Annotated in this window: 58 protein-coding genes and 4 pseudogenes (2 of these 62 running past the window's edge); 35 read left to right on the top strand and 27 right to left on the bottom strand. The window is 68.4% G+C overall.

All coding sequences use genetic code 11. The features are described 5' to 3' along the window. The 7 genes from OHT57_RS47000 to OHT57_RS46970 form a co-directional block, all read left to right on the top strand. Positions 1 to 255: the 3' portion of a hypothetical protein gene (locus tag OHT57_RS47000; RefSeq protein ID WP_328743717.1), read on the top strand. 117 nt of this gene lie to the left of the window's left edge; the window shows 255 of its 372 coding nt (coding positions 118-372); the start codon falls outside the window, past its left edge; it ends in the stop codon at positions 253 to 255. 50 nt (positions 256 to 305) lie between these two features. After that, positions 306 to 1,016 carry a hypothetical protein gene (locus OHT57_RS46995; RefSeq protein WP_328743719.1) on the top strand — a complete coding sequence of 237 codons (711 nt, stop codon included), beginning with the start codon at positions 306 to 308 and terminating at the stop codon, positions 1,014 to 1,016. Further along, positions 1,013 to 1,213, top strand: a complete 201-nt coding sequence (locus OHT57_RS46990; RefSeq protein WP_328743720.1) for a hypothetical protein — start codon at positions 1,013 to 1,015, stop codon at positions 1,211 to 1,213. The genes OHT57_RS46995 and OHT57_RS46990 overlap by 4 nt, the downstream gene beginning before the upstream one ends. Before the next feature lie 10 nt (positions 1,214 to 1,223). After that, positions 1,224 to 1,835 carry a hypothetical protein gene (locus tag OHT57_RS46985; RefSeq protein ID WP_328743721.1) on the top strand — a complete coding sequence of 204 codons (612 nt, stop codon included), beginning with the start codon at positions 1,224 to 1,226 and terminating at the stop codon, positions 1,833 to 1,835. Positions 1,836 to 1,970: 135 nt separating this feature from the next. After that, positions 1,971 to 2,315 carry a hypothetical protein gene (locus OHT57_RS46980; protein ID WP_328743722.1) on the top strand — a complete coding sequence of 115 codons (345 nt, stop codon included), beginning with the start codon at positions 1,971 to 1,973 and terminating at the stop codon, positions 2,313 to 2,315. 61 nt (positions 2,316 to 2,376) lie between these two features. Further along, positions 2,377 to 2,616 carry a hypothetical protein gene (locus OHT57_RS46975; protein WP_328743723.1) on the top strand — a complete coding sequence of 80 codons (240 nt, stop codon included), beginning with the start codon at positions 2,377 to 2,379 and terminating at the stop codon, positions 2,614 to 2,616. A 58-nt stretch (positions 2,617 to 2,674) separates the two neighbouring features. Next, positions 2,675 to 3,370: a hypothetical protein gene (locus OHT57_RS46970; protein WP_328743724.1), complete on the top strand. Its 696-nt coding sequence runs from the start codon at positions 2,675 to 2,677 to the stop codon at positions 3,368 to 3,370. Between the two features lie 52 nt (positions 3,371 to 3,422). Here OHT57_RS46970 and OHT57_RS46965 read toward each other — a convergent pair whose 3' ends face one another. Then, positions 3,423 to 3,629, bottom strand: coding sequence for a hypothetical protein (locus OHT57_RS46965; protein ID WP_328743725.1), 207 nt, complete (start codon positions 3,627 to 3,629; stop codon positions 3,423 to 3,425). Positions 3,630 to 3,710: 81 nt separating this feature from the next. On the opposite strand from OHT57_RS46965, the gene OHT57_RS46960 reads away from it, so the two are divergent. Next, positions 3,711 to 4,238 carry a hypothetical protein gene (locus OHT57_RS46960; RefSeq protein WP_328743726.1) on the top strand — a complete coding sequence of 176 codons (528 nt, stop codon included), beginning with the start codon at positions 3,711 to 3,713 and terminating at the stop codon, positions 4,236 to 4,238. Positions 4,239 to 4,244: 6 nt separating this feature from the next. Then, the gene (locus tag OHT57_RS46955) at positions 4,245 to 4,571 is read left to right on the top strand and encodes a hypothetical protein (protein WP_328743728.1); all 327 of its coding nucleotides are present in this window, start codon (positions 4,245 to 4,247) and stop codon (positions 4,569 to 4,571) included. Positions 4,572 to 4,614: 43 nt separating this feature from the next. Here the strand turns inward: OHT57_RS46955 and OHT57_RS46950 are convergent, their stop codons facing one another. From OHT57_RS46950 to OHT57_RS46925, 6 genes are all read right to left on the bottom strand, one after another. Further along, positions 4,615 to 5,832, bottom strand: a complete 1,218-nt coding sequence (locus tag OHT57_RS46950; RefSeq protein WP_328743729.1) for a hypothetical protein — start codon at positions 5,830 to 5,832, stop codon at positions 4,615 to 4,617. 15 nt (positions 5,833 to 5,847) lie between these two features. Beyond that, on the bottom strand, positions 5,848 to 8,940 hold the full coding sequence (locus OHT57_RS46945; RefSeq protein ID WP_328743730.1) for a hypothetical protein: 3,093 nt from the start codon (positions 8,938 to 8,940) through the stop codon (positions 5,848 to 5,850). 368 nt (positions 8,941 to 9,308) lie between these two features. Continuing rightward, positions 9,309 to 10,493, bottom strand: coding sequence for a hypothetical protein (locus tag OHT57_RS46940; protein WP_328743731.1), 1,185 nt, complete (start codon positions 10,491 to 10,493; stop codon positions 9,309 to 9,311). Between the two features lie 233 nt (positions 10,494 to 10,726). Beyond that, the gene (locus tag OHT57_RS46935; RefSeq protein ID WP_328743732.1) at positions 10,727 to 11,839 is read right to left on the bottom strand and encodes a hypothetical protein; all 1,113 of its coding nucleotides are present in this window, start codon (positions 11,837 to 11,839) and stop codon (positions 10,727 to 10,729) included. 7 nt (positions 11,840 to 11,846) lie between these two features. After that, positions 11,847 to 12,176: a helix-turn-helix domain-containing protein gene (locus OHT57_RS46930; RefSeq protein WP_328743733.1), complete on the bottom strand. Its 330-nt coding sequence runs from the start codon at positions 12,174 to 12,176 to the stop codon at positions 11,847 to 11,849. Positions 12,177 to 12,185: 9 nt separating this feature from the next. After that, positions 12,186 to 13,253: a tyrosine-type recombinase/integrase gene (locus tag OHT57_RS46925; protein ID WP_328753072.1), complete on the bottom strand. Its 1,068-nt coding sequence runs from the start codon at positions 13,251 to 13,253 to the stop codon at positions 12,186 to 12,188. A gap of 142 nt (positions 13,254 to 13,395) precedes the next feature. Here OHT57_RS46925 and OHT57_RS46920 point away from each other — a divergent pair, with 142 nt between their 5' ends. Further along, positions 13,396 to 13,680, top strand: a complete 285-nt coding sequence (locus OHT57_RS46920; protein WP_328743734.1) for a hypothetical protein — start codon at positions 13,396 to 13,398, stop codon at positions 13,678 to 13,680. Between the two features lie 312 nt (positions 13,681 to 13,992). On the opposite strand, the gene OHT57_RS46915 is transcribed toward OHT57_RS46920, so the two are convergent. From OHT57_RS46915 to OHT57_RS46890, 6 genes are all read right to left on the bottom strand, one after another. Further along, positions 13,993 to 14,841, bottom strand: a complete 849-nt coding sequence (locus tag OHT57_RS46915; RefSeq protein ID WP_328743735.1) for an alpha/beta hydrolase — start codon at positions 14,839 to 14,841, stop codon at positions 13,993 to 13,995. A 73-nt stretch (positions 14,842 to 14,914) separates the two neighbouring features. Then, on the bottom strand, positions 14,915 to 15,187 hold the full coding sequence (locus OHT57_RS46910) for a hypothetical protein (RefSeq protein WP_328743736.1): 273 nt from the start codon (positions 15,185 to 15,187) through the stop codon (positions 14,915 to 14,917). A gap of 65 nt (positions 15,188 to 15,252) precedes the next feature. Further along, on the bottom strand, positions 15,253 to 16,662 hold the full coding sequence (locus tag OHT57_RS46905; protein ID WP_328743737.1) for a glycosyltransferase: 1,410 nt from the start codon (positions 16,660 to 16,662) through the stop codon (positions 15,253 to 15,255). Beyond that, on the bottom strand, positions 16,659 to 17,309 hold the full coding sequence (locus OHT57_RS46900) for an SIS domain-containing protein (RefSeq protein ID WP_328743739.1): 651 nt from the start codon (positions 17,307 to 17,309) through the stop codon (positions 16,659 to 16,661). The genes OHT57_RS46905 and OHT57_RS46900 overlap by 4 nt, the downstream gene beginning before the upstream one ends. After that, positions 17,306 to 18,082: a cupin domain-containing protein gene (locus tag OHT57_RS46895; RefSeq protein ID WP_328743740.1), complete on the bottom strand. Its 777-nt coding sequence runs from the start codon at positions 18,080 to 18,082 to the stop codon at positions 17,306 to 17,308. Before OHT57_RS46895 ends, OHT57_RS46900 begins: the two co-directional genes overlap by 4 nt. A gap of 47 nt (positions 18,083 to 18,129) precedes the next feature. Continuing rightward, the gene (locus tag OHT57_RS46890) at positions 18,130 to 20,418 is read right to left on the bottom strand and encodes a hypothetical protein (RefSeq protein ID WP_328743741.1); all 2,289 of its coding nucleotides are present in this window, start codon (positions 20,416 to 20,418) and stop codon (positions 18,130 to 18,132) included. A 796-nt stretch (positions 20,419 to 21,214) separates the two neighbouring features. On the opposite strand from OHT57_RS46890, the gene OHT57_RS46885 reads away from it, so the two are divergent. The 6 genes from OHT57_RS46885 (at position 21,215) to OHT57_RS46860 (ending at position 25,833) form a co-directional block, all read left to right on the top strand. Continuing rightward, the gene (locus tag OHT57_RS46885; RefSeq protein WP_443053390.1) at positions 21,215 to 21,811 is read left to right on the top strand and encodes a Mom family adenine methylcarbamoylation protein; all 597 of its coding nucleotides are present in this window, start codon (positions 21,215 to 21,217) and stop codon (positions 21,809 to 21,811) included. Positions 21,812 to 21,899: 88 nt separating this feature from the next. Continuing rightward, the gene (locus OHT57_RS46880) at positions 21,900 to 22,316 is read left to right on the top strand and encodes a hypothetical protein (RefSeq protein WP_328743743.1); all 417 of its coding nucleotides are present in this window, start codon (positions 21,900 to 21,902) and stop codon (positions 22,314 to 22,316) included. Between the two features lie 60 nt (positions 22,317 to 22,376). Then, on the top strand, positions 22,377 to 23,411 hold the full coding sequence (locus OHT57_RS46875) for a phosphoadenosine phosphosulfate reductase (protein ID WP_328743744.1): 1,035 nt from the start codon (positions 22,377 to 22,379) through the stop codon (positions 23,409 to 23,411). Between the two features lie 43 nt (positions 23,412 to 23,454). Further along, on the top strand, positions 23,455 to 23,793 hold the full coding sequence (locus OHT57_RS46870; RefSeq protein ID WP_328743745.1) for a hypothetical protein: 339 nt from the start codon (positions 23,455 to 23,457) through the stop codon (positions 23,791 to 23,793). A gap of 133 nt (positions 23,794 to 23,926) precedes the next feature. After that, a complete protein-coding gene (locus OHT57_RS46865; RefSeq protein WP_328743746.1) occupies positions 23,927 to 24,643 on the top strand; it encodes a hypothetical protein in 717 nt (238 codons plus the stop codon). Between the two features lie 275 nt (positions 24,644 to 24,918). Next, positions 24,919 to 25,833: a replication-relaxation family protein gene (locus tag OHT57_RS46860; protein WP_328743747.1), complete on the top strand. Its 915-nt coding sequence runs from the start codon at positions 24,919 to 24,921 to the stop codon at positions 25,831 to 25,833. Positions 25,834 to 26,001: 168 nt separating this feature from the next. On the opposite strand, the gene OHT57_RS46855 is transcribed toward OHT57_RS46860, so the two are convergent. From OHT57_RS46855 to OHT57_RS46840, 4 genes are all read right to left on the bottom strand, one after another. Beyond that, complete coding sequence (locus OHT57_RS46855; RefSeq protein WP_328743748.1) at positions 26,002 to 27,489, bottom strand: hypothetical protein; 1,488 nt, start codon at positions 27,487 to 27,489, stop codon at positions 26,002 to 26,004. Beyond that, positions 27,486 to 28,922, bottom strand: coding sequence for a hypothetical protein (locus tag OHT57_RS46850; protein WP_328743749.1), 1,437 nt, complete (start codon positions 28,920 to 28,922; stop codon positions 27,486 to 27,488). Before OHT57_RS46850 ends, OHT57_RS46855 begins: the two co-directional genes overlap by 4 nt. 497 nt (positions 28,923 to 29,419) lie before the next feature. Continuing rightward, positions 29,420 to 30,230, bottom strand: a protein-coding gene (locus OHT57_RS46845; protein ID WP_328743750.1) for an IS5 family transposase whose coding sequence is annotated in 2 segments (ribosomal slippage) — positions 29,420 to 29,461 and positions 29,463 to 30,230 — 810 coding nt in all. Because the reading frame shifts where the segments join, the coding sequence is not laid out codon by codon here. Between the two features lie 26 nt (positions 30,231 to 30,256). Further along, entirely contained in the window at positions 30,257 to 31,378 is a 1,122-nt protein-coding gene (locus OHT57_RS46840; protein ID WP_328743751.1) for a hypothetical protein, read from the bottom strand. Positions 31,379 to 32,518: 1,140 nt separating this feature from the next. Between OHT57_RS46840 and OHT57_RS46835 the strand changes: the two genes are divergently transcribed. Next, positions 32,519 to 33,328: a hypothetical protein gene (locus OHT57_RS46835; RefSeq protein WP_328753071.1), complete on the top strand. Its 810-nt coding sequence runs from the start codon at positions 32,519 to 32,521 to the stop codon at positions 33,326 to 33,328. Here OHT57_RS46835 and OHT57_RS47680 read toward each other — a convergent pair. After that, positions 33,250 to 34,008, bottom strand: a complete 759-nt coding sequence (locus OHT57_RS47680; protein WP_443053655.1) for a helix-turn-helix domain-containing protein — start codon at positions 34,006 to 34,008, stop codon at positions 33,250 to 33,252. The genes OHT57_RS46835 and OHT57_RS47680 overlap by 79 nt on opposite strands. Before the next feature lie 279 nt (positions 34,009 to 34,287). On the opposite strand from OHT57_RS47680, the gene OHT57_RS46830 reads away from it, so the two are divergent. Next, a complete protein-coding gene (locus OHT57_RS46830; RefSeq protein ID WP_328753070.1) occupies positions 34,288 to 34,701 on the top strand; it encodes a hypothetical protein in 414 nt (137 codons plus the stop codon). A 36-nt stretch (positions 34,702 to 34,737) separates the two neighbouring features. Here the strand turns inward: OHT57_RS46830 and OHT57_RS46825 are convergent, their stop codons facing one another. Then, positions 34,738 to 35,340, bottom strand: coding sequence for a hypothetical protein (locus tag OHT57_RS46825; protein ID WP_328753068.1), 603 nt, complete (start codon positions 35,338 to 35,340; stop codon positions 34,738 to 34,740). Between the two features lie 94 nt (positions 35,341 to 35,434). On the opposite strand from OHT57_RS46825, the pseudogene OHT57_RS46820 reads away from it, so the two are divergent. The 3 genes and pseudogenes from OHT57_RS46820 to OHT57_RS46810 form a co-directional block, all read left to right on the top strand. Then, positions 35,435 to 35,569: pseudogene (locus OHT57_RS46820) on the top strand (IS701 family transposase); the annotation flags it as partial. Between the two features lie 85 nt (positions 35,570 to 35,654). Next, complete coding sequence (locus OHT57_RS46815; protein WP_328753067.1) at positions 35,655 to 36,056, top strand: hypothetical protein; 402 nt, start codon at positions 35,655 to 35,657, stop codon at positions 36,054 to 36,056. Further along, a complete protein-coding gene (locus OHT57_RS46810; RefSeq protein ID WP_328753066.1) occupies positions 36,053 to 36,190 on the top strand; it encodes a hypothetical protein in 138 nt (45 codons plus the stop codon). Before OHT57_RS46815 ends, OHT57_RS46810 begins: the two co-directional genes overlap by 4 nt. 941 nt (positions 36,191 to 37,131) lie before the next feature. Here the strand turns inward: OHT57_RS46810 and OHT57_RS46805 are convergent. Next, on the bottom strand, positions 37,132 to 37,587 hold the full coding sequence (locus OHT57_RS46805; protein WP_328753065.1) for a hypothetical protein: 456 nt from the start codon (positions 37,585 to 37,587) through the stop codon (positions 37,132 to 37,134). Positions 37,588 to 37,628: 41 nt separating this feature from the next. Further along, positions 37,629 to 38,300, bottom strand: coding sequence for an SDR family NAD(P)-dependent oxidoreductase (locus OHT57_RS46800; RefSeq protein WP_328753064.1), 672 nt, complete (start codon positions 38,298 to 38,300; stop codon positions 37,629 to 37,631). Positions 38,301 to 38,449: 149 nt separating this feature from the next. Here OHT57_RS46800 and OHT57_RS46795 point away from each other — a divergent pair, with 149 nt between their 5' ends. From OHT57_RS46795 to OHT57_RS46780, 4 genes and pseudogenes are all read left to right on the top strand, one after another. Further along, complete coding sequence (locus tag OHT57_RS46795; RefSeq protein WP_266592215.1) at positions 38,450 to 39,142, top strand: TetR/AcrR family transcriptional regulator; 693 nt, start codon at positions 38,450 to 38,452, stop codon at positions 39,140 to 39,142. A gap of 222 nt (positions 39,143 to 39,364) precedes the next feature. Next, a pseudogene (locus OHT57_RS46790) lies at positions 39,365 to 39,463 on the top strand (IS5/IS1182 family transposase); the annotation flags it as partial. 215 nt (positions 39,464 to 39,678) lie between these two features. Then, positions 39,679 to 40,266, top strand: a complete 588-nt coding sequence (locus tag OHT57_RS46785; RefSeq protein WP_328753063.1) for a DUF6192 family protein — start codon at positions 39,679 to 39,681, stop codon at positions 40,264 to 40,266. A gap of 39 nt (positions 40,267 to 40,305) precedes the next feature. After that, a complete protein-coding gene (locus OHT57_RS46780) occupies positions 40,306 to 41,232 on the top strand; it encodes a pentapeptide repeat-containing protein (protein ID WP_328753062.1) in 927 nt (308 codons plus the stop codon). Between the two features lie 360 nt (positions 41,233 to 41,592). Here the strand turns inward: OHT57_RS46780 and OHT57_RS46775 are convergent, their stop codons facing one another. Beyond that, entirely contained in the window at positions 41,593 to 41,988 is a 396-nt protein-coding gene (locus tag OHT57_RS46775; protein ID WP_328753530.1) for a pentapeptide repeat-containing protein, read from the bottom strand. 266 nt (positions 41,989 to 42,254) lie between these two features. On the opposite strand from OHT57_RS46775, the gene OHT57_RS46770 reads away from it, so the two are divergent. The 3 genes from OHT57_RS46770 to OHT57_RS46760 all read left to right on the top strand — a co-directional run bounded on the left by OHT57_RS46770 (position 42,255) and on the right by OHT57_RS46760 (position 44,639). Continuing rightward, positions 42,255 to 43,283 carry a Mu transposase domain-containing protein gene (locus OHT57_RS46770; protein ID WP_328753061.1) on the top strand — a complete coding sequence of 343 codons (1,029 nt, stop codon included), beginning with the start codon at positions 42,255 to 42,257 and terminating at the stop codon, positions 43,281 to 43,283. Then, positions 43,280 to 44,071: an IS21-like element helper ATPase IstB gene (istB, locus tag OHT57_RS46765; protein ID WP_328753060.1), complete on the top strand. Its 792-nt coding sequence runs from the start codon at positions 43,280 to 43,282 to the stop codon at positions 44,069 to 44,071. The genes OHT57_RS46770 and istB overlap by 4 nt, the downstream gene beginning before the upstream one ends. 76 nt (positions 44,072 to 44,147) lie before the next feature. Then, complete coding sequence (locus tag OHT57_RS46760; protein ID WP_328753059.1) at positions 44,148 to 44,639, top strand: DUF4265 domain-containing protein; 492 nt, start codon at positions 44,148 to 44,150, stop codon at positions 44,637 to 44,639. A gap of 133 nt (positions 44,640 to 44,772) precedes the next feature. Here the strand turns inward: OHT57_RS46760 and OHT57_RS46755 are convergent. Further along, positions 44,773 to 45,207, bottom strand: a pseudogene (locus OHT57_RS46755) (pentapeptide repeat-containing protein); the annotation flags it as partial. Positions 45,208 to 45,654: 447 nt separating this feature from the next. Continuing rightward, complete coding sequence (locus tag OHT57_RS46750; RefSeq protein ID WP_328753058.1) at positions 45,655 to 45,909, bottom strand: hypothetical protein; 255 nt, start codon at positions 45,907 to 45,909, stop codon at positions 45,655 to 45,657. On the opposite strand from OHT57_RS46750, the gene OHT57_RS46745 reads away from it, so the two are divergent. Further along, positions 45,890 to 47,056 (top strand): HAD-IA family hydrolase, encoded by a 1,167-nt coding sequence (locus OHT57_RS46745; protein ID WP_328753057.1) that lies wholly within the window; start codon positions 45,890 to 45,892, stop codon positions 47,054 to 47,056. The genes OHT57_RS46750 and OHT57_RS46745 overlap by 20 nt on opposite strands. Positions 47,057 to 47,254: 198 nt before the next feature. On the opposite strand, the pseudogene OHT57_RS47675 reads toward OHT57_RS46745, so the two are convergent. Next, positions 47,255 to 47,305 (bottom strand): annotated as a pseudogene (locus OHT57_RS47675) (hypothetical protein); the annotation flags it as partial. A gap of 89 nt (positions 47,306 to 47,394) precedes the next feature. Continuing rightward, entirely contained in the window at positions 47,395 to 48,276 is an 882-nt protein-coding gene (locus OHT57_RS46735) for a helix-turn-helix domain-containing protein (protein WP_328753056.1), read from the bottom strand. A 222-nt stretch (positions 48,277 to 48,498) separates the two neighbouring features. Here OHT57_RS46735 and OHT57_RS46730 point away from each other — a divergent pair, with 222 nt between their 5' ends. Beyond that, positions 48,499 to 49,839, top strand: coding sequence for a hypothetical protein (locus tag OHT57_RS46730; RefSeq protein WP_328753055.1), 1,341 nt, complete (start codon positions 48,499 to 48,501; stop codon positions 49,837 to 49,839). 55 nt (positions 49,840 to 49,894) lie between these two features. Then, positions 49,895 to 50,599 carry a 2'-5' RNA ligase family protein gene (locus tag OHT57_RS46725; protein WP_328753054.1) on the top strand — a complete coding sequence of 235 codons (705 nt, stop codon included), beginning with the start codon at positions 49,895 to 49,897 and terminating at the stop codon, positions 50,597 to 50,599. Here OHT57_RS46725 and OHT57_RS46720 read toward each other — a convergent pair. Continuing rightward, complete coding sequence (locus OHT57_RS46720) at positions 50,495 to 51,040, bottom strand: ATP-binding protein (protein ID WP_328753053.1); 546 nt, start codon at positions 51,038 to 51,040, stop codon at positions 50,495 to 50,497. The genes OHT57_RS46725 and OHT57_RS46720 overlap by 105 nt on opposite strands. A gap of 212 nt (positions 51,041 to 51,252) precedes the next feature. Between OHT57_RS46720 and OHT57_RS46715 the strand changes: the two genes are divergently transcribed. The 4 genes from OHT57_RS46715 to OHT57_RS46700 all read left to right on the top strand — a co-directional run. After that, on the top strand, positions 51,253 to 51,660 hold the full coding sequence (locus OHT57_RS46715; protein WP_328753052.1) for a hypothetical protein: 408 nt from the start codon (positions 51,253 to 51,255) through the stop codon (positions 51,658 to 51,660). Positions 51,661 to 51,668: 8 nt separating this feature from the next. Then, positions 51,669 to 51,836 carry a hypothetical protein gene (locus OHT57_RS46710; protein WP_328753051.1) on the top strand — a complete coding sequence of 56 codons (168 nt, stop codon included), beginning with the start codon at positions 51,669 to 51,671 and terminating at the stop codon, positions 51,834 to 51,836. 183 nt (positions 51,837 to 52,019) lie between these two features. After that, the gene (fxlA, locus tag OHT57_RS46705) at positions 52,020 to 52,223 is read left to right on the top strand and encodes an FxLD family lanthipeptide (RefSeq protein ID WP_328753050.1); all 204 of its coding nucleotides are present in this window, start codon (positions 52,020 to 52,022) and stop codon (positions 52,221 to 52,223) included. Positions 52,224 to 52,302: 79 nt separating this feature from the next. Continuing rightward, positions 52,303 to 54,749, top strand: partial view of a lantibiotic dehydratase gene (locus tag OHT57_RS46700; RefSeq protein ID WP_328753049.1) — the 5' portion only. The gene runs 595 nt beyond the window's last position; only the first 2,447 of its 3,042 coding nucleotides appear in the window; its start codon is at positions 52,303 to 52,305; its stop codon lies beyond the right edge, outside the window.

The following is a 54,749-nucleotide window of genomic DNA, read 5'->3' as shown; positions in this document are numbered from 1 at the left end:
TTCACCGTTCTGCGGGAGTGGCGGCGGGAGTACGGCGAGGAGCTGACCGCGTGGGCCGTACAGGTCGAGGCCGACAACGTCGAGAACCTCCCCGCGGAACTCATCGAGCAGTGGGAATGGGAGGGCGCCCCGGTCCGCCTCGACACCGAACGGGGCGGCTACGTGAAGGTGTCCGACTACCGCGAGGTGCCCGAGCGCCCCGGCATCAGCGCCCGCACCACCACCGGCCTCCCTCTGTGGACCGCCGCACCCTGACTCGTCCGGCAGGCCGCTCGCGTCGCTCACCCCCCCTGGAAGGAGAAACCGTGTCCGCCGGACGCCACTTCGGCATGGTCATCAGCCGCTTGCCCCGCTTGACGTACATGGCAACGGTCCTCGCCTCTGCGGACTGCCGGTTCGTGTGCTCGACCTGCTACACCGACTGCTGGGCCATCCACCGGCTTCACGGCGAGACCGCATGGATGTGCTCGCAGTGCGCCGATCTCAAGGACAACGGTCTGACGCCCGGCCCCCGCAGCTTCCACACCCAGCCGCCCCGTCCGCTCCGGGTGGGTGAGCAGCTGCGCAGCCCTGAGGGCGTGTGGGAGGTCACCAGCTCCCAGCGCGTATGGACGTGGGGAGGCCGCCCCCTCCAGCAGCAGGCCTGCGTGTATGTCGTCACCCGCGAGGACGGCCACGAGGAGGAGTGGCGGGGCCACGACATGGCCGACTTCCACCTGATCCCGGCCGAGTTCGAGCACATCACCCGGTCGCGCCGCAACGAGCTGGGCAGCGCGCTCACGGCCGCCGGCCTTTCCTGGGAGGACAACGGACGCCGGGCCACCCCACGGCGTCTGACGTACACCGTCACCGGCCCCCCCGGCCGCCAGTGGTCCATCCGGCCCGTCGCCGGAATCGACTTCGACCCGTGGCAGCCGTCGAATCTGTGGCGGGCCGTCCGAGCCGCCCCGCCCCACCAGAGCCCCGTCATGTCCGCCCGTGCTCTGGCCGACCACATCCGGGAGAGCCCCACGTGAGCGGCCAGCTGCGCCCATGGCGCCCGGAGGACTTCGACGACCGGTGCGAGACGTGCGGCGCACCCCCAGGCCAGCTGTGCCACGCATGGTGCGACACCGGATACACCGCCGAGGACGCCCGCCGCGATGCCGAGATCCACGACCAGGGCACGCGGAACCCCGCCCCGAGCACACCCCCCAGCCATCCGAAGGAGTGAACAGAGCGCCATGACATGCGAGTTGATTACACAGGAGCAGTTCAACGCGTTCGCCGACGAAGTGGCGCGGGAGCTGGGTACGCACTGCCGTACGGCCGAACTCACCAACTACGACGGCGGTTTGGGACGGTTCATCGTCGACGGAGACGGCCGCGCCCTGCGCCTGTGCCAGCCCGACGACCGCCACCCTGACCGCTTGAAGATCCACGCCGCACTGCCAGACGAGACCAAGATGATCGCACCGTCGATCGGGGTCACAGCCCGCAGCGCCCGCCACGTGGCCCGTGAGATCACCCGGCGGCTGTACCCCCTGCACGCCGAGGCCGCACAGCAGGCCGCCGAAATCGCCGCACGGCAGGAGGCAGAGGAGAGCAGCCGCCGCGCCGTCACCGAAGCCGTGGCCGGCGCACTCCCCGGGGCCCGGATCGACGAGCAGTACCGGCACACCCGGATCATCTGGCAGCACGACACCAGGCCGCCCGGCGAGCACGGCCCCGTCCAGGTCGACAGCGCCACCGTGCTGGTCGGCCCCTCCGGTGAGAGGGTGCAGGCCGAAGCGTCCGGGCGCCCCAGCTCCGTGATTGCCATGCTGGCCGCGTTCACCCTGGCGTCACGGGAGTGAAAAAGAGCAGGTCAGGGGCGGGTTCACACCCTCCTAGCTCACACTATTACTAGTAGTGGGCCGAGGGGGCGCCGTCACCTCCCCCCTCATTCACCGGCTGACAGCCCCCTTCCCCCTTCAGTCCCAGGAGTTGCCATGCTTGGAACGCTGCGCCGCGCCCTGCGACCGGCACATCTGCGCATTCCCGCCCGCCGGTTCGCCGCCGGGATCGCGGAACTGCCGCCCACCGCGCGCGAAGCATTCGGCACCGACGTCACGGCCGGGGAGGCCATCGCCTACAACCGCGTCCGTGTCGCCACGGCGACCGCAGTCGCTCTCTACCGCAGCGGGCACACGCTGCCGCTGTCCGACGACGACCTGGACGACGCGGTGCTCGCCCTGGACTTCCCCTACTCGGCCCCGAGCACGGAGACCCGCGCGTCCATCCGTGCCGCGCTCGCCGTCCTGGACGCCGACTACACCGTCACCGTCACCCGCTGACCAGCCATCCGCCCCGTCCGTGGGCCGCCCCGACCAGGGCAGCCCACACGGAAGGAGTCCGGTGTTCCTCGTCGTACCCGACCCCGCTCACGGACTCGTTGCCGCTCCGCAGTCCTCAGACGACCTCACGCCCGCCACCGAACAGTCCCTTGCCGCCCAGGGCTTCGCCTGGAACAACGAAATCGAGGCGTACACCCGTCAGGCCGATCACGACCCCGCGGCCGTGGACGGCACCGCCGGCATGCTGCGCGAGCTGGGCCACTACGTCTTCTCCGCCTACAGGCCGCTACCCAGGCGGTGACCCCCGCCCGGCCGGCCGCCCCGCCACCTCCCGCCCCTTGCGCAGAGGGAGCTCCGCCATGCCCCGACGCCGCACCCAGCAGCGGCCCGTCCGGTATGCCGCCGCCGAGCACGAGGGACGCCACCAGGTCGTGGACCAGCTCCACGGGTACGCGCTCAGCAGCCACGCCACCCGTGCGGCCGCCGAGGACTCGGCACGCAAGCTGACCGCCAACCCGACGGCCGCGATCGAGGCCGTCGAAGAGCTCGACGCCGCCCAGTGGGGCCCGGCCGCCACCGAGCGCCGGATCCTGCGCCGGTACGGGTACGGCTTCAGCCTGCGCCAGGACGAAATGCTGTCCCTGTGCGGGGAGTTCAGCCATGACCGGCTGGAAACCCTGGTCTCCGGCGGCCATCTGGCCATGGTGTTCAGCCCGGCCGGTCTGCCGTACTACACCACGCCCGAGCGGTACGCCCATCTGTCGCCCCGCTGGATACACGACGGCGCCGAGTCATTCCCGGCCGGCGACGTCGCGCGCCTCGAACGCCCCCGCCCCGCACTGGAGTTGCTGCCCGCCCGCACGCGCTACAAGCCGTGCGAGATGCACGGGATCACGCTGTGGCGGTGCCTCATCTGCGGGCCGCGTGAGCGCTTCGAGTGCCAGTGGGGCGAGTGCACCGCCAACCGCGTCACGGCCTACTGCGAGCGCTGTGTGCGCATCGATCCCCGGCGCACCTTCGCGCTACCGCCCCGCCGAGAGCACGACTGGCCGTAAAGCATCAGGTCGGAGGGGGTTCACTTTCCATCAAGAGACACTATTATTTGCATTAAAACGCCTGCCCGAGGAGGACTCCCGCGATGAACACCGAGGAACTGGCCGCATCCCTGGCGGCGCCGACCGCGGCGACGGTGCGCGACGCGCTGCGCAGCCTCACACCAGCAGCTCTGGACGCGCTGGCCGTCGAAGTCGTGGAGGCCACCGAGGAAGCCTGGCGCCAGATCGTGGTCAGCCGGGTCGCAGCGTTTGCGGCCACCCAGCCTCGCGGCGGTCGCGCGCCCGTGGCGGCCTACTTCACAACGATCGAGCGCATGAGCACGGACGGCATGTCCATCGAGTGGAACCCGTTTATGGCGGCGCTCACGACCAACGAGGACATCCCCGACCTCAGGAACACCCGCACCATGGTGCGCGTGGTGCGCCCGCCGGAGACAGCGCTGGCCAGGAGATCGCCGACCCGGAGCTGGTCACAGCGCTTGACCAGCTCGCCCTCCTGGACCCTCCCAACCACGAGGACTTCCTCCGTGTTCACCTGCCTCATCGACGGGCAGCTCGCCGTCAACAGCCCGGACCCCCGTCTCGCGCTCGCTCTGCCGCACGCGCCGGCGACGTCGCGGACGGCGACCTGCTCCTGGCCGCGGTCGGCGAGGAGGGAGCCGACTACTTCGTCACCCCCTACATCGCCCACCCCGAGCCCTTCGACCCGTCGTGCGGCTGCGGCGTGTGCTGCCTCGTCACGGCGCCCGGCGAGGTGGTGCTGCTGTCCCAGGGCGATTCCTGGGAGTCCTGCGATCCCTGGCCCGCCGACGACCGCCTACTCATCGTCTCCGCCCAGCGGCTGACGGACCGGCCCCTCGAGGAGTGATCCGCCATGCCCCGTACGACGTACACGCCGTCACTGCCCGGCCTCAGCGCCGCCGACGACGACCTGGACACCATCATCAACTGGGGTGCCGGCGCTGACTCCTCGGCCTACATCGCCAAGATGCTCACCGCCCCGGATGCGCACGGCATCGACCTCGACCGCACCGCCGTCCTCTACATGGCCACCGGCAGCGAGTGGCCCGAAACCCGGCTCCTGGCCGATATCGGTAAGTTCGGCTATCAGAACCTGCGCAATGGCCGACCTCTGGATGTGGCGAAACACCATCCGGGCCATCACGGCACGTCCGGGTGCGTTGCTCATCTCGCCGCGTGAGAACGCACGTGTCCTGAGTGCCTGCTCTGTGGCCGCGACAACTTCAAGGAGCGGGGGGGCCGTATATGCGTGCTGCCTGGCGCATCGGATCGCTCGCCGTACTGATGGCCTTCGGGGTGACCGCGGCCAGCTTCTTGCCAAGCGTCTCCATTTCTCCATGCATCCGGCTGAAGTGATCCGTCAGCTCAGTGTATGCACCGCTCGGCACAAAGTAGGGCAATTTGAGTTCGCCACCACCTTTGGCACGCCATGGCAGGTCAGACTTAAAACCTCTTCCGAGCGATTCGATCCGCTCGAAGCCAGCAGGGACATGAGCGGCGAAAGTTTGCAGGCCATCCCCGCGAGGATGGGGGAGTCTACGTACCAGATAGCTCGCCAGGTCTTCGCTTATGGTCAACTCCCTAACTGGGATTGAGGTGATCTCCACTTCATCCTCTCCAGCTCTCTGGTAGAGAGTTTCCCGGTTGGCTTTGGCGATGCTTGGCAACGCGATACACCAGATGCACTTTTCGAAAAAGAGCCGCAAGACACGTGCCTCGTTGCCAGAGATGCGTGGTGTCGCGGCTAGCTCGGCCAGGAACTTCTTCAGCTCGGAAGCTTTCTCGGCGGTGAGGCCCTGATCGTCGAGATCGCGCTCGTAGCTGTCGAATGTCCGCCCGACCACATGCTCCAGGACGGCACAACGGCGCAGCACGGCCTCTTCGACGGTACTGGCGGGGCTGTCTGCCGCTGATGGCACGAAGGTGTTTGCCGGCGATGGAGTGACGGCTCTTTCGGCAAGGCCCTTGCCGACGCTTACAGCGCTGCTCGCGAATCCCAATGTGAGGCTGGTCCAGACTTCTCTCCAGAGTCCTGGATTCGTCTCGTAATCGGGCACGCGGCTTTCCACAGCGGCCACCGCGTAGCCAAGCGGGTATGGCACGACGATGGTGGGGATCGTGACGATGCGGCTGCTGTTATCGGACTGTTTGCCGAGGAGGGGCTTGAGGAATCGTGATGTGACCCGCTTGGTGATCATCGAGGTGGCAGCCGACGCGAGCGGGCCGAGAGTAAGTTCGATGAGTACGTCGAACAGAATGTCCCGCAAAGTGTCCGATTCGGCAATGTCAGGGTTTTCGAGCTGGTCGAGCCGGACGTCGCGGACCTGACCAGCTGCCGCGATCACCGATGCGGCAACCTCTCGAAGCGACCGGATCTGCGCGTGCCGTTCGAAGCTGAGCCGATCCTTTAGATCGCGGATAGCAGTGGCGTCGACTGTCATGGTGAGCGCCTCGGGTCACATGGTGAGGTCTGCGCGGTTGGCTGACAGCACCACCAGGTTGGTCGGTACTCTTACGTCCCACGGCGCGCCGCGTTTTACGCTGCCGATGGCGTAGGTCGTCGTCGGGCTGGTTGGTCCCTCGTAGTTCCGGTCGAGGTCGAAATGTTGGCCTCCGGCGGCGAAGCTGACGATTTCGTAGCGTTCTCCGTCGATGAAGATTTCTCGCCCCACGTCGCGGTTGGTGATCCGCTCGTCGGTGTCGACGAGGAGGGCCTGCGTGTTGCCGTTGGTTAGGTTGAGGTGGCCAGAGCCGCGCAGCACGTCGGGATGGGCGTCCTCCAGTAACTCCAGCCACATGTCTGAGTACTGGAGGCCAAGCACTTCCGCGGGGTTAGTTGTGACCAAATCCCGGGCGGTGGGCGGGATGCGCTGCAGCGGTTCATTGGGATCCCACTCATCCAGCCGGTCCTGCTGCCATTCAGGCAGCGACGGCTCACTGTCGAGGTAGGCCAGAACACGGGCTTCGTGACCGGCGGTGATTGGGACGATGACGCGGGCCGAGCCTGCTCGCAGGAATGCTTCGTGCTTGGGGTCGTTCGGGACAGAGAGATGCTGGCGCAGTGGCCAGGCCGCAGTGCGGCCCCAAAAGTAGGGTTCGAGCACATAGCTCATCTGATCCCACTCGAATGACTGCGCGAAGAACCTCACAACCGGCGCCTGCTCGTCCGCGGCAACTGGGTCGAGTTGCGGAACTCCGTCATATTGCACGACGGCGTCGTAGGTGTACGGTCCGCCGCGCATCAGCCCTATCGCCCATTTCTTGAGTTCGTCGCGTTCAATGGCACGGTTCTGTACCGAGGGTCGGCCGCCGAAGAGAGGGACACTCGGCGTACCGAACCGGGCCTGACTCAACGACTCCCGGTACCGTGTCTCCAACACCTCGTGAGCCTGCAGAAGCCGCTGGTAGGTGTCGAGCTGCCAGCGTGCAAACAACGCTACGCTGCGGCGGCACTTGAGGTAGACGTTCATGGTGGCCGCGTTGTCGTAGGCGTTGGCGAAGCGGACGGTTACCGGGATGCCATGGTCATCGGCGACGCTGGGCATGGCAAGCACGAAGGATGACTGATAGCTCTGCAAACCGTCGGCGTCAGAACCTCCCTCCAACTCAACACCAGAGTCGAGGACGACCTCCCCGCCCACGGCGAGATGGGCATGGAATTTGTTGACTACATTCCCGGCGCCGCGACCTCGGCCGGTCGTCGCGTATCGGCCGCTGATCGGCTCGTAACCCACCGGCACCTGAAGTGCCTTACCGACCGTGACCTCACCTTCGTTGTCTGAGTCCTTGATCTCGATAGCGAAGGCGTCCCCGATCTGCATCAGCAGCGGTGGCGGAGCGGCGACGTCACGCGCCCCGTATGACTCGGTGAGGCACAGATAGTTCGCTTCGGTAATGTCGTGCGGACCGAAGGCGAGAGGCAGCGGCTTAGGTACGTCCGGCCGTACCGGCTGCGCGGCCTCGATGAGCGACAAGGCCGGTTCTGGGATCGAGAACTCAATCATGAAGCGCTTGCCGTATTGGTAGAGCTGTAGCCGCTGCACCTTCTCTACCCACCGGTAAACGCCGGACCGTGCTTGAGGCTGACCTCCTCCTCCATCGGCCGTGTTGTTGATCGTGTGGCTGGTGAGTTCGCGGATCGTGTCGGTGGTCACCGTGCGGCGCAACTCCCGAGCGCGTTCCTGAGTGCGGGTCACCGCTTTGCTGACGACGTCCTGTGCGGTGCGGGTCGCCGACCGGCTGGCCTCCTCCTCCGATCGACTCAACTCGACCCCAGCCGATGTATCGACGTTGGTGAGTCCGTACTTGCCGGAGGTATTGACTCCGGCTCGGACGGCAAAGTCTGTGGAGATAGAGTTACTTGATTCCGCCTGCAGCTCGAACCGGTCCGTCGTTTCCAGCTCGTGTTCGGTGGTCGTCTCTGTCGTGGTCTCGTTTTCCACTGTCGCTTCAAGTCGGTGAGAGCGCTCGTGCTCGCGGGTTGTACTCTCGCCAGCGAGGACGTTCTCAATGTGCGAGATCTCGCGGGCCTCATAGCCGACCAGGTCCTCGCGAACGACGAGCAAATCACCCCACCCAAGGGCTGTGATCGCCGGGCGGGCCTTCGTGGTGGGTCTCCTCGGTTCAGGGAGCTGCTCGGTGAGCGATTGCTCATACACCCGGATCTTTCTACACAGGTCGTTGGCAGTAGCGAGCTTGGCTTGCAGGTCGACCTGTAGATCGTCGATGAAGTCGCCGAAGTTCGAGAACGTGCCTCGATCCTGAAGGAATGCGGCGAGAACCGTCCGAGCGGGTGCGCGGAGGCGCGTGCCGAGCGCAGTAAAGAACCCATCGTCGACGGACAAGTCGCCAGAGTCGTCGAAGAGAAGTGTTGCCTTCACCATGATGGTCTGCAGTGCGCGGGCCTCGGCCACGGCCGCATTCCTGTCCTTCCTGACGTCGACCTGCTGGGCTGGCTGTTGCGCCTTGGGCCCGCCGCCGTGGCCAGTTCCCAGGACGCTAGCTGGCGTTCGCCACGCAGAGGGGACGACCAGCGGGATGGTGAGCAATGCCGGACCGTCAGCCACGGCGTATGCGCCAGCACCGATCCGCCGAATTACCTCGGCGAATCGCAGCGCGGCCTCGTGTGCCGTCATGAGTCGGACTGGCTCCGGATCGCCGGCGCGCTGCCGGAGCTGCAATGCCAGCCAGGATGCAATCAACCGATCATGGGCGGTGCCGAAGTGCCCAGTATGTGCGTATTCTTCCACGGACGCTGATTCGCCAAGGACTTCGACCGTCTTGTCCTGGAACTTCGCCCGCGGCTTCTTGGTGAACTGAGACGCCAGGTCCACCCATGGCACTTGCTCTCCCAGTTCACCCTCGTCCCAGTACGGCAGCCTCTGCGCTGCGTCGGCGAGATCCTGACCCGAGCTGCGCCACAGCCTGCCGACCGCGTCTAAGGATCGAAAGTGCGATCCCCCAGGGTTGCGAGGGGTCGGCTCCAGGGTGCGCCGATTGTCCGCACCGCGGAGACTGACCAATCGAAATACCTCATTGGTGGCGCTCATATTGATCCTTCCTGTTGAAGTAGAGCTTGCCCTGTCTCGCCCAGGCTCCTCCTTCCGTGCCGACGTGTACATAACGGATACATGATTGATTGTTGATGTTTTGAAATAGGTGGTGACTGTGGGATGCTGCACCGCCATTGTGAGCGTCGTTCGAATACCAAGGGTCGTGTTTGGCCAAGAAATATCCGGGGTGCAGGGCCCGGCGTTCTCGTGAAATGCTGCTTTCGTTCCTCGACGGTTGACGGCCCGTTGGCTCTGCCGCTGGTCCCGACCGGCGAGGTCGAGATCGTGCCGCCGGAGCCAAGCAGGATGAATCGCGAGAACGCTGGGGCTCTGTCCAGGAACCCCTGTCAGTGATTGATGCTCGGCTACGTCGAAGGGCGGAACGCCTGTCGGCGGGAGAGTTCGGCGGCGTAGTCAGCCCTTGTGGAACCAGCCTCCTTGGTCCACTGCTCGGCACGGCTGATGTGAAGCCCCAGCAGGCGGCTGAGGACGACGGCCGGGAGTTCCGAGGAGAGCTCCATGAGTGTGGTGTTGCGGGCGGGCCGTGCCTTGATACCCAGGGCGGTGAGCTTGCGCATGAGCTGTCGGCTACTGATCGGCTGTCCGCCAGCCGTGCCCGGGAACAGCCAGGGGTGATCGTCACTGCGTCCGAGAGTGGAGTACCCGTGCCGCTGCTGGACGAGCTCCAACACGAGGGAGTCCAGCGGTGGCTGCAGGTCGGTCGGGTGGGACCCGAGTGCGAGCGCAACCGCGTCCTTTGTACAGGTGACCTGGTCCAGGCGGATCCGGGAGGTTCGACTCAGAGGCTGGGCGAACAGCAAGAGAAGAAGGCCCGTGACGCGGGTGGCGGTGTCGACCCCGTCTCCCTTCACGAGCCGGCGGACGTGGGCCCATCGTTGATCTTGCTCAATGAGGACCATCGCCGAGTCCTGAGGCGGGATCGGGATCACGACGTGGTGAGCGTGGCGATTGCGTACTGACCAGACCAGGAAGGTCCGGGCGAGATAGCGAACCCAGAGGTCAGTGGCCAGCCAGTCGTCGATGTCGTGTTGGGTGCATGTGGCCAGGCTCGTGCCGCGGGCCCGGAGCCATTCGATCAGTTGGATTGCGGCCTTGACCTCACGGCGGACGACAACCGCTTGGTGCAGCGTGACGGGCCGTTTCTCGGCGTCTCGCCGGAGCCGCCGCAAGTGGTGCCAGGTGGCGAAGCCGCGGACGACCTGACGCTCGCTTACGTCCTCGATTCGGGCGACGGCCCGGGGCAGCCATCGCTCAAGTTCGGCGAGGCGCTCGTCGCGAGCCGGAAGAACACCGTCGGCAGCCAGGGCTGCTCTCAAGTGCCGGACTGCTTTGACCGGGTGTCCAAGGCGGTCGAGGAGGTCGTGCGTCACGGGCCCCTTCGCGGCAGCGAGAGCGGCCAACAGACGCCGCGGAACGGGTTCACGAAGCCAGTACAGAAGAGAGAGCGGATCGCCCCGGTGTAAGCATTGGAACACCGGTTCCAGGTCCGCTCGGACGGTGCCGTCCGGCCCGCCGAGCAAGCCGGTCAACTGCCGGTTGAATGCACACGAGTTGCAAAGCCCGTGGTGATAGAGCCGTTCGAGGGCACCACACTGGACACAGTTGCGTCTGGCGATGGGGTGCTTGTCGTAGCAGGACCGGCAGAGTGCTTCCCCGTTCGGGCCGCGTCCAGTGAGCGGCTTGGCCGTGCCACAAATGTGGCACGGCACCGGAACCCGAATGCAGCTGTGACAGAGAGGCCCGCCGTCGGGCAGCCGGGCCTTCACCGACCGTTCGTTGCCGCAGCGGGAGCACGTCTCGGGCGGCCGCAGCTGGTTGGAACACGCCTCGCAGCGGGGCGCCTCGCTCTGGGCGAAGTAGCAGGGCCGGGTCCGGCCGCAGTCCGCGCAGACGGCTGTCGGTGGCCGGAAGCATCGTCCGCAGAGTCGCTGGTGACCGTTGCCGCGAACGATGTTCGCGGTACGTCCGCAGCTGGTGCGTGGTTGACCGGGTCGGCTCGGGTGCAGGGGTGACACAGCGGCTGGTCGTCGACAGTTCTGGTGGCGACCGGCTTGGTTCGCCCGCAGCGCGAGCAGGGCAGGAGGCGGAACTTCTCGTAGCAGGCGCGGCAGGCGCGTTGGCCGTCCAGGCCGTGGCGGAGCTTTCGGTCGGTGCCGCAGAACGGGCAGGCCGGCAGCACAATGTTCCGGGCGCCGCGGGCCAGGAGGTCTTCGATCAGGAGGATGAGCTTGTGCGGCCCGTGGGCGCCCTCTCCGGTCAACAGGCGGAGGTTGACCTCCAGGGCCAAGGCCAGCTGACGCTGCTGGGCGGGCATCTGGCAGATTGCCCGGACCGCGGCGGCCACCTCATCCCGGGCGAGGCCGGGGTCGACTGCGGCAGTGTGGTCGCAGACGACGTCGACGGGGTCCTGGTTACCGGTGTCGGGATGAAGGGCACAGCGGGGCTGGCCGAGGCGGTCGTGGCTGGCGGCATACGCGGTCCGGCCGCAGATGACGCACGGGTTCGCAGCCGCGGCCTGCTTCATCTGGCAGTAGGCACAGATCCGCTGGTCGCCGTCGAGGTTGGGCAGGCGGTGCTGTTTGCCGCAGTGGGCGCATCTGGGCAGCACGACCCGAGTGGCGCCGACAGCCTGCAGGGCCCGCACGAGTTTCTGGATAGCCACGGGTCCCTCGGGGCGACCGGACGTGAGCAGTTCGGGGTCCCGGCTGAGGGCCTCGGCGAGCTTGCGGTGACGGGACTTCATCTTGGCCGTCGAGGCGATGGCCTCGGCGACCACGGCCGGGGAGAGCTCGGGTTCGATAGCCAGGACGACCTCGGCGATCAACGCGGTCGGCTCGGTGAGGAACCGGGGAGGCTGGTCATGCTCCTGGGGCACGCGGGGCCTACTCCTTCACGATGCGGGCCCGCGTCGGCCGGAGGCCGCCGAGTCCGCCGTGGGTCTCGGCGGCGTCGCCGGCCGCCTTGCGGCGCTGGGCGGCGACGGCGACCGGCTGGATCAGCTCTTCCATCGAGCAGCCGAGGATGTCGAGCAGGGCCATGAGTGTCTTCAGGCTCAGCCGCTCGGGCCTCTCCACCACGAGCCGGTAAGTCTGGCTGGGGGACAAGTCGATGCCCCGCTCGGCCAGCAGTGGCCGTAGGTCGGTGGTGGAGAACATGCCGCGGGTTGCCATGACCTCGCGCAGGTGCCAGCGGTAGTCCAGTTTTGCCGTCATGTCGTATCCCTACTGGTCAGCGGTGAGTGCACGGTCCAGGACCTTCCGCATCATCGTGTTCATGAAGTCCCCGCTGACCCCGGTGTAGATGGCGGTCGTGGAGGCATAGAGATGTCCGACCTGTTCCTGGATGAACTTCGGGTCGGCTCCGTCCTCGATGTTGTGGGTCACATACGCATGCCTGAGGCAGTGCGGAGTCAGATCCTCATCCATGCCCAGGGCGCCGCGGTATTCGGCGAACCGGTCCTCGATCTCCCGGGGCTGGAGCCGGCCGCCCCGCTCGGTCAGCCAGAGGGCTGGCCGGTCGCTCGCGCGGTAGCGGGGGCGGAGGTTGAGGAGGTAGTCCTCCACAGACTCGACTGCCCAGGGCATCAGGCTGAGCACTGTGCGGCGACGGGGCGGGGATCCCTTGGTCCGCTTGCCGTAACGGACGTGCAGGGCGCCGAACTTGCCCAGCTCAGGAGCCTTCGGATTCTTGTAGAAGTCGGTCGTGTCCAGACGGGATACTTCAGTCGCGCGCAGGCCCCAGCCGTAGATGGTCTTGAACACCGTGGCGTCGCGGTAGGCCGCCATCGCCCCCTTGCGGCCCAGTCGGATCGCCCGTTCCACCTGGTCGTCTGCGTAGTCGAACAGTGCCTGGCATTCCTCACGGGTCATCGGCCGCCGGTCGGCGCTGCCCTCGTACTCGGTGAGGTGGGCGACGGTGTTCCACTCGTGGCAGATCTGGACCGGATGGGTGCCGAAGCGTTCCTCACAGATCTCCGGCCACTGGTAGTACGGCGAGGTAATGTAGTCGCAGAACTGCCGGATGGAGCCCTGGTAGTTGCGGATAGTCGACTCGGCCCGGTCGCCCGCAGCAATCAGTTCAGTCATCCAGTCGTCGAGGTCACCCGCCGACCACGTCCACGGGTACTCGTTGGCGTACTCCATGAACCGGCGTACCACTGACAGCCGGTCACCGATCGTCTTCGGCTGCAGCCGCCTGCCGCCCCGCTGCTGGCGCCGCCACCCTTCCAGCATCGCGTCGAACACCGCGTCCTCAGGGTGAAGGAGGGCGACGCCGTCGACCAGGATCATCCGGCCGAGCGGGTCATCCGACCCCGAACGAGCCACGCTGCACCCCTTCCTCTGGGTGCACGAATCATGCATCACATGCAAGCAATGCCGCAAAGCTGCTGGTCAGCTATCCGAGTCGACGAAGACGACAAGGTGGGGAAGGATGCAGATCAGCAGGTCGCGCCGTACGGGATCGCGCGTCAGATGCAATTCCCCGGGGTTCGAGTTCATGATCCCGCTGCTGCGCGAGAACGGCGTGCGCTTCGTCCAGCTGGCGCGCAACGGGCACCTCCAGTCCGACGGGTTCACGATCCTCGACGACTCCCGTCACCCCGAGCAGCTCATCGCGCGCGGGCCGTGGACGCTGTGGGCCGACCAGGAGTCCGTGGCACGGTGCCCCAGGTGGCCGGCACCCGCAAATGCAGCCTCTGGGCGAAGGGAGACGTAGGCGACTGGTGGCTCAAGCAGGTCTTCGGCGGTCGGCCGTTCAGGCAAATCATGGGCTTCAACGCCGACGAGGAAGGCCGCCGCCTCGGCGACCAGGTCACCTCGAAGATGCCCGGGCGTACCGGGGAGTTCCCGCTCATCGACTGGGGCTGGAACCGGCAGCGGTGCGAGTCCTACCTGCTGGAGCGGTTCGGCGTGCACTGGCCGAAGTCGTACTGCACGTTCTGCTTTATGTGGAATCGAGCGGGAACCGTTGAGGACGTGTCCGGGCGATCAAGTGGCTGCCCTGCGGCCGGAGCGTTGCAGGCGGTACTCAGCCCTCGTCCGACCGCCACAACCAGCGGAGGGCATCGGGGAGCAGGACCCCACCGTGGTTGGGGCTGTGGCCGCCATCGCCCAGGACGAGGCGGAAGTCGTAGCCGGCTTCTGCGAGAGCAGCCGCGACGCGCAAGTTGTGGGCGAGCCAATTCCACTCGGGCTCGTTCCAGTGCAGGTCACGATGGCCAGCCTGCATGAAAATACGCAGCGGCTTACGGGAAACGCTGGGAATGATCCCTGGGTAAGGGTTGCCTCCTGGCATCTGCGTGAAGCTGGACAGGTACCCGATGACTCGGCGGAACTTGTCAGGGCGGAGCCACGCTGCGGTGAAGGCGCAATTGCCGCCGCTGCTGCCACCGCAGATGCCCCACCGATCGGGGTCCTCGGTGATCGAGTAGCGCTTGGTGACCTCAGGGATGATCTCGGTCAGGAGAAAGGTGACGTACCGATCGTCGTATGCGTCGTACTCGGTGTTGCGGTTCTTCGGATCCTCAGCGTCGGGGAAAACACCTGGGTCGACGAACACGCTGATGGTGACCGGGATGTCACCGCGATGGATGAGGTTGTCCAGGACTATCGCGCCGCGGACCTCCCCTTCAGGGTCCAGGTACCACTGTCCGTCCTGGAACACCATCAGCGACGCCGGCTCTGAGCGGTCGTACTGTGCGGGGACATGAACCCAGAACTTCCGTGACGTGCCCGGGTAGACCGCGCTTTCGTTCCAGTCGAACTCAATGGTCTCGCCGGCTGGCACGCCCGGCAGGACAACCGAGTCGGGGCCGTGGGCATAGCGAACGTCTGACTGGTCAACCGGAAGCGGCTGGTAGGGCACCTCGATGGTCATGCGGGCCACTCTAGGAGAGACCGTCCGACTGTCGCCCGCCAAGCAGAGACCGCCATGCAGGCACTCCGCAACGTCAACCAGCGGCTGATGGTTGAGAACAGCCGGCTGATCGCCGCCGACGCTCCGGAACCAACCCGGATAACCGCAGCCGCCCGCAAGCTGCCCGGCCCTTGAGAAGCTGCGAGTCGCCGTGATGTTCAGCGATCCAATCCCTCGCCGACGCCCGAACAAAAGCGAGCAAAAATGACTGAACGCTGTCCGCGCAGTTGAGAAACTCGTTACCGGTGGGCAGGGCCTGGGTGGTGTTGCCGCGCTTGAGCTGGACCCGCCCGAGGTCGGCGAGCACGATACAGATGATCGAGTGCGGATGGGGAAAGATTCTTCAGATGTTCCGGACGCCCCACGTCACCCCTACTCGTGAACACCCCCCGTGAGGAGCCGGGCCATGGTGTGGATCTCGGTGTCGGGTAGGAAGTCCGCGCGTACCCGCTGCCGGGCACGCTCGCCCAGGGTGTCGATGTCCATGCCGCCGTGCAGGGCCGAGATCACCAGCTCCGCGAAACCCGGCAGGTCGTGGGGGTCGTCTACGAGCAGCCCGGTCCGGCCGTGGGTGACCTGGGCCCGGATGCCGCCGACACCCGCAGCCACGACCGTTCGTGCCTTCCACATCGCCTCCGTGACGGTAAGCCCGAACCCTTCGGCGAGGCTCTTCTGCAGAACCACCGTGGAAGCCCGCTGGATTGAGTTGACCAGCAGCGCGTTGTCCACCAGGTCATCCATCGGCAGGCAGACCAGCGTGACCCTCCTGCGCTGGGCGGGTGGGAGCCGCAGCCACGCGGTGCGGCAGCGCTCGAACCACAGGGCCTGCTCGGTGTCGTCGGGCACGCCCAGCGGGTCGGGACCAACTAACGCGAGGTGGCCGTCCGGCACATGGTCTGTCACCGCGGCCAGCACCCCGTGCATGTCCTTGAGCCGGTCCCAGCGGGAGACCTGGGCGATCAGAGGCTCTTCGGGGTCGGGCGGCGCTTCGCCGGTCACCTGGACGGGTGGGCCGCCGCCGTTCGGGCCCGCCGGGGTGCCGTCATCCGGCCGCAGACCGCAGCGGACCAGGGCACGCCGGACCGTGGCCTGGTCCAGTGGGCGATTCTTAGCGGAGAACGGCGCGATGAACGGCGCCAGGACCGCTGCGCGTCCGTTCCGCAGCCGGTCCGGGATGTGCCACGGCACCGAGAAGAGCGTGCCATGTGCGCCGTCCAGGAGTGGGGCGAGCAGGTTCCAGGCCCGGTCGGACACCTCGGTCGGCCGGTCGACGCCGACATGACACCGCCAGTACACCCGTACTCCCCGCCGGGCAAGCCGTGGCACAAGTCCCGCCGTTTGATGGTCGTGCAGCAAAACGACGTCCCCGGGCCGGACGAGGCTGGCGAGCCTCTCGCCCGGCCCGCCCAGGGCAGCGAGATAGGCATCGCGTTCGGTCGGTCCCAGCTGACCGCCGTCGCCTGTACTGCCGTACAGTGCGAGCCCGAGCCGCTTGGCTAGCGTGAAGAAACCGGTGTCGCCGCCGACGACCGCCCACCGTGCCCGCATCCCCAGCCGCCGGTACAGGGGCAGCAGTGTGTGCAGCATCTCCGCGACGCCGCCGCCCGCGCCGGTGGAGTTGACATGCCACAGGGTTCCGCCGCCCAAGGATTCACGGAGAGCCGCCGCAGCGGTGTGCAGCCGCGCCGTGCGCTCGGGGCCAATGAGTACTTCGAAGCCGGCGAGGTCGAACGGCAGCGGCGTCGGCTGGAGTGTCAGCCCGCCCTCGGCTACGGCGCTCATTCGGCCGCCTCCTGCACCCGCTCCTTGAGGAGGCCGACCAGCATGTGGTTCACTGACAAGATCGCGTCCTCGAAGTGGAAGTTATTGTCATTCGCCCCGGTCTGACCGGGGAAACGCGAGGTGCCAGGCACCACCAAGCAGATGTCTGCCGACTTCCGGCAGCGTCCCCCCGAGCCCTTGGTCATCACGAAGGTTTGCGCACCGGCCGACCGCGCCACTTCCAGCGCCCGGAGCACGTTCGGGGAGTTCCCGCTGCCGGAATAGGCCATGACGAAGTCGTCGAGTCCCACACGGCCCGCGAGCTGTGAGGCGAACATAAGGTCGGGCCCCACGTCGTTGACCAGCGCGGTCAGTTCCGCCGCGGAGCCGCACAGGTTCACGAAGTCCAGCCGCGGAACTCCGGGGGAGACTGGGCGCGACTTGTCCTCGGAGACGAAGGGGTGCAGCCGGAAGTCGGCGTACACGTGATCGAGCGTGCCAGCGTTACCCCCGTTAGCCAGGGCGTAGACCGTCCCGCCCGCACGGTAGGTGCGGAACAGTTCGTCCGCAACGCGGACCACGTCCCGCGCCGGGAACCGATCCAGGACGCAGCGCTGTTCGTCCAGGTAGAGCCGTACGGCCGCGGCCAAGTCCCGGTTCGCCGTCATGCCCGCCTTCCCGGGTGCTCCGCAGTGATCCGCCCGTCGGCGCGTCCGGTGTCGTCGGCCCAGCGCACGACGTCGTCGAGTTCGGTTGTGGAAACCTCCACGGACGTGTACGCCTGCTTCGCGACGACCCGGTGCAGTGTGTCCGGCGGTGACGTCCAGAACGTGCCCGCCGTGTGGCGGGTCCAGGCGGCCGCCGGTATGGCGACCGGGACGCCGGGGCCGTCCGGTGCAGGGGCCCCGTTCAGTACATCGGCCACCCCGTCCACGACGTAGTTCGTCTCCGTCTTGCGCCGGTGCGACTGGAGCGAGGAACGGTTCCCCGCCTCCATACGGATGCGTTTCACCACGTAGCCGCAATCTGGCGCGTTCTGCGTGTACCAGACCTCGGACCCCCAGGGCTTGGTCACCATGTAGTCGCTCAGGTCGTGACACGGCTCAGGTGCGTCCGGCCTCACTGGGCGTGTGCTCTCCGGAAGGCAGCCGGCCTCCAGGAGCAGCGCGTCCCCGGGACCCGCCGCGGCGCATCCGAAGACGCTGCCCGGTAAGGCGTGCCAGCCCTCCAACGGGGTGAGGACCCGGTCGCGGCCGCCTCCACTCTGGACCAGCCGGACCGACCCTGCCAGGACGAGGAACGTGCGGTAGCCAGCGGACGGGGGGCGCGACGGCAGGGCGCCGTCCGGCCCCAGCCGGTGCTCGACGAAGAGGTAGCGCCGGGCGGTGTCGGAGGCGACCAGGTCACGGCTCACCGCCGGCGTGAAAGGGGAACTGTGCATGGTCACTCTCCTGCTCGCTCGCGAACATGACTCGGTCCGGTCAGGGTTCAGGACTCCACTTGGGCGAGACGCTGCGCGCACACCCGCAGGCCGTCCTCCCTCCTCAGGGAGCGGTACAGCTCACGGGCCGCCCGGTAGTGCCCGGTCGCCTCGGCGGGACGCCTGCCGTCCTGGGCCAATACGCCCAGGTGCAGCCGGATACCGGCCATCGACAGTCGGTCGCCGAACGGCTGTACCAGCACGAGGGCGCGCTCACACCCGCGTACGGCGGACACTCGCGCGCCGCGCCGGTGGTCGAGGACCGCGTCGCAGTGCACCAGGAGCCCGCGCAACCGCCAATCCAGTTCGAAGCCCTCCATCAGCTTGGCCGTCCGCGACAGCGCCCGCGCCTCGCGGTCCCGGCTTGTGACGATCCGCTCCCTGATCCGGGCCACCGCCACCAGCGCGCTGTTGCGGACATCACCGAGTTCGCGGAAGACGCCGTCCGCACGATCCAGGAGCGCTTTTACCCGGGCCGCATCCTCCGCCTCCACCACGTCCCGCGTCCGGCCGCTGCCGGGGCCCACGCACGGTCCAGGGGTCCAGCCAGCGTCGTCCAGCGCGAGCAGCGCCTCGTTCAACAGGGCGAACGCCTGCCCCCGCTGCTCGCCTGCGGCCTCGAACAGCGCGGTAGCCTCACGCAGGCACCGCAGTCCAGTGTCCGTGTCGCCGCGCAGCGCAGCGCATTCACCAAGGATCTCTAGCGTCCAGGACACACCCCGGGTGTCCGCGATGCCCCGGGCCGTGTCCAGGGCCTCCCGCAGTCGTTCCTGGGCCGCCTGCGGATCCCCCCAACGCAGCTGTACCAGGCCCAGGTTGCTGCTCGCGTCGATGACGCCGAATGGGTCGTCGAGCGACTTAAACAGGTCCACCGACTGTTCCAGCCGCTCGACGGCGGTGTCCTTCGCCCCGAGTTCACGGTCGATCTCCCCCAGGTTGCGCAGTACCGCGGCGCGCGCCCGGTCGGCATCCAGCCGCTCGGCGGCTTCGAGCCCGGTCTCCGCGCAGCGCGCGCCGACGTCCCACAGACGCAGGTTCTCCAGGGCGACGCTGCATGCGTCGGACAACTCCCAGCACAGCCCCCATGCCCCGATATCCCGGCATCGGGAGACGACCGCAGCCAGCGGCTCGCTCTCCAGGCGGAACCAGCCGAAGGGGTCGGTGATCGCGAGCTGCTCGCTCTCCGCGTCGAGCGGATAGCGTGGGGCGTCGGTCCGGCCCAGGTGGCGCACACCAGAGGGATGAACGGCCCGGTCAGCGAGGTCCGCCATCGCCAGGTAGGCCGAGGCGAGCCGGATGACGGCCGCGTCACGGTCCTGGCGGGTCAACTGCCGGGTGGCCTGGCCCCGGGCGAACTCCCGCACCAAGTCGTGCAGATAGAACCGGGACGGCTGGAGCACTCTCGTCCGCTTCGTCCTCACCAGCTGGGCCCGGCAGAGGGCACTCGTCAGCTCCTGCGCCTCCATCAGGGAGCAGCCGCACAGTGCGGCCACCGACCAGTTGGACCACTCGTCTGCGGGATGCAGCCCCAGCAGGTCGAAGGCGCGGCGGGTGGGTTCAGTCAGATGCTCCCGACTGAGCGCGACACTTTGCTCGACGCTCAGATCGCCGAACGTGAACTCGGACAGCAGCCGGTTCTCGGCGCGCTGCCGGGCGAGCCGCCCCAGGAACGAGGTGATCGGCTGGGAGCCGTCCACCAGTCTGCCGCTCAGCACGCGCAGTGCCAGAGGGAGGCCACCGGCGACGTCGGACAGCTGACGGGCGGCCTCGGCCTCCCCCTCGATCCGCTCCCGGCCCAGGACCCGAGACAGCAGCTCCAGCGACTCCGTCACGGACAACCCGTCCAGTCGCAGGCGCAGGCTCGCGGCCAGCCCGCCCAGCGGGTCACGGCTGGAGATGAAAGTGACGCACCGTCCGCTGGCCACCAGCAAGGCCCGGATCTGCTCCTCGCCGTTCGCGTTGTCGAGGATGATCGCGGCACGCCGGCCGGACATAATGGAGCGGAACTCGCGGCTGCGCTCCATCAGGCCAGCCGGGATACGGCGTTCGTCCATCCCCAGGTCACGCAGCCAGCCGCCAAGGACGTGCCGCGCGGTGAGGGGGTTCGGTCCGTAGCCCTGGAGATCTACGTAGAGCTGGCCGTCAGGAAACCTCGCGATGACTTGTTCGACGGCGTGGATGATGAGCGAGGTCTTGCCGATCCCGCCCGGCCCGCAGATCACCCGTATGTCGGCCGTGGGCCCGCCGCGCCGCCTGCCCGATGCGCTGAGTAGGGCGATCTCGTCGGCACGGCCCACGAAGTCGGGTAAGCCAGCCGGGAGTTGATGCGGGACGAGCGCACCTGATAAGGAGCCAGACGAGGCGGACGGACCGGCCCCGGCCCGCGCGGCGAACACTTCGGCGAGTGCGCCAGCGACGCCCGCCGCCGCCAGCCCCCACCAGGAGTGGTTCTCCAGCCCTGCCAGGACAGAACCAGTGGCTGCCGTCCCCACCCACAGGGTCAGGGTGGACGCGCGCCTCAGGCTAGCCACGTACGGAGCACCCTTGGCGGGCCCGAACGGCTCCGTGACCGGAGTGCCGTCAGGGTGCCGGGATGGGACGCACGTATCCCCTGCAAGATCGCCCCCCATGCTCTTGCCGCCGCACCAACCGTTCCCTGCGCTGCCGATGCCCGATGATGATACGGAGCCCGAAGGAGACCCGTCCATACGTGGTGTTGTGGGATGTATGCCTCCCGGACGGGCGAGGCGGGAGCCGCTCCCTCCCGGCGGCCTCCGGGCCCGCGACGAAGTGTGTCCCGACAGCCAGCCTGGGCGGCCAGCCACCCTGGGACGGGCCCGGATCCTGACAGTGCGCCCATCGATCGGAGTCCGTAAACGCCACGGCCCGGCCGGCACCACATACAGCGTCGTGCGCCTCACCGCCCGGATCTCCCGGCGGACGGTCCCGACGGCGTCGCCCGCACGCCGGAGGAGCCGCAGGCCGACGCCCCTCGAGGATCGGCGAGACGACGACGCACCACTGGCGGGAGGGCATACTCCGCCATACCTGTCGGTCACACCATTGACTCATAGGTAGAACAGCCCGTGACCTGTGGGAAGCGCGTCCAACAGTGCGCAGAAGGAGCCGTACACCGAGTCGTTGGTTTGCTCGCGATTCGTCCTGCTGGATGAGTGCCCTGGAAATTCCGAGTCGTGGTTCCTCGCGAACTGCCTAAACCGCCTGCTCGCCAGTGGTGTACACGGAGTCGTCTCGTTCGCGGATCCTGTCCCGCGCCGGGCCGCCTCGGGAGTTCTGGTCATGCCTGGGCACGTCGGCACGATCTACGCCGCCACGAACGCGGTCTACGCCAGCCGGGCCACCGCCCGGACGGTGAAGCTCCTGCCGGACGGCACCGTCTTCCACGACCGCACGGCACAGAAGATCCGCCGCCAGGAGCAGGGCTATCAGTACGCCGAAGCCCAGCTCATCGCGCTCGGAGCTCCGGTTCCGCGGGCCGGGTGCAACCCGGCCGTCTGGCTGCGGGAGGCCCTGGTCGCGGTCGGCGCCCGCAACGTACGGCACCGCGGCGCGCACCGCTACGTATGGCGGCTGGGCCGAAGCCGGCGGGAGCGCGAGCAGATCAAGCTCGGTCTCCCCGCTCAACGGCCCTATCCCAAGCAGCCCGACCCCGAACCGATCGCGGTCTGAAGGCTGTTCAGCCCCGCAGTCCGTACCGCCCGCCGCGGTCGCCCGGTCTCACCGCCCATTTTTCCCCTGCTCTCCCAGGAGGAGACCCATGCCCGCCCTCTGGAATCCGCCGCCGACCCTCTCAGTGCACCAGCTCGAAGGCTTTCCCGTGATCGGCCACGCGCACGGCCCCAAGGACACCGCCCCCTGGTCGACGCGGCCCGGGAACCGAACCCGATACAGCATCCACGCCGTCGACACCGCCCAGAACAAGTTGCTCGTGTCGATCAGCAGCGTCGTCATCGCCGGCGGAGACACCGAGTACCCGCACCCCCAGCGGGGCGTCACCGGCTGGGCTCCCCTCGCGCGTTTCGACCTCATCCTCCTCACTCATCTGCGCACGAGCGGCTCGTACGCCGGACACCAGTGCCACCACCACATACGTGCCTACCCCGAGGCGCGGCCCTGCTGGCACTGCAAAGCCCGTCCTCCCGAGGCCCAGTGCACCCACTTCACCGAGTCCTAGCCCCACCAGACCGGCCCCGTCAGGGCTGCCCGCTAGCCCGCCCAGCAGGAAAGAGGAACCATGTCGCACCCCACCCCCCTGTATGCCGACCTGGTTGCGTTCGCCGCGACCCGGCACCGCATCGTCATCAACCTTTCCGGCGGGAAGGACGGCCCTGTGGCCGGCCTGATCGCGATGGACGCCGCCCGCCAGGCAGGCGTCGCCGACCGCGTCTGGACCGCCCACGCGAGTCTGGGACCGATGGAGTGGCCCGCCGTCACCGTGGACGGAGTTCGCTGGCCGAGTGCCAGCGAACTCGCTGCACAGCACAGCCAGGCCCTCGGCGTGCCGCCCGAGCGGCATATCGAGGTCCGGCGCAGCCGTGAAGTCGGCGGTGAACGGGTGCCGTTCGACCTGCTGACCTTCATCGCGGAGCGGGGCGACTGGCCGTGGCTCGGCCGGGCCCGCACGTGCACGGGCCCGTGGAAGACGAAGATGGTGTACCAGGCGTTCACTCCCCAGGTCCGCGCGCTCAGGAAGGAGACGGACGGCCCGCTGATGTTCGCGAATATGCTCGGGATGCGGGCCGAGGAGAGCCCGGACCGGCGTAACCGGGAGATGTGGCGCCGTACGACCGACAACTCGGCCCGGGTCGTCGACGAGCGGTTGCCTGCCCACCTGGTGAGCACCGAGGAGGTCTGGGAGCGCACGATCATTGCGGGGCTGCCCTACCACTGGTGCTACGACTCGCATCCCGGTGCCAAGGACCGGCGTGGCTCCAGTCGCTGCTCGTGCTCGGCCTGCACCCTGGCCAACCACCGCGATCTGCTGCTGATGGCCGGGCGCCGGCCGCGGCTCGCCGAGCTGTGCGCGCTGGTCGAACGCGTCCGCCAGGTGCCGTTCAACCCGAACATCACCATGGCCGAGCTCATCGCGTTGTCCCGCCGGCGCAATGCCCCCGACCCCGGCGTCGTGGTTGAGGAGACCGAGGACTTCGAGCGGATGGAACGTGACGTCCACGCCGCCCTGTGCAAGCCGCCCACATGGGACTCCAAGGCCCGCACCGGGCCGGGCGAGCTCCTGCACAGCGCCGCCGGGTGCGACGGCTGCCACTGACCACCACCCCGCACACCGCCCCTCTGGAGGGATACTTCTCATGATGACGACCACCCAGTGCATCCTCGATCTCGCTGCAGCGGCACCGGCCAGCCACGGCGAGGACCTGGTGCTGCTCCTGGCCGAGGCGAACGAGCTGTACCAGCAGGGCCTGCAGGAGCTGCACCGGGAAGTGGCAGCACGTCTCGACGGGCTGGCCATCGCGGACCTGATGTTCGCCGCGGACACCGTCGGCATGCCCTGTGATGCCTCTCAGGGCCGCGACGAGGTGATCCTGCTGCTGGCCCTGGTCGAGTGGGAGATGACGCCGGCCGCCATGGCCTACACGGAGATGGCCGCGGACGCCGCACGCCGGGGTGTCTGTCTGATCCGCGAGGAGTAGGCCGTGCGCCGTGGGGCGGCCGGCCGGGAGAAACCTTGAGGCGCGGGCTGGACCTCCGACCGAAACTTCTGCCATTATTTGTTTTGCGAGCCGGGCAGGCCGGCTAGCTGCTGACAGGACGGACGGTTCTGCCATGACCTCGCAACGTGAGCCTCGCCTGGCCGACGCTGCCGAGATCGCGGCCGAACAGGGCCTGACACCCGCACGGATCACCGGCCTCTATACCGAGCGCGCGGAGAACGCGGCTGGCGAGACATTTCCCGAGCCTGTCGACAAGCGCGGCCGCGCCCGCCTGTGGGACCACGCGGAGGTCACCGAGTGGTTCGCCCACCGGGCGCTGGCACGGCTCGCTGAACACGCACCTCCCTCCCTCGCCCCGGAGACGTTGCTGAACGCGGCGGACGCCTCGAGGTATCTCGGTTACAAGAACCCCAACCAGGTCACCACCTTCGTGCGCGACCACCCCGGTTACTTCCCCGAACCGGACGTCGTCGAAGAGAAGGGCACGGCGGAGAACCCTTACCGCCGCCAGCTCTGGAAGGTGCAGACCCTGCAGGAGTGGATGGCCAGCCGGCCCGGCCGCGGAAGGCGAGCCGGAGCCAGGGAGGCACCGCCTCTGCCCGACGTTCCCGTCGACGGTGATCCCGACGAACTGCTGGGGGCGAGCCAGGCAGCCGCCTTGCTGGGGTACAAGAGCGTCGGCTCCTTCTCCAGCAGTCTGTCCCAGGGCAACCTTCCGCTGTTGAAAGACACGGACGGGGTTGCCGAGAATGCCGGGCGCCAGAACGGGCGCCGGCGGTGGACGCGCCGGCGCATCCTCGATCAGGCCGCCCAGCGGTCCAAGCGGTAGTACCCGGTGGTGAGCGGACTTCCGCGCACCACCCCATGAACGCGGTCCCCGGTTTTTGGGAGTTGGTCCCTTGCGGGCCGGGTGTCGCACGATGGCCGGCATGGCGTGGTTCGCCACCACGCCCCGCAGCGGCAGATGCTGCTGCGGACCGGCCATCGCCTGTCTTCTGACCGCCCCGACCATGGCCCCGACCACGACGTTGTTCTTGGGTCGTGACCTTGGTCGGGGTCCCGTGGTCGGGGGTCGGGTCGGGGGCTGAGGGTTGTCTCCCCTCCATGACCCGTTCCACTTCAGATGTCGCGGCCGCCGAGCTGGCCCCCAGCCCTCGTGAACCATTGCGCTTGCAGGTCCTGACCGCGCTCGCCCTGCACCGGATGGCCACGACCGGCCAGCTGCGCCAGATGCTGCGGCCGGACGGCTCCCGCCAGTTGCTCTCGCGGGTGCTGAACAACCTGCGCTCCACGGGCTTCGTCGACCTCACTCCATTGCCGGACTCGGCCCGCTCTCGTACGCACGCCTGGTACCTCACGCCTGAGGGCTCGCGTCTGACCCGCGATCTCCCCATCCTGCGGGGGCGTCCGCCGTACCCCATCACCTCAACTACCGCGGCGTCGCTGAAGACTCCGCACACGCTGACCGTCACACGGTCCCACCTGCCGTTTGCGGCAGACGCCCGCCGGCTCGGGCACGAGCACGGTCCGTGGGACTGGACTCCCGAGGTATCTCACCCCATCGGTGAGGGCGAGCGGCTCGTGGCCGACGCCGTCATGCACTACACCGTCGTCACCGGCGACCACCGGCGGAAGCTGCGCGCGTTCGTGGAGGTCGATCGCAGCACCATGAGCAGCGAGCGCCTGGCCGTGAAGTTGATCGAGTACGCCAGATTGTTCCAGTACGAGGCCCAGCCCGTCGGCCGCCGCCGCCCCGTCTCCACCGGCCCGGCCTGGCTCCGCTGGTATCCGCTCTTCCCCCGCCTACTTTTCGTGCTCACCGGCGCCTCCCGGGCCCGGCTGGGCGACCGAATCAGCGATCTGCAGGCGATGGTCACCCAGCACCCGCTCGTCGCAGCCCTCGCCCGCGAAGTCCAGCTCGGAGCCGTCGTCCTGGAGGACATCGAAGAGCACGGTCCGTCTGGGTCGGTGTGGGTGCCGCTGACTGGGGGCGAGCCCCGCCCGTGGACCGGTTTGTAATCGGTCCACGGCCGGCCCCCGGACGGGAGCAGGAAGCCGGCGCCCCGGACTCCGGTCTGGGGCGCCGTGCTGTTGGGCCGATCTGCTGGCCCCTGAGCTTCGGGCCGTTGGAGGGGCCGGCCGGCTCGTCGGCCTCGTCCATACGGGCCGCAATGCGTCGGCAGCCCCTCACTTCAGGCGGGAGAGTGGGGGCAGCAGGCCGTCACCGGGCCAGAAGTCCTGCTCGGCTACGAGGACGGCGAGGAACCTGTCGACCTCGGCGAGAACCGCGGCACGGTCTTTGGGCCCATAGGCGATGAATTCGTCGGCTGCGGCGTCGAAGGCGCGCACCTGGCTGTGCGGGGCGGCGGTGATGAGGGCGCGTGCGATGTCGGGGAGGCCGAGGCTGAGGGCGTCGCACTCCCTGGTGTGGACGAGCTGCACGAGGCCGGTAATAACTTTCTCCCAGTCGCCGACCGTCGGCCAGTGGGCGCCGCCGCCCAGTTCGTGGGTGAGGGTGGAGAGCGGGATGATCTCGCCGGGCCTGCGTCCCTGGGTGAGGCGGTCGTGAATCCGGGCGCCGTCGGGCTGTTGCACCTGGGGGTGGAGCAGGGAGGCCGCGGTGACCAGGGTGGTGTTGATCTCCTGGGTGCCGTCGCCGGGGTAGTACGGCTCGTGCGCGAAGAGGAGATAGACGTCCGTGGTGCGGGCTGCGTCGTCGGGCGGGGTCTGCGTCATGGGTCGGTATCCCTTCAGCGGTGACGTGTCGGTGTTGGGCGAGGGTGTTGGCCGTGCCGCGGGTTCGAAGCCGTGCGGGAGCGGGCCCAGCGGGCCGTTGCCGCCGTGGGGCTGGCCGGCCTCGCTGGGAGGCGGCTCGGCGTGGGTGCGCTCCACGGTCTGGGCGACTTGGTAGGCGAGCTGGGCCATCAGCCGTTCGCGGTCGATGAGGCGGGGCGAGGCCGGGCGGGTGTCCTCGTTGTGGAGCAGGCCGGCGGCGTCCCACAGCAGGGTGTGGCCGAGTTCGGCCGAGCGGTGCAGTTCGTGGAGGTCGCTGTCGGCGGCGGCGTGGACGATGTTGGTGTGCAGGGCGGCGAGCCTCTGGAGGTACTGGCAGGCGGCGTCTCCTTCGACGATGCGGACGTGCTCACGGGTCCGGTCGTCGAGCCGGTCGGGCAGGGCTTCGGTGAGCAGCGGGGCGAGCAGCATCGCCGGCAGGACGACGTCGGTGGGCACGTCGTGGCTGAGGGCGTGCAGGGCGGCGAAGAGGCTGATGATCCCCACGAGGACGGTGGAGAAACGCAGGGTTGCGGGGCTCGTGGCGGTCGGCGCGATGCGGTGCGCGGGGTGCCGGGTCAGCCGGCGCAGGGCCAGCCGCTGTGTGAGCGTCGCGCCCGGGGTGAGGACCCCGATCTGTCGAGGGAGGCCGGGCAGGGTGCCGTTGCCGGGCACGGTCCAGGTCAGCCATCCCCACCCGGTGCGCTCGTGCACGAGCGCGGGCTCGCCTGTGCCGGTGCACGTGGTGCCGGTGCACGTGGTGCCGGTGCACGTGGTGCCGGTGCAGACGTGGCCGGTTCGCAGGGCGCGGGATTGTTCTTCCTCCCACCGTCGAGGATCGCGGGCGAAGGGCCGCAGCGGCTGCTGGGGTGCCGTCCGGGGTGTGTGGAGCGTGTCTGTCATGAGGTGCTCGCTTCCAGAAAGCCGGTCCCGGTCAGGGCGGAGGTGCAGGTGGCGCAGCGGCCGTCGCCGTCGGGGTGCGCGCGACGGGGAGTGGGGCCTGGGCAGGTGCGGCACAGCGGCCAGCCGAGGCAGGCCGGGCAGAGGTCTTCACCGGGGGCGGTACCGGGCCTGCCGCAGCCTGCGCATTCGACGAGCGCCCGGTAGGTGAGCGCCTGGCCGACCGTGCGGGCGGCGGCGGACGACGACGTGGTGGAGGGCTGCGTCGTCCACGAGGCCCCGCCCGGGCCGGCGTCGTCGAAGCGGGCAGCAGGAGGCGGGTAGAGCTGCGCGGAGCGCAGCCGGGCGGCGACGATCGCGTCGACGGAGGTGCGGATCCTGTTCGGCAGCGGGCGGCCGGTGATGACGTGGCGCAGCTGCGCGGAGTTCCAGCCGGCCTCCAGCATCGCGGTCATGACCCGGCCCTGGTCGTACAAGGCCTTCTCCTGCAGCAGCAGTCCGGGGTGGGCCGACCCGATCGACAGCAGCAGCCGGGTGCCCGGATCGAGATCCTGCCGCGCCGGCGTGTCCGTCCGCTGCAAAGGCACAGCCGGGCGGCCGCTCGTGCGAGCGCCGCGGGCGCACGGAGGGAGGGAACTGGTCTTCTGCTGGTTGGTCTTCTTACTGCTGGTGTTCTTTGCGGGGCGGCCGGCCAACGCAGGGTTATCCAGTCCTGGATTTCCCGACTCTGGCCCGGACCTGGTGTTGTGCAGGGCAGGCAGGTCGGTGATGACGTACGTGGCCGAGCCGAGGGTGCCGTCGGGATGACGGTCGCGGTCCCGCCGCAGAAATCCGTGCCGCTCGAGCTCCCCCAGCCCGGCCGCCACCGCGTCCACACCCTCGCGCCCCCGCCGGGCCAGGTCCGCGACCGTCAGGTGCCAGCCCTCGCGATGGGTGCTGATCAGACCGAACAGGCCCTTCGACTTGAAGGACATGCGCCTGTCGCGGAACAGGCCGTTGGCGATCTGCGTGAACCCGTCGCCGGCCATCACACCGCGGCGGATGCCCATGCCGTAGCCGCCCCGGCCGTCCGCAGGTGCCGACGGCGCGTGGAGCGCTGTGGCGGCGTCCGCCATGAGAGCGTCGGCGAAGACGGGGTGGTCGGTGATGGAGTAGACGGCCTCGCCGAGCGTGCCGTTCGTGCGGCGCAGGCGTTCGCGGAACAGGTAGCCGTGGATCTGAAGTTCCTTCAGCCCGGTGCGCACTGCGTCCCGTCCGTCGGGTCCGGAGCGGACGAGGCCGGCGACGGTCACCTGCCAGCCGTTCTGGTGGGTGCTGATGTATCCGAAGAGGCCTTTCGCCTTGAAGCTGACGCGGTGGTCGCGGAACAGGCCGTTGGCGATCTGCGTGAACCGGTCCCCGGCCATCACACCGCGACGAATCCGCGCACCGGTCATCACGCGCCCCCCAGCGCACTCGACACGCTGGGCGCACTGGGCGCACTGTGTGCGCCGCAGCCGGGGCATCCCACACCGCTCACGGAAGCGAGACGGCCGGTACCTGCGGTAGAAGGGACATGCGCGAGATCCATGCAGGCAGCCCACCCGCCGATACCGACCACCACGGCGGCCACAACCCCCGACCACCCATCACGATCCGGCACCATGCGCACTCGGCTGCCACGGTCCGGCCCATGGCCGGGCCGACCACACCCCCGACCACGACCTATGCGCCACGAGACGGGCAGGCCGTTCCGCGAGGTCGGCCTGTGGAGCCCGGCGGACAGGCAGAGTCAGGTGATCGCCTACCGCCGAGGGGGGCCCTGCCGCTCGCACTCCAGGGCCTCTTCACCGAGCAGTCCCAGCGCCTTGGTACAGCCCGCATCATCTGGCCAAGACGGTGACGTGACCCGCCCTTCAATGAAGATCTCGGGTCTGACCTCTTACTGATCGTTTCAAAATGCCTTCCGGAGTCGGCGAAGGCAGATGATTCCGCAGGGCCAGCTCCAGCAGCCCTTGGTGGAGATCGGCACGGCGCTCGTAGCGGATCCGCAGCCGTTTGAACTGATGGAGCCAGGCGAATGTGCGCTCGACTAGCCACCTGGTGCGCCCAAGGCCCGAGCCGTGTGCGACCCCGCGTCTGGCGATGACGGGCTTGATCCCGCGCGCCCACAACAAGCGGCGGTACTTGTCGAAGTCGTAGCCGCGGTCGGCGTACAGCCGTTTGGGCCGATTGCGGGGACGACCGCGCAATCCCCTCATACGTGGGATCCCTTCCAGTAACGGGATCAGCTGCGTGACGTCGTGCCGATTTCCCCCGGTCACCAAGACGGCCAGCGGTGTGCCGTGCTGGTCGACGATCACATGGTGCTTGGAGCCAGGACGCGCACGATCGACAGGTGAAGGACCGACAGGGTCTCCCCCCTTCAGAGCGCGGACGTGAGAGCCGTCCATCGCGGTGTCGTCCATCGCGAGCAGTCCCCATGCTCTCAATGCACCAAGGAGAGCGTTGTGGAGGCGGGGCCAGACACCAGCCTCGGTCCAGTCCCGAAGCCGACGCCAACGTGTCACCCCTGAGCAGCCGACGACCTGAGCAGGAACATCCCGCCATGCGACGCCCTTCCGCAGCACGTAGACGATGCCGGCCAGAGCAACCCGGTCCGGTACCGGCAACCGCCCAGGATTGCGGTACCGCCGAGAACGCCGCGGCGGGAGCAACGGAACTATCCGCTCCCACAGGTCATCAGGAACAAGATCGGCAGACATGCGGCAGATCCTGCCCCGACATACCTTCAGCCGGGAGTCGTTACATCGGCCGGTGCCTGAAACGACCGACTCTCCCCTCGGTTTCCGAAAGCCGGATACCCCGGCAGCGGGGCCACCTCCCAGCCTCCGGCGACCTCACGCAACAACAACCGCATCGTCTCCGCGAACGCCGGGAACTCCTCCAGCGTGCTCGCCATCTCCCAGCGATGCCTCAGCACCTGACGCCTCGTCGGGACCGGACGCCGAGTCCGGTGCAGCGGCTCGTCCTCCACGGTGCGAGGAAGCATCCTCACCGTCGCGTCCACCGTCCAGACCGCTACGGCCTGCCGCATGCCGGCCTGCCACACCTCGTCCTCGGCCAGCGCCGGGTACACACCGACGACCTCCGCGCGATACGCCTGCTCGATCTGTGCGGCGATCCCGGCCGGCAGGGTGAAGACACACCAGCAACTGGAGAACGGCATCCGGCAGTACGCGGCCGTCAGGAACACCGACTGGTAGCAGGCCGCCTCGAAGTCGATCAGCCGCAGCCCCTGTGAGGTGAGCAGGTTGTTGTCGGGACACGTGTCGCCCGGGGTGAAGGCCGGATACTCCTGCCCACCCGCTGTCCCGATCCGGGCCAACTCCCCGGCAAGGCCCTGCGGAACTGCGATTCCGGCGCCGTCGAGCAGCACGAGCAGATCGGTGGCCCTCCGCGCGATCCACGGCTCGTCCCCCCAGGACAGCATGCCCTTGTCGTAGCGGGACCACAGCCGCGCGAGATCGGCACGCCGGTGCACCGACGCGGCAGCCAGCTGCCCAAGCCCGCGGGCCCAGGCCAGCAACCCGCTCTCCGCAACCGCCGGATCACTCCCGAGCAAAACATCCGCCAGAGTAGGCGCGTCCCCGAGATCCGCCATGACCAGCAGGGGAACCTCAAGGTCCACACCCAGCACCTCAGGACCGGCGATCCCGAGAGACAGCCCAGCGGCCTCAGCCGTGAAGCCGCGCAGGGACTCCCGCTCGTTACCGAACGCCTTGACGATCACACTGCCGCCACCGGCCGTTTCACAACGCAACACGATGCTACGCGAGCTGCCACCCAGATCAACCGGACCGGACAACTCGACACCCAACAGTTCACCGGCGGCACGCAAGATCGACTCCACCCCGGCATCCTGCCACCACCACCTCGGACACCGTAGGCCGCTATGTGAACACCAACCATTTCGAAACGATCAGTCAAGCCCCAAGCAAGCCCCTGCCACGCCCGCACGGACTTATGCGCGCCCGGCCACCCAGGCGCCGAACGGCCTCTCCGGAACCTTCGGATCCCGGGCACGGCCCAGTGGCGGGCCCAGGGCCCCCGCCCCAGCCTCGCGTTCCTCGTACCGCGAACCGACGACACACACATCAACACATCACGTCGCGGCACTCACCCCTGAGCTCTCCACCACCCTCCCCGCCCTCCCCATCCGACACCACGAACCCTTCCGAACCGATCCAGCACCTGGAGAAGCACAATGAGTAACGAACAGCACACCCCCAACCCCGACACCCCCGACGCAGCAGTCGGTGCACATCCGCCGCAGCCCGCCACAAAAGCCCGGGACAAAACCACGGAAAGACCACGGAAAGACCACAGACCGGAACGACATCGCGAAGAACACCGGCCTGACCGCAACCCGCGAAACGTTCCCCGGAACACTCCACGTGGTCGCTGCCACGATCCGCAACACCCTCCTCACAGATACCAGCACGGAATGAACCCACCCACGCCGGCAGCCTGACCGCCGACCCGTGCCCCGCCGCCCGCGGCGAACAACGATCCGATCCGGCTGCGCACCCGGTACGCACTGCCAACTGCGCACCCCCCACGGGCCGGTGCGCAGACACTGCGCACCAGGCCGCGGATCCTGCGCAATCCACGTACGCGTGTGAATGCGCAGCCCCCACCCGGATGCTCGGGAGCCGGCTGCGCATCCCCCTGCCACTGCACATCCGCCTGCCACTGCACAGTCCCCCAGCGCGGGAGTCCCGCAGGGCCGCACACCCGCAGGAGTGCACCCCGCATTACGCACCGGGCGCCACCAACCCCGATCGCCAGGTGACCCGGCATATCGCAACAAGACCCCGCCAGGGGTGCGAAACGCCCCGGTCGGGGCCGTGGTCGGGGCGACCACGGACCCGACCACACATTTGCATCCCCTTCGTGACCGTGGTCGGGCCTTCATGGCCGGTGGCCGGGTCAGGGCTACCGGCTGCCTCGCGTCAGAAACAACAACCCGCTCCCACATGAAAGGTCGACAATGTCACCTCGCAACCGTCCACCGGCGTCCTGCGCAGTCACCATCACCGTCACCGCGTACCTCCTGGGCTGGTTCCCCGAGGAGGCCGACGCCACCCTGCCCCCGCTGCTGGCCTGCCTCGACGGCGAGCGGGACCCCGTGTGCGCCGCCACGGTCCTCGTCGCGGTCGGGCTGCTCGCCGACCACGACCCGGACGGCCGACTCCGGCACCACCTCGACCACGAGCACCCCTTGCCGCGCTGGGCCGCCGCCACCGCCCTGACCCGCCTGCTGGTCGCGCACCCGGCCGCCGCACCCGGCCTGCCGCCAGCGGAGCGCATCGCCGCCGAGCTGGCAGCCTTCGGCGCCGGGCCCGCCCCCGAGTCCGCCACCGCCCACCACGCCGGCGACCTGCACAGCTACACCGTCCGCAGCCTGCTCCACCTGATGGGCGCCGCCAAGGACCCGGACGGAGTCCTCCTGCAGATCGTCCGCACCCTGCCCGGTATCAAGGAGACCAGAGTCGTGCCCCGCCCGCTGGCGGTCCGCGCCGAGAACCTGCTGGAAGCCCTGTTCGACCCCGCGGACACCGCACCGGCGTTCACCGAGCTCTCCCCCGGACGCCGGGAGTTGCTGAAGGTCCTGGCCGAGCTGCTGACCGCCGCCGACTTCCAGCCCGTGCCGTTCGGCTCAGACCTCCACGAACGGTTCACCCAGTACAGCCTCCCCGGCACCCGCCCAGCCCTGCGCGCCTACGTCGACCTGTCCACCGAAGGCGAAGACCCCACTGCACCCCTCTCCGACCCCTGGGAACCATTCCGCAACCACTGAGCTTGCCTGCCATCTCGGTCAGCTCCGGGGCCCGACCCTCCCACGGCTGGGCTCGCCCTCGAGGAGCTCAGGGCCTGGGCGCGTGCCCGATGAGCTGGGCGACGTAGAGCGTCGTAGCTTGCCTCCAAGGTTTCCAGTGTCGTCGCCGCGTCGCGGGCGGACAGCCGACCGAATACCTTGAACCAGGCGCGGAACCAGGGCGCCAGCGACTCGTCGTCGATCCCGCAGGTTTGCAGGAAGGCGACGTACTGCCGGAGGTCTCGGGGAACACGGCCGGTGGTAATGGCGTGGGCGGTGCTGCGCGGCAACCACCGTGAGGACAGCGCCAACGTCCGAGACACCGGGCGGCCCCTCTGCGCCCAGGCGTTGCGCAGCGCCTGGCTGAGACCGGCGACGTCTTCGACGCTCTGCAGGTCGGGCCGGACACCGGACCGGCGGAAGTCTCGCTTGGCCTGCTCAACAGCTCGCACAGCTCTTCCGTACATGAGCTCGGTGTAAAGGCGATGCCTGGAGTCACCTGTGCATCCCCCCACGTACGCGAGCATCACCGGGTGGGCAGGCAGGGTCCTGCCGCCGGCTGCACGCTTGAGGTGGGCAGCCGAGCAATTGCTTCGTACGGCGAGTTCGCCGTACGAAAGGCCCGCCGTCCGACGCAGTCGGCGCAGGTACTCGGCGAGCATGCCCAAGGCCGGCACGGTGTGGTCGACCGGCGATTCCGGACGCGCCATCATCGCCCGCCCATCAGCTGCCAGAACCGGACGCCAGTGCGGCATTCAACAGGCGCCGCAGCAGACCGCGTTTCCCGCCGCCGCTAGGCCGTGTCTGATAATGATCATGTTGCGCGGCTTTCTCTGTGGAGTCGACTGGTCGCATGTGGGAGGGTCCTGCATGTGATCAGTCAGGATGGCGTCCGGGTCCGGGAGCTCGTACTCGGGGACGGAGTTCGCCCTACAGACGTTGTGCGTGTTCATCGCGAAGCGCTCTACGTGCTGCGTTCGAGCATCGACGCCGCGCACATCGACGCCTACAGCGGCGACGCCTGGCCGCCAGAGGTTCTGCACTCGTATGAGCGTGCCTTGTTGCTGGCTCAGCAGGAGGTCGCGCGCGGTAGCCGCTCCCGGCGTGCCGATCCTGGGATGGGGATCGACATTGATGTCCGGGACGACGGGCAGTTCGAAGTGCTGTCCGACTTGGTTCCTTACACGATCCACGCTGAAGGCTGGTGGGACGGTCGGCTGGTCTTCAGTGCCAGTGACTCGGGAACGTCCCTGTGGATTGAGGTCACGCAGGAACAGGAAGCAGAACTCCTGTCCCGATTGGCTCTGCTGGGGATCCCACCAGGTGCGCTCACCGAGCTGACATCCAGGCGCTAATACTCCAGCTGTAGATCGCTCTTGAGCTGCTGGATCCTACGCTTTCCGTGGCTTGCGCCGCCTGCCCCAGCTGCCTTGCGGCCGACTCCGGTCCTGGGCCAGCATCGCCGCGTCGAACTGGACCTTGCTGTTCACTGCTCGTGGTTCAGGTAGGAGCGTGGTCGCCATCGATCGCCACGGGATTGCTGAGGCCCAACCGACCAGGGGCATGGTCTCGTCGTAGTGCGGGGCGAACTGCGCGACGGCGATGGCGGGCATCTGGTGGTTCAGACTGCGGACGTGTTCGAGGAACGTCTGGGGCAGCGAGACGTGGTGGGTTTCCAGGTAGTGCGGGAAGTCCTGGCGCCACAACCAGGTGCCATCAGTCACCAGCGACGAGCATCCCGAAGAGTGTCGATGGGCGTTGCCGGTGATGATGTCGTGGCCCCCTTCCATGACGTCGATCAGGACGTGACCGGCGTCCAGGTAGGCCACCAGGTCCGCCTCATCCGGCTCGCCGACGGACCGGACGGCGTCGCGGATCGATCCGTTCGGCTGGCCGGAGCGGGTGTCGAGTTCGTCGTAGAAGCCCAGCAATTCCAGCACTGCGTCTCCTTCGACGAGCCGTTCCACCCCGCTGGCGCTGGCAGGTGCGGCCACCGTTGATCATCGGTGTGTGAAGACAAACGATCACGCGGTGGCCGCAGGTCACAGCGTAGACGCTGCCCGCTGGCAGGAAGCGTTCGAGGGCCTGATGGACCGCATCGCGGGCAGGTTCGCCCGGGTCGAACCCCGACGCCGACCACGCCACCTGGTCCTGGGACTGCTCGCGGACCTGCCGCGGAAGAACTGCTGGACCATCGCCGAAGGGTGTAGCTCTCCTGCGGGGAAGCCCTTGAGCTGGGAGAACGCTGGTTGACGGTGTGCTCGGGGTAGGCGTCCTTCTACTGTGGTGGGTGGAGTAGGGGGCGTCGATGGTGTCGTTGATCGAGGAGTTGGAGACGCGGGAGGCGGCAGCGCGTGTCCGGGTGGAGGAACTCGAGGCGGAGATAGCCGAGTTGACCACACGGCTGGCGGGTGAGCGTGAGGTGTGGTCGCGGCTGCGGGTGACGCGAGAAACGGTGGCCCAGGTGCTGGCCGAGCTGTCCGGGCAGGACGGGGCCGAGGCTGCGCCGTTGCGCGAGCCGGTGGCGGCGGAGGCACCGGTGGAGCCCGAGGTGAGGGTGGTGGGGGCGGTCATGGTGCCGCACTGGCGGGGAGGTCTCACTATGGACGTCCTGCCGGATGTGTACCGGGACATCGTGGAGGTGATCGCGGACGCGCCGGGGCCGATGCAGGCCAAGCAGATCGTGCCCCGGATCGGGCTGCCGCGGTGACCGCGAAGATCGAGGGGACGCGGGGGAAGCTGAAACGGCTGCTGGAACGGGGCTGGCTGATCGAGGACCAGCCCGGACGGTTCGCACCTGCTCATCCGGGCTGGCGGGGAATCGGTGAACTCGCGGAACGATAAAGGCTCTTCTCTCTAACTTCGGAGGTACCACACCAAACCGAAGCCGCTGAAAGAAGAGCCGGTGGAACCCTACGACGCCTTCGATGCCATCGATCCATTCACTGCCGCGACAAGGGCCTTCGACTGCCTGAAAGGCGCGTTGGCCGGGCCGGAGTCGGCCGCGCTGTCCCATCACGAACTCGAGGACCTTGTCGGGCTTCAAGGCCGTGAACTGCTGCGGCTTCTGTTCCAAGCACACCTCGACCTGCGGGAGAAGCGGGAGCGTGAACAACTGCGGCAGACGAAAGACCAGGTGGTTCGTGGTGCGGACGGACGCGTCCGCCCGCACCACGAGATGGGGCATTCCCGCCTGCTGGCCTGTGTGTTCGGCACGGTCACCGTGACGCGGACCGCATGGCGGGGCAAGGGCCGGACCAGCGTGCACCCGGCCGATGCGGAACTCTCACGGGTGTGGCTCTCCTTCAGGGACGTTCCTGAAGGAGAGCCACACCCTTCAGATTTTGGGCGGGGGTCGCCCCTTCTGGCGATCAGTGCCTCGCGGAGGGCGGCGGCCTGTTCGCGGACAAGGGGTGCCGTGGGCTCCTGGTCGGTGTCCTGTGCGGCTCGCAGCTCATCGAGCCACTGGTCGAGCAGGGCCAGTCCGCCCTCGTGTGCGAGCAGGGTTTGTTCAACACGCGGGGCCAGGACGGCGTGCAGTCCGGCGGAGGCTGGTGGTGGGCTGGAGGCGCTGGTGGCCGGGTTCCCAACTGTGGAGGCGAGCAGGTCAAGGCTGCGGTGGGCGGTGTAGACGGCGACCAGGTCGCTGATGACGGCGGCGGCGTGTAGCCAGGCGCCGGGGCGGTCGGCTGCTTGTGCCCGGTTGAGGGTGTCCAGCAGGCGTTGCCAGGCGTTGAGGGTGCCCAGGCGGGGGGTTCGCCAGCCGGGTGGCATGCGGAAGAGGTTCAGGCGGATGTCGAGGATCGCGTCCGGAAGCAGACGAAGCGGGTCTTCGCGGCGGCCGTGCGCAGCTCGTCGTCGGTGGGCTGCCGGTCGCCTGAGAGGCCGAGCATCAGCCCCTTGGCGGCCTTGGGCCCTTTGCGCCGGCCGAACGCACCCAGCAGGGCGGCGACTCCCTCAGGGTCCTCGACGACCGTCGGGACGGCGCTGTGGTCCTGGCCCCGGATGCGCAGCTGGACGGCGGACCCTTCGCGCATGCTGGGGATCCAGCCGAGCTGGGAGGACATGGCGAGCACCGTGCCGGGATCCCAGTCGAAGTAGCCGATGGGGACCGTGAATTGGCGACCCGTCCGGTGCCCCTTGTAGGTGAGCAGCATCAGGCGCCCGCTCAGCGGTTTGTGGAAGCGGGAGGCGAGCAGCGGCCGTACGACCTTGTTGGCGGCTCGGAAGATCTTCACCATGGGTGGCCTGGTCGTGTTCGCCGCGGGCGTGCCGGAGGTGTTCACCGGATGCCGCCGGGGACGGTGTGGACGATTTCGGCCTGGTCGCGCTTGGTGTAGGCGTCCCAGTAGTGCTCGGCGATGGTCTCGGGCTCGGTGCCGGGACCGCTGCCGATGAACACCCCGATCGCCACGTGCACGGCGTGCACCCCGCGCTCGGCGAGATCGATGCCCAGGGCCATGGCGTAGTTGCGCAGGGCCGCCGCCGCGACGCCGACGCTGCCGAACGCGCCGCCGCTTGGCCGGACCGAGGAGGCACCCGTGGAGAACAGCAGGGTGCCACTGCCGCGTTCGAGCATGGCGGGCAGCACCTGACGGACCGCGGCGACCGCTCCGTTCAGGTAGTAGTCGAGCTGCTTGTGGAGGTCCTGCGCCGTGGCGTCGACGGCGGCGGCGCCGGCGAACGTGGGGTCGGCGGGCGAGTACTCCAGTACGTCGACGGCCCCGAACCGGTCGGCGACCGCGGCGAGCGCCGACTGGAGCGAGTCGGGATGCGTCACGTCCGCGGCGAAGCCCGCGGCCTCGATGCCGTCCTCGGCGAGCCGTGCGGCGAGCGCGTCGAGCTTGTCCTGGGTCCGGGAGACCAGGGCGACCTGGAAACCCTCCCTTCCGAAGCGGCGGGCGATGGACAGGCCCAGGCCTGGGCCTGCCCCGATGACGGCGATGACGGGCATGGGTGGTGCTCCTGTGGTCGGACGGGTCGGATCGATGAGGGGCATCTCCCGCCACGACAGCGGCCAGGACTGAAAGTCGAGGGTAGCCTCATGTTCTTGGATTGTAGCAGAGAACATGAGGCATCCCTCCGGTTGGTAGGCTGAGTGACATGGCCATCGACCCTCCGTCCGCCTCCGCCGGGAACCCGGCCCCTGTCCGCCCCCTGCGGCGCGACGCGCAGCGCAATCGCGAGGTCCTGCTCACCGCGGCCCGCTCCTGCTTCGCCGAGCAGGGCCTGGAGGCACCCCTGGAGCAGGTGGCCAAGCGAGCCGGGCTGGCCATCGGCACGCTGTACCGGCACTTCCCCACCCGGCTGGACCTGGTGCAGGCGACCTTCGCCGAGAAGCTGGCCGCCTGGCGGGAGGCCGCCGAGAAGGCCGTCACCATGGATGACGCCTGGGCAGGGCTGTGCCATTTTCTGGAGACCATGTGTGAACTCCAGTCACAGGACCGGGGGTTCAACGATCTGGCCTCCATGCGGTTGCCGGAGAGCGCCTGCCTGGCGGGCGCCCAGACCCGCATCCGCGAACTCGGTGTAGACATCGTCGAGCGTGCGCAGGAGCAGGGCAGCCTGCGCCCCGACCTCACCCCCGAGGACCTTGCCTTCGTCATCTGGTCGCACAGCCGCGTCACCGAGGCCACCCACGCCATCGCCCCGGACGCCTGGCGCCGCCACCTCTACCTTCTGCTCGACGGCTTCCGAACCGACCGCGCCCACCCGCTGCCGGCACCGCCGCTCACCGAGGAGCAGCTGTACCGCGCCATGATCAGCCTCGGCGGAAACGGGGCCTGCGGCGCCTGACCGTCGGGACGCGCGTTGCCTCAAGGCGCCGAGGGAGCCCCTTCCCGGCGACCAGGCCGAGCCGGTACACCTCCGTCCCTGCGATGCAGAGTTCGTGGAGACGTTTGGTGACCTCCGCTTGTCATCAGTGACACGGCGCGCTCGAAGGCCGCCTCGTCGGCGAAGCATGCGCACATCCCGACCACCTCCGGGTCCTCACTGCTGACATGCATCAGGTAAAGCAGCCACGACGCCACGCTCTGCAAAGACCGCAACACAGTCGAGCGCGCCATCAACAAGCTCAAGGAATGGCGGGGGCTGGCCACCCGCGACGACAAGACACTCGATATTCCTCAGTGACTGTGCAGTCCCAGGTCATGCTTGACGCGGTTGTTGCTGGACTTGCTTGACGGTCGCGGGAGACTTTTGACGGTCCAAGCACATCCCTGACGGGTGATGCCTAGGGTGCTGGCATGGGTGAGATAGCCGATCCTGCCGTAACCGTTGATGAGGACTGGACGGCCCGTCAGTTACGAAGCCATGTCCGGATGACCGGGATGGTCGACAGTGTGACCCGGCAGCGCTACGACGAGCTGGTCAAGCTGGGGCGGGACTGGGGCGAGATGATGAGCAGCGTCCAGTGGCAGCTCGGGGACGCGGCCGTGGAGATCGAACCGATGCGCTCCTACGGAGGCACCAACCCGTCGGGGAGCGAGGAGTTGTTCACGGTCAGCGAGGCGATCCGGATGTTCGCCGAGGACGTCGGCCTGGCGTATTCGACGGTCCGGGACTACCGGTGGGAGGCCTCGCGCTGGCCGAAGGAACACCGGCGGGCGGACGTCTCCCACACCATCCACAAGACCCTCGCCTCCATCCCCGACGAGCAGAAACGGTTCGAGGCGGTGGACAACCCCCCGGCCAGTCCGCGCGGCGGGCCCGCGCGCTGGACGCACGACAGCGCGAAACGGATCGTCGGCTGGAAGGTCGACACCCCCGAGAACGTCCAGGAGAAGGTGGACGCGATCCACGACCTGGCCGCCGACGACCACGTGGCCGCTCGGGTGGCCACCGACTTCCTGCCCCGCCCGGCGGTCGCCTCGAAGGCGATGTCCGACGATTATCCGGACTACCAAATGGCGGCGTGAGGTGCGTATTCCAGGGGGCTACTGGACATTTTCCTGCGTATGAAGTCGAGCTGGAAAATCGCAGGGGTGCTAGCGATACTCGTCACACTCTTCGTCGGCTATGCCGTCCTGCTGTGGCAAGGACCATGGTGGTTGGACGGCGGGCATCTGCGGAAGCGGGACCTACAGCCAGCGGATGGCGCGGTGATCACGGGTTTCCGTACTGCGCTGGTCGCGCTTGGCGCTGGGGCAGTTGCTGCAGCCGGTCTGTACTACACCGATCGCACTCTGCGGCACACCCGCGACCGGGACCGCGAGCAGGTCGAGTTATCGCGCGAGAGTCAGGTCACCGACCGGTATGTGGAGGCCATCAAGCTGCTTGGTTCCGATCGGACAGTTGAACGCCTGGGAGGCATCTACTCGTTGGAGCGCATCATGCGCGACTCCTCGAAAGACCACCTAACTGTTGTCGAGGTCCTGGCCGCATTCATCCGGGAGCACGCATCTGCGCCCGATCAGGCGTCGCAACCGGACGGCTCCTACTCCCGACCGACGGAGTATGTCCAGGCTGCCCTGACCGTCCTCGGGCGGCGACCCCAACGCGAGGAACCCTTCCGTATCGATCTACGGTTCATCAACCTGCGGGGCGCGGACCTTAAGGCAGTCCGGCTAGAACGCGTACGCCTGGCTGGTGCCAACCTGGAAAAGGCAGACCTGACGGAAGCCCACCTAGAGGAAGCATGGATGCAGGAAACCCGTCTGGAAGGAGCATGGCTGAATCGAGCCCACCTCAAGGACGCAAACCTCAGAGCAGCCGACCTGCGAGGAGCCAGCCTGCAAGACACCTACTTCGAAGGCGCACGACTACACGAAGCCGACTTATCGACGGCCAGTGGCTGCACAGCGGAGCAGTTACAAAAGGCCCTGCTCGACGACGACACAAAGCTGCCTCCCGGCATCGCCGGCGAGCCTATTGGAGCCGAATGACTGGCATGCCGAGGTCGGTGTGGCCGCTCTGGCCGGAATCGCGTGTGCGCTCCAGGCTGCGGTCGAGCGCAGTGAGTTTCTCCTTGGCTTTCGTGAGACTGACCTGGAGTCCTTGGACTTCGCCGATCCAGCCGTTCGTCCGCGCTTCTGCGATGCGCTCGGAGAGGTTGCGGATGATCTCGCTGAGCCGAGGCCGCTGTGAGCCGATCCGATCCTGTCCAATCCGGGTTACGCCCCGCTATTTCGCCCCGGGTGGTGACCAGGTCGACTGCCTCTCAATCCGATCCGCGTCTCCTTCCCGGCCTGCACCGGCCACCGCTCACGTTTCCGGAGCCCAGGGCCGACGATCCGTCGGCCTCATCAGGAGCCGGCCGGATGCCAGGTTGAGGGCAGGCTAAGGCCGGTCGGCAAAGACGACTCGTTCGGCGGCACCAGGCCAGATGGTGCCGAGCCAAGGGCATGAGTGAAGTCGACGGCGCTACCGCAGAACGTCGCCGAGTCGAAGCCGACCGTCCCGTCGGAGAACCTCGCCCCGCTGAAGGAGACCGTGCCGCCGGAGAACCTCGCCCAGAAGTCGACCGCGCTGCCGGAAAACTCCGCCCCGCTGAAGGAGACTGTGCCGCCGGAGAACTCCTCCCCGGCGAAGCTGACCGTGCCGCCGGAGAACCGGGCATCGGAGAGGTCTGCTCCGTCGAACGTGACGTCGGTGAAGTCGAAGTCGTGGCCCTGCCAGGAGTGCGCGTGCTCGGAGGCCAGCCGGAGGTGGTCGCGGACGAGGCGGATGACGGTGCGCCGGACCTCCCGCAGGGACAGGTAGGCGTGCCGGGCTGCCGCGTCCCCCTGGGGCAGGTCGGTCTCGGCTGGCTGTGACGTCGTTCATCGGCCCCGGCATGTTGGCTTCGAGCGGCCCCAGTTGGCGGGTCGCACGGGTGCATTGAGGGGTGGTGACGGGGCGAAGTGGCCCCACCTTGGCTCTTGCGGTGAGACGGTTCCTGTGGTTTCCGACAGGGGCGGTGCTGCGGATGTCTTTGTCCAAGCAGGAGTTGTTCGACCGGATCCGGCGGGACAGCTGGCAGCGGCAGTTGTCGATCCGGGCTCTGTCGAAGAAGTACTACGGGTTCACCCCGTTCTACTGCGAGCCGGGCCTGCGCGGCGCCCACGAGAAAGGCGGGGTCGAGGGCCAGGTCGGCTATTTCCGCCGCAACTACCTCACCCCGGTGCCGCAGGTGGACAGCGTGGATGAACTCAACACCCGGCTGGCCGAGTTCGAGGCGAAGGAGGACGAGCGGCGGATCGGGGCGAGGATGCGGACGATCGCGCAGGACTTCGCCCGCGAGGCCGGCCATCTGCTGCCCTTGCCGGACGATCCGTTCGCCACCGGCATCACCCTCACGCCCCGCGTCGACCGCTACGGCATGATCACCGTGAAGATGTGCCGGTACTCGGTCCCGGTCCGCTTCATCGACCGCAAGGTCACCGTCACGCTCACCTGCGACGACCTGACCGTCTATGACGGCCGGCGGGAGATCGCCCGCCACCGGCGGCTGACCGGCCGCGGTGCCGAACACCTCGTGCTGGACCACTACTTGGAAGCTCTGCTGACCAAGCCGGGAGCACTGGAACGCTCCGAGGCACTCCACCAGGCCCGCGCCGGGGGCACGTTCACGGCCGTCCACGAAGCGTTCTGGGCCACGGCCAAGAAGGCCCTCGGAGACATCGAAGGAACGAAAGCCCTCGTCAAAGTGCTGTTGCTGCACCGCCACCAGCAGCACGCCGACGTGGTGACCGGGATCCGCGCGGCCCTCGCGGCAGGCACCTTCAACGAGGACGTCATCGCCCTGGAGGCCCGCAAGGCGGCCCAGGCGGCCGGGCGGGCACCGACCGTCACCGCCAGCTCCCTTGCCCCGGAGCCGTTGGATCTGGACCCAGTCCCGGTCACACCGCTGACGTCGCGACGTCTCGCGCGTGCTCTGCCCTCCGATCAGCGTCCTCTGCCCCGCCTGGAGCAGTGGGACGAGCTGTTGCAGCTTCGCCGGAAGGACTCCTCATGACCACCGCCCACCACGCGCTGACCGCACAGGCATCCGACGCGGCGATCGACACCGCCTGCCGGCTGCTGCGCCTGCCCACCATGCGAGCCCAGGCCACCGACACGATCGCCCGGGCCGAACGCGAGGGCCTGTCCTATGCAGGGTTCCTCGCCGAGCTGCTGATGGCCGAGTGCGAGGACCGGGACCGCCGCCGGGCCGAGCGACGCATCCGGGCAGCTCACTTTCCCCGCGAGAAGTCGCTGCGGGAGTTCGACTACCGCGTCAATCCCAACGTCGATCCGGCAGTGATCCACAATCTCGCCACCTGCGAGTGGATCGCCAAGGGCTACCCCCTGTGTCTCATCGGAGACTCGGGCACCGGCAAGTCGCACCTGCTGATCGGGCTGGGCACCGCAGCAGCGATGGCCGGCTACCGCGTCCGCTACACCACTGCGGCAGCCTTGGTGAACGAGCTGGTCGAGGCGGCAGACGACAAGCAACTGGGCAAGACGATCGCCCGCTACGGGCGCGTCGACCTGCTCGAAATCGATGAGCTCGGCTATCTCGAACTCGACCGCCGCGGCGCGGAAATGCTCTTCCAGGTTCTCACGGAGCGTGAGGAGAAGAGCAGTATCGCGATCGCCTCCAACGAGGCGTTCACCGGCTGGAGCAGGACCTTCACCGATCCACGGCTCTGCGCGGCGATCGTGGACCGGCTCACCTTCAACGCCACCCTGATCGAGACCGGCACCGAGTCCTACCGCCTGGCTCGCTCCAAAACCAGGGCGGAACAGAAGGGCAGGCAGTAGTAGCGCACCCGATCAGCTTCGCCAGCCGACGCCATGGGACGATCTTCGCTGAGATGAGCAGGCGGAGGGGGCGGAGTTGCAGTACATCGTGCACGAGGACCCGGTCGGTCGAGCCGAGAGCAACTACATCGCCCAGGCCGATCTGACCCCCTTCGACCTCGACGGACAGATCGAACAGCTGTGGCTCCAGCCCGAAGAGCACGGCACATACAAGGTGGCCTGCATCCCCTTCATGACCTACGGCCTCGCTCTTGGAGACCGGGTCCGTCTGTCACCAGAAGCTCGCGTGGTCGAAGTTGCCCAGGCGAGCGGACACCGCGTCCTGCGCACACTGCTCAGGCCGAGCACGGACGCTGCACGACTTGACCGCAGCATCAGCCTCATCAAGAACTCGATCAAGGAATCCAGGCTGCTCAGCGAATGGCACGGGGAGCACTTCGTCGCCATCGACGTCCCTCCCGGCACCGACATGAGCCCGTTGTCCGCCCTGCTGCAACGGGAAGTTGACGAGGCCGGCGCCTTCTGGGAATGGGCCGACGCCATGCCGTTCTCCACCACGCGGAGCTGACCGCGCTGCGGCTGGTCCCGGCGCAAGCCAATTCCCGGGGCCACTTCAGGACGTCGGGAAGCTACACAACCTTCATCAACTGGGGCCGCTCGAAGCCAACATGCCGGGGCCGATGAACGACGTCACAGCCAGTCTCGGCGGTGTAGGGCAGGCGGAGGTAAGCGCACAGCACGTCGATGCAGGTCTGGCGCAGCTCGCGGGTGGGGGCGTCGTCGGCAAGGCCAGCCAGGGCGTGCACGCCGCCGAGGCGGACGGCCGCGGAGTCGTCACCGAGCTGGGAGACGGCGGCGGTGAAGCGTTCGGTGTGCAGGCGGGTGGCCTCGCGCAGGGCGCCGTCCTCGTCGATGCGTTGGCGCCGGTAGGCCACCACCAGGGCGACCAGGGCGCCGGCCTCGGCGACCACGCCGAAGGCCAACTTCACCAGGTCGAAGAGCGTCGTGGAGTCGATGCGGCGCTCGGGCTTGAGTTCCCGGGCACCCAGCAGGTCCCATACGGAGTAGAACACCGCGGCCGCCACCAAAACCGCAGCGGCGAACGTCAGAGGCAGCACCAGGCGGATGGACCACATGCGCAGCCCGCGCCGGTCCGACCGGCGGCGGATCGAACGGGCCGGGCGCCGGAGCGGTGCGAGCCGCTGGACCCAGCGGCGGTGATCGATACGCCTGACTGCAGCGTTCGGAGGGTGCAATGCACCGTCAGGCCATAGCCCACAGCTTGATCCCTTGACGCCCGAGCTTGCCGCAAGGAGGCCTCCGTCGGCGGTGCACGCCAGCTCAGTGACCCCGTGGTCGATATGGGCCGGCCTGTCCAGCTCATGGACTCGCTGAGAGGTGGTGAAATCGCAGACCCGCACCGTGCCGTAGGAGTCACCGGTTGCCAGGCGGGGGGGGTGACCGGACAGAACGCCAACGCCTGCAGTCCTTCCTGTGGGTACGGGTGGCTAAGGAGGCTACGGGTACAGGTCATGAGGGCGTTGCCCGGTGCCCTCTCCCCCGAGTGGGACAGCCGCCTCCAATCACGCGCTGGGCGTAGCCGGGAGGGGCTGTGGCAGGCGGGGCAGGGGCCAGGTCGGATCCCATCGCCAGCCGGCCCACGCGGCGAGGTCCACGAAGGGGCCGGAGGGCTCTTGGATCATCGCGAGGACCTGAGTGCAGGCGGCGTCCACGGCCCGGTGCTCGGTGTCGGTGACGATGCCGAGCCGTCGTACGTGCGCGTACTCGTCTTCGTCCTTCCACGTGAGAACCATGCGGATGCTGACCAACCAGGGCATGGACCAGGACTCCCCGCTGTCCTGCCTGCTGGTCGGCCAACCGACACTCAGACGCACCATGAAACTCGCCGTCCTCGCCGCCCTGGAGCAGCGGACCGCGCTGCGTTACACCATGCCCGGCATGACCTCGGCAGAGACGCCCAGCTACGTCGCCCACCACCTGAAGGTCGCCGGGCGCCCGGACCAACTGTTCACCGAGGACGCCCTCACACTGATCCACACCACCTCGCGCCGCTACCCGCGGGCGGTCAACAACCTCTCCCTGCAGGCCCTCGTCACCGCCTTCGCGACCGGGAAGAACCTGGCCGACGAGACCGCCGCCCGCGCGTCCGTGAGCGAGGTGGTCGGCGACCGACTCCCCACCGCACTCGTGGGAGGCTCACCCATGCCGGAAGCGGTTTCTACCAGGGCCAGAAGGGGCGATCTCATGCCGATCCAAGGTGTACTTTTCGACGTGGACGACACTCTGTTCGACTACTCGACCTCGGAAGAAGTTGGCGTGCTCGCCCACCTGCGGGAGCAACGGCCGCTCGATCAGTTCCCCGACCCCGCCACGGCACTCGCCTTCTGGCGGAAGATCATGGAAGTGCAGTACGCACGCTTCCTCAACGGCGAGCTCACTTTCACCGAACAGCGGCTCGAACGCACCCGTCAATTCCTCTCCCACCTCGGGCAGGACACCTCGGGCATGCCGGACCACGAAGCGGCTGCCTGGTTCGCCAGCTACGAGGCTCACCGCAACGCAGCCTGGGCGGCATTTCCCGATGCCGAGCCTGTCCTCAGGAAACTCGCACCGGACTACCGCCTCGGCATCGTCTCCAACTCATCCGGCGACCACCAGCGCGACAAGCTCCACGCCATCGGCCTGCTGCCCTACTTCGACAACGCGCTCATCTGCTCCGACCAGCACGGCGCCGCCAAACCTGCACCGAGCATCTTCCTCGCGGGCTGCACGGCGCTCCGCCTCCCACCACACGAAGTGGCCTACGTCGGAGACAAGTACACGCTCGACGCCGTGGGGGCCCACGACGCGGGGCTGCACGCCTACTGGCTCGACCGGGCGAACATCAACTCCGGCAACGCCACCAACGGCAGTATCCGCGTCATCCACTCCCTCGACGAACTCCCAGACGCCCTCACCCACTGAACCCCACCGCCACCTTGCCGACCACAGCGACACCCCACCGACCATCGCCCCGCTGGGACGTCCCCAGCGGGGCCTTCTCATGCTCACTTCGTTGGCACGTCCAATGCCGCCCCAGCCCTCACCGATTGGCTCGCGCGCGATCCCGCTGACCAGAGCCCGCATCGCCGCCTTCGAGAAGAGCAACGCCCGGCGGCTGATGTCCTTGGAGTCGCGCACTGCGGCGTGTTCGCCCAGTTCCGCGACTTCCACGCAGTCGTTCGCACCCCCGCTATACGAGCTCTTCCGCCACCGCGCGTGCGCGAGATCGACGTCGTGCGGGGCAGTCGTGCTGGGCGTGCTCACTCTTCGAGCTCCTTGCTGATGCGTGCGATGTGGGTGCGAGTCTCCGACGGGTCGAGGGCGCTGTCTCTCAACTGATCGAAGATTTCCGTGTAGTTGTCCACGTCCTCGGTGGAATCCAGATACACGGAGTTCTTGGGGTTCTCCAGCCACACCAGGTCCGGTGTCGGGTGCGGGAACCTCAGGATGACGAACGGGCCGTACAGCCCCGGATGCGCGCCGAGCGAGAACGGCAGGAGCTGCACGGTGACGTTCGGCCGCTCACTCGTCTCCGCGAGCTTCCGCATCTGGTCGCGCATCACGTCCACGGAGCCGACCGTCCTGCGCAGCACGGCTTCGTCCAGGATCGCCCAGAGTCTGGCTGGGGTCTCACCGCCCAGGCGGCTGTTCTGCCGCTCCATGCGGACCCTGACCAGGGACTCGACCTGCGGCGGGGACAGGTCCTTCCTCATCTGGGAGATCACGGCACGCGCGTAATCCTCGGTTTGGAGCAGCCCCGGCACGAGCATCGGCTGGTAGCTGGCGAGGTGTGTCGCGCCGGCCTCCAGCGCGAGGTATCCGTCGTAGCGGGTCGGGGTGAGCACTGTCGAGTACTTCCGCCACCAGGGCTTCTGCTGCTCCTTGTCTGCCCGTACGAGGTCGAGCACGTCGGCGCGGCGGTCCTCGTCTTTGACGCCGTACAGGTCCAGCAGTGCCCGGACGAGGACCGGCGTCGTACCGCGTTCGCCGTTCTCGATCCGGCTCAGCGACCCCTGGTTGACCTCCAGTTGGTCGGCGACCTCGGTGAGGGTGAGCCCGGTCGCGTCACGCAGTTCCTTCATCCGTGCCGCGAGCTGTCGCCGGTACACCGACTGCGGGACCAGGCTTCTCTTCAAGGCCATGTCGGAAGTCTCTCCGTACCTGCGACACCTCTACAACCCATACGGGTCAACTTCTCCAGACATATTGCCTAGTTGGTGGTTGCCTCGGCATGCTGTCAGGAGTCGCGGCGCGCGTTCGTACGGGCGTGCGTCGCAGCCGACCGATGGGCGAGCATGGCCACGACCTCGCTACCGGCAAGCGCCTCCGCGTCGGTTCCGCACGCCGCACCAGGAGGGTGGGCCATGCCACGGACAACGCTGCTTCGGCAGCTGCTCCAGCAACGGCACCTGACGACGCACGAGGCTTTCGCCGCCCAGTACGAGCGGGCCGCCGCCCGGCTGGCGGAGCTCGACCGAGACCCCCGCCTGGGGTCTCTCCAGGTCTCTCCACGTCAGTTCGACCGCTGGTACGGCGGGGAGTTGTTGACTCTGCCCCGTCCTGACGCCTGCCGGGTGCTGGAGCACATGCTGGGCAGACCTGTGTCCGAGCTGTTCTCCACGGCGTACGACGGCGACTCCGTGCACGACCGCGACGAGGAGTCGAGCACGGGTCGGCAGGCGACGAGGGCGTCTTCGCCACGTGAGGGCGACGAGAACCCGCTGGACATCGTCACCCGGACCCGGCAGCTCACGGCCAGCAACGCCGACGACGCGACGCTCGCCTTCCTTGACGCCTCGTTGGAGGGCATCGCCAGCCGGTACGAACAGGACGGGCCGTACGTCCTCCGTCCCCAGGCCCGCCAGGTACGGCAGCTCGCCCACACCCTCCTTGACGGCCGCCAGCCCCCACGCGCACGCCGGGAGCTCTTCCGCGTCGCTGCCCGCGCCTCCGGCCTGCTCGGCTACATGGCGGTGAACACGGGAGACTTCGTGCTCTCGGTGGCGTACTGCACCGAGGCCCGGGATCTCAGCCGTGAGATCGGCGACCTGGACACCGACCTCTGGGCGTGCGGAACCCTCTCCTTCGGCCTCTACTACGCCGGCCGGTACGACGAGGCGGACGCCTGCGCGGCCGCGGCCGTCGAGCGAGCCCCGCACCACGCCCAGTGCATCCGCCTGCTCGCCAACGGCCGGGCCCGGTCCCTCGCCAAGTCCGACGACCGGCGTGCCGTCGATCAGGCCATTGGACAGGCACTCCGCCTCTCCGACCTCCATGGGGTACCCGTTGGGCTGACCTCCTGCATCTCCTTCGAGCCGTACGGACGGGCCCGGACGCTGGCCAACGCCGTCACGTCACACGTGGCGCTGCGCAACACGGCCCAGGTACTGCGCGACGCCGAGCAGATCGACGATCTGGTGGAGCACTCGACCTCCTCCTGGAGCCGTTCGCTCGTACGCCTCGACGTGGCCACCGCATTGCTGCAGCAGCGCACGCCCGACATCGAGCACGCGATGGCGCTGGGCCGTGAGGCCCTGCGGCTGTGCGGAGACACACCGATCAGCTCCGTCTACCAACGCTCCCGTGACCTGCATGAGCAGGCCGGGCCGTGGCGTGATCACTCGGCGGTACGCGATTATGGCGATGAGTTCCGGACCTGGAGCTCGCAGCCAGCGGCCCTGGCCATGGCGTCATCCGCGTCTTAGGCGCTGTCGATGTCGTCGTGCTCCGGGGCAGTGTGAAGCCGAAGGAGTACGTCGGGTGCCCCTGCTCAGTGCCGATCCCGCCGCGTTCCCCGCCGAGCCTCCCGCCGACACGCACGATCCGGCGGTCACCGCGGCCCACGACTGGGCGGCGTTCAGCGCACTCGATGAGATGACCGACCACTGGGCACGCCCCGGCTGGTCGGACGGCAGCCGTGCGTACTACTGGATGCTGACCTTTCCGGATGATCAGCGGCTCGCTGCTCTCGCCGGGCACTGCCAGGAGGAGCTGGCGCCCCTCGGCCTCGACCCGGTGCCGACGGACGGATTGCACATCACCCTCGCCCGAGTCGGAACGCCGGGCGTCGTCACCCCCGGCCAGCTGGACAGCTTGGCGCGGGACGCCGAGGCGCTGCTGCCCTCCGCTTTCTTCGTACGCGCCATGCCGCTGGCCGGCTCCCGTGGCGCCGTCCGGCTGTCCCTCGGCCCCTGGGAACCTCTGCTCCGGCTGCATCACGCGCTGGCCAAGGCGGGGAGCAGTGTCGGTCTGGCCCCGAAGAAGCCGACGTCCGCTTTCCGGCCGCATCTGAGCCTCGCGTACAACAACCGTCGGCGCCCCGCCGCGCCCGTTGTGGAGACGGTCTCAGGGCTTCGCGCTCTACCGGCTGTCGAACTCTCCGTGTCCGCCGTCCAGTTGGTGGAGCTCCGCCGTGAGGGGCGGACGTACCGCTGGGATGTGCGGAGGAACGTCGCGCTCGGGTAGCCCGCTGGCGTCCAGGGCGAGAATTACGACTACTTCCTTGCCGATCGCGGTTGGCCGGACGGACCACGCGGAGGCCAACTCCGCGACGAGCAGCAGTCCGAGACCGCTGCCCTTCAACTCATCCACTGACTCCGCCGCGGAGCGTGCCCGGACCCTGGAGACGTCCCGTCCCGCGTCATGGACTCGTAGTACCGCCATGTCCCGGTAGACCTCCACGCACATGCAGTCCGGTCCGCCGGCTGTGTGCCTGAGCGCGTTGCCCACGAGCTCCGAGGCGATCAGAACGGCGTCGTCGACCCGCTCCGGCGCGGCATGGCCCTCGAGGAGCTCTCGTACGTGTCTGCGCGCGAGGCCCGAAGGCTCGGTGCAATCGGCCAGCTTCACCCAATGACGCCGTACTGGCGTCCGCCTGCAGAGGCGCTCTTCGTCCACCGCGTCCATCGCCGCTTCTCGTTTCCGCTTGGCACTGGACCGATCAGCCTCGCTACGCCTGAGCCGCGGCGGTACGCCGCGCCTCCGCCTCCTCGCGCGCCGCCGGACGGCGGACGAACGGCGTGCTCACGGCGTACCGCCGTCGACTGCCCCCGACGAGGCTCTTCGTCGAGGCGCCGGACCCTTGGCGTCTCGGCTCACCTGGCTGGAGGTAACGCGGAATGAGCGGCAGTGCGAGGCAGACCGCACCACACGAGGTGCCCCCGGGCACGCGCCTGGTGTTGTACGCCTGTCTGCCCGCGTCACTCAGTGAGGCCGGCGACCACAGCGTGGCCAGCGCACGGCGGTACGTGGCCGATGCCGGCTGGGAGGCGGTCGAGACGTACGTCGACCGGGCGGCACCGTTCGAGAGCCGCGCCCTGTGCGAGGGCTGGCACAACGCTTTGGCCGCGGTCGAGCAGGGGAAGGCGGCCGGGATCGCCACCCCTCTACTCGTGATGCTGGGGCATCTGGAGGAGGACAAGTCGAACCTCGCTGCCTCGCAGGCTCGGACCGGAGCGCTGATCACGACACCGTGGGCGGTCGTCGATGCCGCAGGCGCCACGGTCGCACGGAGGTCGGCGGCGTGATGGCCCGGATGCGGCAACGGTCGCTCCTGCAGCTGCTCGGCCAGGCCGGATGGGTGCTGCGGCATCCGGCGACGTACGTCGGTCGGTTCGGCTTCGGCACCTTCCAGGTGCTGTTCCTGCCCGTCCTGGTGACCGGCACAACGTTGACCACGCTCTACGCGGGCCAGTTCCGGTAGCCCCGGCCCGTGTCCTCGCCCCCCTCTCCGGATGCTCCGAATCCATGTCTTCCACGGAATCCGGTCAACCGGAGAGGGGCCGCACCCAAGGTGCGAACGCAGAAACCCGGCCCTGCGGCAATCCATACGCAGGCCGGGCGGCGCGACGAACCGTTCGGAACCTTCCGACAGAGAGGAAGTGCGATGACCGCAACCATGCTCACCCCGATCACAACGGCCACCACCGGGGCGTCCGCTGCGACGGCCGCCCCCGAGGCGCCCGCCGACCCGTTCGACATCGACCTGACCATCGTCACGGAGATCGGCGCCGACCTGCTCCCCAAGGCGTGCGGCACCGGCGACGGGTGCGCGGCCTCCTGCGCCTCGTCCTGCGCCAGCGCCGTCTGACGACGGCCCGTGCACGGGGTCGGGGGCGCTGCCGCCCCCGGCCCCGCTCGTTCACAGCACTGACGGCGGAGGCATGGGGATGGGAAGCGACGGAAAGCTCTACCAGCACACAGGCGCGGCACTGCTCCGGGCCGCCGAGATGCCGCTGACGCGTCTGCCGACATGGTGGCCTGACCCGTCCGACACAGAGGCGTGCGGCAGGTGGCTGAGGCAGGTCTGGGCCGATGCGCGGTTCGCCGACGCCGTCCGGCAGGCGAGCGGCGATCTCGCCACGCGGGTCGACGCGATCTGCGCCGGGCAGCCGACACGCTCCAAGCAGGTCCGGCGCGCCGCCATGGCCACCGTCCGATACTTGTTGCGCGCCGGCGGGCGACCGACGCCGTTCGGCCTCTTCGCGGGAGTCACCGCGGCCAGCGTGGGTTCGACGCCGCACGTGAGGTGGGGAGACGCACACCAGGCCGTGGCGCGGGTGGACACCGAGTGGCTGGACGACGTCATCGTCCGCCTGGAGGCGTGCCCGATCCTGCTGGAGCGCCTGGATGTCGTCCTGAACAACCTGGCGGCGCGCCGCGGCGGACGGCTGCATGTCCCGCACGGCGGACAGATGGGGGCCACCGTCCGGCGCACCAGTGCGGTACGCGTGATCGAGCGCCTCGCGGGCGGGCCGGTCCGATTCGCCGCCCTCGCCGAGCAGTTGGCCGCCTCCTTCCCCCGAACCGAGCCGCAGAACATCCGCACACTGCTCGGCGCGCTGGTGCGCGAGAAATTCCTGATCACCAGCTTGCGCGCGCCGATGACCAACACCGATCCGCTGTCCCACCTGATCCAGCGGCTGCACGGCGCAGACGCGGGCGCGGTGCCGCAGGTCGCGCAGGTTCTGCACGAACTGGAAGCTGTGCAATGCGCCGTACACGAGCACAACCGGCGCCCGGCGAGCGCGCAAGGCCCGGCTCGGGAGGAACTCACGGGTCGACTGCGTGGGCTCTCCGACGCGGGCCGAAGCCCCTTGGCCGTCGACCTGAGGCTGGACGCCGAGGTACGGATCCCCGAGAGCGTCGCGCAGGAGATGGAAAGGGCTGCCGATGCTCTACTGCGGCTCACGCGCCGACCGGCGGGCCAGGGCGTGTGGAAGGAGTACCAGGTCGCGTTCTGGGAGCGGTATGGCACCGGCACGCTCGTTCCGGTGAAGGAGGTCGTCGACCCGGCGTCCGGGCTCGGCTATCCAGCCGAGTACCCCGGCAGCCGCATGACCGCACCGCCCCCGACAGTCTCCGAGCGTGACGAGGCGCTGCTGGCTCTGGCCTGGCAGGCACTGGCCGACGGCAGCAGAGAGATCGTCCTCACCGACGACCTGATTGACCGCCTGGCCGGCGATGCGCCGACCGGGCAGGAGGTACCGCCCCACGTGGAGATGTGCGCGCGCCTGCACGCCGACAGCCTGTCCGCCCTGGAGGACGGGGACTTCACGCTCACGGTGACACCGGCCCGTGCCGCGGGCACACTCACCTCCCGGTTCACTCCGGTCGCCACCGGCACGGGACTCGACGAGGTCTACCGCCAAGTTCCCACGGGCGTCGAGAACGCGCTGACCGCGCAGCTGTCCTTCCCGCCGCTGTACCCGCACACGGAGAACGTCGCCCGCATCCCCGCTTATCTCCCACACGTGATCCCGTTGGGCGAACACCGCAGCCCCGACGACACCTCTACGACGCTCATCGACGTCGACGACCTCGCGGTCACGGCCACGCACACCCGGCTGTACCTGGTCAGCATCTCCCGCCGCCGCTTGGTGGACCCGCAGGTCTTCCACGCCATGGCCCTGGACAAGCAACCCCCGCCCCTGGCCAGGTTCCTGGCCCACCTGACCCGCTCCTTCGGGCCTGCCTGGACCGGCTTCGACTGGGGGCCGCACGGCGCACGGCTGCCGTTCCTGCCTCGCGTCCGCTACGGGCGCGTGATCCTCTCTCCCAGTCGCTGGAACCTGACCGCCGACGACCTTCCAAGCCGCGCCGCGGACATGCGGGAGTGGACCGATCGCCTCGGCCGGTGGCGGAAGCGGTGGCACTGCCACGGTGCCGTCGAGCTGCGGGAGGACGACCGGACACGTCGGCTCCAACTCGACGTGCCCGCACACGCCACCGTCCTGCGTGCCCACCTGGACCGGGAAGGCCATGCCGTGCTGACGGAGGCGCCGGCCGAGGAGACCTACGGCTGGATCGGCGGCCACGTCCACGAGATCGCCCTGCCGATGACCAGCACCCGCCGACCGATACCCGACCCGCTCTCCGGCTTCCTCCCCGTGCTCACCAACAGCACCCTCGGACCCGTACCAGGGGCGGTGCAGGCACCCTGGCTGAACGCCAAGATCTACAGCCACCCAGAACAGTTCGAGGAGCTGATCGGCACGCACCTCGCGCGGCTCGTGCTCCAACTCCCAGGTACACCCGAGTGGTGGTTCATCCGCTACCGCACCCCGCACGACCTCGACCACCTCCGCTTGCGCATCCGCACCGGCAGCCCCGGACA

It is taken from the genome of Streptomyces sp. NBC_00285, assembly GCF_036174265.1.
In the GTDB taxonomy this organism is placed as follows: domain Bacteria; phylum Actinomycetota; class Actinomycetes; order Streptomycetales; family Streptomycetaceae; genus Streptomyces.
Note: the sequence above shows the minus strand (reverse complement) of the source record. Positions and strands in the feature narration are given on the sequence as shown.

Coding starts and splice junctions, on each gene's coding strand:
- OHT57_RS46865 (WP_328743746.1), top strand. CDS start 23,927: ATGACCTCGCAACGTGAGCCTCGCCTGGCCGACGCTGCCGAGATCGCG.
- OHT57_RS46985 (WP_328743721.1), top strand. CDS start 1,224: ATGACATGCGAGTTGATTACACAGGAGCAGTTCAACGCGTTCGCCGAC.
- OHT57_RS46735 (WP_328753056.1), bottom strand. CDS start 48,276: ATGGCCTTGAAGAGAAGCCTGGTCCCGCAGTCGGTGTACCGGCGACAG.
- OHT57_RS46850 (WP_328743749.1), bottom strand. CDS start 28,922: ATGACCGGTGCGCGGATTCGTCGCGGTGTGATGGCCGGGGACCGGTTC.
- OHT57_RS46715 (WP_328753052.1), top strand. CDS start 51,253: ATGAGCGGCAGTGCGAGGCAGACCGCACCACACGAGGTGCCCCCGGGC.
- OHT57_RS46880 (WP_328743743.1), top strand. CDS start 21,900: ATGCCCGCCCTCTGGAATCCGCCGCCGACCCTCTCAGTGCACCAGCTC.
- OHT57_RS46875 (WP_328743744.1), top strand. CDS start 22,377: ATGTCGCACCCCACCCCCCTGTATGCCGACCTGGTTGCGTTCGCCGCG.
- OHT57_RS46745 (WP_328753057.1), top strand. CDS start 45,890: ATGCTGACCAACCAGGGCATGGACCAGGACTCCCCGCTGTCCTGCCTG.
- OHT57_RS46925 (WP_328753072.1), bottom strand. CDS start 13,253: ATGATCCTGGTCGACGGCGTCGCCCTCCTTCACCCTGAGGACGCGGTG.
- OHT57_RS46770 (WP_328753061.1), top strand. CDS start 42,255: ATGTCTTTGTCCAAGCAGGAGTTGTTCGACCGGATCCGGCGGGACAGC.
- OHT57_RS46930 (WP_328743733.1), bottom strand. CDS start 12,176: ATGACGGCAAAACTGGACTACCGCTGGCACCTGCGCGAGGTCATGGCA.
- OHT57_RS46815 (WP_328753067.1), top strand. CDS start 35,655: ATGGTGTCGTTGATCGAGGAGTTGGAGACGCGGGAGGCGGCAGCGCGT.
- OHT57_RS46730 (WP_328753055.1), top strand. CDS start 48,499: ATGCCACGGACAACGCTGCTTCGGCAGCTGCTCCAGCAACGGCACCTG.
- OHT57_RS47680 (WP_443053655.1), bottom strand. CDS start 34,008: ATGCTCGCCGAGTACCTGCGCCGACTGCGTCGGACGGCGGGCCTTTCG.
- fxlA (WP_328753050.1), top strand. CDS start 52,020: ATGACCGCAACCATGCTCACCCCGATCACAACGGCCACCACCGGGGCG.
- OHT57_RS46835 (WP_328753071.1), top strand. CDS start 32,519: ATGTCACCTCGCAACCGTCCACCGGCGTCCTGCGCAGTCACCATCACC.
- OHT57_RS46785 (WP_328753063.1), top strand. CDS start 39,679: ATGGTCGACAGTGTGACCCGGCAGCGCTACGACGAGCTGGTCAAGCTG.
- OHT57_RS46795 (WP_266592215.1), top strand. CDS start 38,450: ATGGCCATCGACCCTCCGTCCGCCTCCGCCGGGAACCCGGCCCCTGTC.
- istB (WP_328753060.1), top strand. CDS start 43,280: ATGACCACCGCCCACCACGCGCTGACCGCACAGGCATCCGACGCGGCG.
- OHT57_RS46895 (WP_328743740.1), bottom strand. CDS start 18,082: ATGCACAGTTCCCCTTTCACGCCGGCGGTGAGCCGTGACCTGGTCGCC.
- OHT57_RS46750 (WP_328753058.1), bottom strand. CDS start 45,909: ATGCCCTGGTTGGTCAGCATCCGCATGGTTCTCACGTGGAAGGACGAA.
- OHT57_RS46980 (WP_328743722.1), top strand. CDS start 1,971: ATGCTTGGAACGCTGCGCCGCGCCCTGCGACCGGCACATCTGCGCATT.
- OHT57_RS46800 (WP_328753064.1), bottom strand. CDS start 38,300: ATGCCCGTCATCGCCGTCATCGGGGCAGGCCCAGGCCTGGGCCTGTCC.
- OHT57_RS46945 (WP_328743730.1), bottom strand. CDS start 8,940: ATGAGCGCCACCAATGAGGTATTTCGATTGGTCAGTCTCCGCGGTGCG.
- OHT57_RS46710 (WP_328753051.1), top strand. CDS start 51,669: ATGCGGCAACGGTCGCTCCTGCAGCTGCTCGGCCAGGCCGGATGGGTG.
- OHT57_RS46805 (WP_328753065.1), bottom strand. CDS start 37,587: ATGGTGAAGATCTTCCGAGCCGCCAACAAGGTCGTACGGCCGCTGCTC.
- OHT57_RS46915 (WP_328743735.1), bottom strand. CDS start 14,841: ATGACCATCGAGGTGCCCTACCAGCCGCTTCCGGTTGACCAGTCAGAC.
- OHT57_RS46950 (WP_328743729.1), bottom strand. CDS start 5,832: ATGACAGTCGACGCCACTGCTATCCGCGATCTAAAGGATCGGCTCAGC.
- OHT57_RS46920 (WP_328743734.1), top strand. CDS start 13,396: ATGCAGATCAGCAGGTCGCGCCGTACGGGATCGCGCGTCAGATGCAAT.
- OHT57_RS46900 (WP_328743739.1), bottom strand. CDS start 17,309: ATGACGGCGAACCGGGACTTGGCCGCGGCCGTACGGCTCTACCTGGAC.
- OHT57_RS46870 (WP_328743745.1), top strand. CDS start 23,455: ATGACGACCACCCAGTGCATCCTCGATCTCGCTGCAGCGGCACCGGCC.
- OHT57_RS46860 (WP_328743747.1), top strand. CDS start 24,919: ATGACCCGTTCCACTTCAGATGTCGCGGCCGCCGAGCTGGCCCCCAGC.
- OHT57_RS46780 (WP_328753062.1), top strand. CDS start 40,306: ATGAAGTCGAGCTGGAAAATCGCAGGGGTGCTAGCGATACTCGTCACA.
- OHT57_RS46905 (WP_328743737.1), bottom strand. CDS start 16,662: ATGAGCGCCGTAGCCGAGGGCGGGCTGACACTCCAGCCGACGCCGCTG.
- OHT57_RS46970 (WP_328743724.1), top strand. CDS start 2,675: ATGCCCCGACGCCGCACCCAGCAGCGGCCCGTCCGGTATGCCGCCGCC.
- OHT57_RS46720 (WP_328753053.1), bottom strand. CDS start 51,040: ATGGACGCGGTGGACGAAGAGCGCCTCTGCAGGCGGACGCCAGTACGG.
- OHT57_RS46955 (WP_328743728.1), top strand. CDS start 4,245: ATGCCCCGTACGACGTACACGCCGTCACTGCCCGGCCTCAGCGCCGCC.
- OHT57_RS46855 (WP_328743748.1), bottom strand. CDS start 27,489: ATGACAGACACGCTCCACACACCCCGGACGGCACCCCAGCAGCCGCTG.